Source organism: Variovorax sp. CCNWLW225 (assembly GCF_037204045.1).
GTDB lineage: Bacteria > Pseudomonadota > Gammaproteobacteria > Burkholderiales > Burkholderiaceae_C > Variovorax.
Window position 1 is genome coordinate 110,033 of record NZ_JBBCBV010000003.1, and the last position, 57,330, is coordinate 167,362.

The window sequence follows — 57,330 nt, forward strand, 5'->3', positions numbered from 1 at the left end:
AGGAGGCGCAACGCGTGACGGACAGCCCCGCACCGGCCGGACCCGCCGGACGGTGGGTGACGCGCGCCGCCTTGCCGATTCCGCGCAGCGAGATGGCCTGGGCCACCGCGGCGCAGGGCCGCATGCACGTGGTCGGCGGCTATGGCGAAGGCGCCGTGAACCGCGACTACCACCACATCTACGACCCGAAGGCCGACCGATGGCTCGATGGCACACCGTTGCCGCGCGGCGCCAACCATGTAGCGGTGGCGGCCGACGAGGGCCGCGTCTATGCACTGGGCGGCTTCGTCGAGCAGAACCGCCGCTCCGACACCAACGCCTACGTCTACGACATAGCGGCCAACCGCTGGACCGCCATCGCGCCGTTGCCGCGCCCGCGCGGGGCGGCCGCCGCCGTGATGCTGGACGGTCAACTGCACCTGATTGGCGGCGCCTCCGAGCCCGCGGCCGAGCGCGCGAGCGTCGGCTGGCACGAGGTGTACGACCCGAAAGCCGACCGCTGGAGCGCCCGCAAGCCGCTGCCCGGCGCACGCGACCATGTCGGCTGCGTGGCGCATGGGGGCCAGATCCACGTGATTGGCGGGCGCTTCAACACCTTCGAATACAACACCGACCTGCACCACGTCTACCTGCCCGCGCGCGACACGTGGGAGCCGCGCGCACCGCTGCCCACCGCGCGCTCTGGACACGGCCTCGTGGTCTACCGGGGCCGCCTTTTCGCCATGGGCGGAGAGGGCGGGTTCCTCGTGGGCGGGGTGCCGCGCCAAGCCAAGGTGTTCGGCCAGATGGAAAGCTACGACCCCGCGGCCGACACCTGGCAGCGCCATGCGCCGATGACCACCCCGCGCCACGCCGTCGGCGCCGCGGTGATCGGCGACTGGATCTATGTGGCCGGCGGCGGCGCGGTGCTCGGCGGCTCCGTGCAGTCCGCTGTGCATGAGGCTTTCACACTAGGCTGAGCGCGCAAGCGCACAGCCAGCAACTGTTTCTCTTTCTCTCTTCTCCATGGACGACTCCCAACCTCCGCTCGATCTCCAGGGTCCCACCGACGGCGACACCACCCTTACCCTTGCCGACTACGCGCAAACCGCCTATCTCGAATACGCGCTCAGCGTGGTCAAGGGCCGCGCGCTGCCCGATGTGTCCGACGGCCAGAAGCCAGTACAGCGGCGCATTCTCTATTCGATGTCGCGCATGGGTCTGGGCTTTGGCGGCACCAGCGGCACCGTGGGTGCCAAGCCCGTCAAGAGTGCGCGCGTGGTTGGCGACGTGCTGGGCCGCTTCCACCCGCACAGCGACCAGGCGGCGTACGACGCGCTGGTGCGCATGGCGCAAGACTTTTCGCAGCGCTATCCGCTGGTTGACGGGCAGGGCAACTTCGGCAGCCGCGACGGCGACGGCGCCGCGGCCATGCGCTACACCGAAGCGCGCCTGGCCCGCATCACCAGCCTGCTGCTCGACGAGATCGACGAAGGCACGGTCGACTTCATTCCCAACTACGACGGCAGCACCGAAGAGCCGCGCCTGCTGCCCGCGCGGCTGCCGTTCACGCTGCTCAACGGTGCCAGCGGCATCGCGGTGGGCCTGGCCACCGAAATCCCGAGCCACAACCTGCGCGAGATTGCAGACGCCTGCGTGGCGCTGATCAAGTCGAACGGCAAGCTCAGCGAAGAAGAGCTGCTGCAGATCGTGCCCGGCCCCGACTATCCGGGCGGCGCACAGATCATCAGCGGCCCGGCCGACATTGCCGATGCCTACCGCACCGGCCGCGGCTCGCTCAAGGTGCGCGCGCGCTGGAAGATCGAAGACCTCGCACGCGGCCAGTGGCAGTTGGTGGTCAATGAGCTGCCGCCAGGCGTCAGCACGCAGAAGGTGCTCGAGGAGATCGAGGAAATCACCAATCCGAAGGTCAAGGCCGGCAAGAAGGCCCTGAGCGCCGAGCAGACGCAGCTCAAGGCCGCGATGCTGTCGGTGCTCGACGTGGTGCGCGACGAATCGAGCAAGGACGCCGCCGTGCGCCTGGTGTTCGAGCCCAAGACCTCGCGCATCAGCCAGGAAGAGTTCATCACCACGCTGCTTGCGCAGACCTCGCTCGAAACCTCGTCGCCAATCAACCTCACGATGGTGGGCATCGACGGCAAGCCGACGCAGAAGTCGCTGCGCCAGATGCTCAACGAGTGGATCGCGTTCCGCGAGATCACCGTCGAGAAGCGCTCGCGGCATCGGCTGAACAAGGTGCTCGAGCGCATTCACATCCTCGAAGGCCGGCAGCTGGTGCTGCTGAACATCGATGAGGTGATCGCCATCATCCGCGCGGCGGAAGATCCGAAGGCCGCACTCATTGCGCGCTTCAATCTCAGCGAGCGCCAGGCCGAAGACATTCTTGAAATTCGCCTGCGCCAACTCGCACGGCTCGAAGCCATCAAGATCGAGCAGGAGCTCAAGGGCCTGCGCGACGAGCAGAAAAAGCTCGAAGACATCCTGGGCAGCCCCGCGGCCCTGCGCCGCCTGCTGGTGAAGGAAATCGAAGCCGATGCCAAGACCTTCGAGGACCCGCGCCGTACGCTGATCCAGGCCGAGAAACGCGCCGTGGCCGAAGTCAAGGTGGTCGACGAACCCGTCACGGTCATCGTTTCGCAAAAGGGCTGGGTCCGCGCACAGAAGGGCTGGGCCAGCGAGAAGGCGGCGGGCAACGGTTCGGCCACGCCCGAATACAGCTTCAAGTCCGGCGACGCACTCTACGGCGCCTTCGAGTGCCGCAGTGTCGACACGCTGCTGGTGTTCGGCAGCGCCAAGGACAAGACCGTGCGCGTGTACACCGTGCCCGTGGCCTCGCTGCCCGGCGCTCGCGGCGACGGCCAGCCGGTGACCACGCTCATCGAGCTGGACGCCGGCACGCACGTCACGCACTTCTTTGCCGGCCCGGTGGGCGCGAGCGTGCTGCTGGCCAACACCGGCGGCTACGGCTTCATCGCCACGGTTGAAAACATGATGTCGCGCCAGCGCGGCGGCAAGGCCTTCATCGATGTGGGCGAGGGCGAGCAGCTCTGCCGTCCCTCGCTGGTGGGCGGCGCGAGCGGCGCCGAGCCGATGCCCGCCGCCACGCATGTGGCCTGCGCCTCCACCGGCGGCCGCATCCTGACCTTCGACATCGCCGAGCTCAAGAGCCTGCCGAAGGGCGGCCGCGGGCTTACGCTGATCGACCTCGACGCGAAGGACACGCTCGCTGGCGCCGCGGCCTACACGCGCAGCGTGAAGATCGAAGGCATTGGCCGCGGCGGCAAGGAGCGCGACGAAACCCTGGAGATCCGCACGCTCAACAACGCGCGCGGCAGCCGCGCGCGCAAGGGCAAGGCGGCCGACCTCGGCTTCAAGCCGACGAGCATCGTGCGGGTTTTGTGATGGGCGGCATCGACATCAGCGTCATCGGCCTTGTGATCGCAGTGGTCACGGGGCTTGGCAGCTTCTGGTTCGGCCGCCACATGCGCCTGAAGCGCGGGGCCAAGAAGCGCGAGAAAGAGCGCATTGCGGCGCAGGCCAATGAAACCCGGCAGCAGCGCCGGGCGCGCGAACGCAAGGAACGCGGCTAGGCCTGCCGCAGCGCCTTACTTCAGACCTTCCCACCAACGCACGTTGGTGCGGGCTTTGCCCACCGTGAGCACTTCGCCGATCACTGGCGTCGCGAGTTCGATCTTCCTGGCCTGCGACAGGTTGGCGATGCGGTCCAGCGGGTCGTGCCAGGTGTGGAAGGCAAGGTCGAAGGTGGTGTTGTGCACCGAATAGAGCACCTTGCCGCGCAGGTCTTCGAAGGCTTGCACGCTCTGCTCGGGCGTCATGTGCACTGCGGGCCAGTAGGCGTCGTAGGCGCCGTTTTCCATCAGTGCCAGGTCGAAGCCGCCGAAGCGCTCGCCGATCTGCTTGAAGCCCGGAAAGTAGCCGGAGTCGCCGCTGTAGAAGATGCGCTGGTCGCCGCTTTGCACTACCCATGAGGCCCACAGCGTGCGGTCCCTGTCGGTCAGCGTGCGGCCCGAGAAGTGCTGCGCGGGCGTGGCGGTGAGCTTCACGCCGTTGTGTTCGCCGCCTTGCCACCAATCGAGCTCCGTCACACGGTCGGCCGGCACGCCCATGGCCAGCAGGCGCGCGCGCACGCCCAGCGGCACGAAGTAGCGCTGCACACGCTGCGCAAGATATTCAATGGTCGCCACGTCGAGATGGTCGTAGTGGTCGTGCGAAAGAATCAGCCCTTCGATGGGCGGCAACTGCTCGAGCGTGAGAGGCGGCTTGTGGAAGCGCTTGGGCCCGGCGAAGCTGAACGGCGATGCCCGTTCGCTGAACACGGGGTCGATCAACCAATATTTACCCTGCAGCTTGAGCAGGTGCGACGAATGCCCGAGCCGCACCACGTGGTTGGCCTTGGGGTCGAGCGCATCCAGGTCGGCGGTGCTCAGCATCTGCACGGGAATGGGATCGACCGGCACGGTGTCGACCTTGCTCCCCACGATGAAGCGCGACCAGATTCGCCAGGCGCTGGCGGAAGGCAGGACTTCCGGGTTCGGCAGATTCTGGAAGCCGCAGCCCTTGAACTGCGGCGATGCGTCGTACCGTGCCTCGCACCCGCTGCTGCTCACGCAGCCGGCGACCAATGCGCAGCTTGCGGCGAAGAGCGAGGTGCCGTAGCTGCGAAAGCGGCTCAAGAGGTGCTTCGGAGAGAACACGGGGCGGGCAGCGTCATTCATGGATGCGGATGTTCGAGGTGTTTGCGGCGCGAGCTTAGCCGCGGCTTCGTTGCCAATGGTTTCAACGGCAGAAACATTCGGCGCAAAGGGGCATTGCCGCGCCGGTTGTCGTATGCCGTGCGTTCTATGGCCGGCAGCGGCGGCGCGCGGCACACTGAAAAGCGCCGAACCTCGCGGCCGTTGAAAAGGCGACACACACCATGAGCAGCAACCGCTATCCCATCATCTATGTGCGCGGCTACGCCATGACGGAGGCCGAACGCGACGACACGGCGGCCGACCCGTTCTGCGGCTTCAATGTGGGCTCGACCGTATACCGCGCTACCGTCAAGAAGGACGCACCGGCGCAGAAGTTCGTCTTCGAATCTCCGGTGGTGCGGCTCCTGGCGGACTTTCAATACCAGAGCGTCTACCAGAACGGCCTGGACATCCTGGACAACGACTGGAAGCCCTCGCCCGACGAAACCGGCAAGGACGTGGACGGCATTCCGGCCGCATCCGTCGTGATCTATCGCTACTACGACAGCGGCTCCGAACTGCTCGGCGACGGCAAGTCGCGCGACGTGAAGATCTATGCGCAGGGTCTGAGCAAGCTGATCCTGCGCGTGCGCGACCTGGTCGCGCTGCGCGAGGGCGCCGCTTTTTCGCCGGCGGACTTTCGCTGCTACCTGGTGGCGCATTCGATGGGCGGGCTGGTCGTGCGGGCCTTTCTGCAGAACCCCACGCTCGGCGACGCGGCCGCGCGCGCCTGCGTCGACAAGGTGTTCACTTATGCCACGCCGCACAACGGCATCGACCTGGGCGGCGTCAACGTGCCGAGCTGGCTCACGGCAAACGAGATGAACACCTTCAACCGCGAGAAGATGTCGGAGTTCCTCGACACGGCACCGGTCGACGGCCGCATGGACTTTCTACCCGCGGCGGCCTTTCCGGCCGAGCGCTTCTTCTGCATGGTGGGCTCCAACCGCGGTGACTACGAAGCGGCCAAGGGCCTGTCGCGCATGTTCGCAGGTCACGGCAGCGACGGGCTGGTGCGCATCGAGAACGCCTCGCTCTGGTCTATCGACGAGGCAAAGCGCAGCAAGCCCGTGGCCACCGCCTACGCCTTTCGGTCGCACTCGGGGTACTTCGGCATCGTCAATTCCGAGGAGGCGTACCAGAACCTGGTGCGCTTTCTGTTCGGCGACGTGCGCGTCGATCTCTGGTTCGACGTGGAAGGCGTGACTCTCCCGCCCGACCTGCCCAAGGACGCCGATGTCGATGCGCTCTACCAAATCGAGCTGCTCGCCGCCCCGCGCGGCAAGCGCTGGTACCTGAGCCGGCGCGTGGCCGAAGAAGATTCGCCCGCCTGCCGCACGCACAAGGAACTCACCGACCCGGGCAAGCCCGAGCGCCGGTCGATCTATCTGTCGACCGTGTTCCTGGCCAACAAGGCGCGCGTGAAGCAGGACCGGCCGACGCTGGCCTATGCCATGACGCTCGGCGTGCGCGTGCCCGATTACCAGGTCAACAAGAAGTTCTGGCTCGACGGGCACTACGAGGGCAGTTCGCTGTTCCGCGACACGCTGGTCATCGAGCTTTCCCCGCCCCAGGCGGACGACCCGGCGCAGAACTGGAACATCAAATACGGCTGGCAGACCGACACCGCGGGCAAGGCCTCGCTGCCGATGAGCTCGACGCAACTGGCCAATGGCAAGCAGCAGTGCATCGTGCCGCTTTCGAGCCTGGGCGCGGCAGCGGCGGCACCGGGCATCAGCGGCAAGGTGCGGCTCGAAGTCAGCGCCTGGAACTGAGGCGGCTGGGCGGGTGGCGGGGGCATACTCGGGGCGGCCCCGAGTCCTTGCCTGCTTGCTTTCCACTCCCATGAAAACTGCCGTTCTCGTCATCGACATGCAACGCGGCCTGTGCGACGACCCGCCGCGCCCCTACGAAGCAGAACAGGTGATCCAGCGCATCAATGCGCTGACCGAGCGCGCACGCGCGTCCGGTGTGCCGGTGGCTTTCATCCAGCACGAGAACGAGATCGACCTGGAGTTCGACTCCGAACGCTGGCAACTTGCCGATGCGCTGTACGTGGATGCAGGCGACACGAAGATCCGCAAGACCACGCCCGATTCTTTCTTGCGCACGCCGCTCGAGGCGTGGCTGACGGGGCATGCTGTGCGGCGCCTGGTGATCTGCGGCTATTCGTCGGAGTTCTGCGTGGACACCGCCGTGCGCCGCGCCGCCGCGCTGGGCTATGAGGTGATGCTTGCGGCCGACGCGCACACTTCGCACGACAAGCCGCACGCCACGGGCGCCTTCATTCGTGCGCACCACAATGCCACGCTGGCTGACATCACCAGCTTCGGTGTGCGCATCAGCGCCGTGGACAGCGCTCAGATCGCGTTCGGCGATTGAACTGAAAGCCTAGGGCATGCGCCCGGTTGCGAGCGCATGGGCCCAGTCCGGCCGCCCGTTTTTCAGCGCCAGTGCCGCCATGGCCGTGTGGTCGTAAGGCACCGCAATCAGCCGGGAGGCCCAGCCGCTTTCGTGCCGTTCCACGATGGCATAGCGCGCGTTCGGCGAGCCGGTTTCCACGGCGTGCGGATACGGATGAATGTCGTCGTAGGCCGGCAGGCCCACGCTTCCCGGATTGACGATCAGCTGCCCACCGGATGCATGCGCCACGCGCGGTACATGCGTATGACCGCAGGCAATCAACTGCGCATCGACCTGGCCGAGGCGTGCATCGATTTCCGCCTGCGTTGCAGCGCGGAACACCGTGGGCTCCACGGTCTCCAGAAAGTATTCGAGATCGCTGGAAGGCGTGCCGTGGCAGAGCAGGACTTCCGGACTGAAGCGCAGGCTGTGCCCGAGCGACGCCATCCACTCGAACTCCTTCGCGCCAAGCCGGGCATGCGCGAACGCATCGGAGGGGCCGCGCTTTTCCGCAGGCGTTGTGAGCAACTGGCGTTCATGGTTGCCCGCGAGATGAACCCAGTCCTGCGCCATCAGGAACTGTGCGGTCTCCAGCGGCATCAGCGGACCGGAGAGACTGTCGCCCAGGTTCACGATGACATCCGCGCCGCGGCGGGCAATGTCTTCGACCACGGCTTCGAGTGCGGGGAGGTTTCCGTGGATGTCGGAGACTAGGGCTATGCGCATTTGGTAGGGCTTTTTCGGGGGCGGGGAGATCTTAGTTCTGAGGTGTGGTTTGGGGTTTTTCTGGGCGTGTGCAAAGGCCACCGGGTACTCCCCTCCGCGAATGTCCCCCGGCTTCGCCCCCTCCTTTATTTCGCTGCGGGGAGCACCCGATGCCCTGTGCACCGGGGCACGCTGCTGGTGTTCCGCTGATCAACCACGGCTCTGGATCACGCGCCCGCTGGCGGGGTGCCTTGCGCAGCGAAATAAAGGAGGAGGCCGCAGGCCGGGGGACATTCGCGGAGTAAGGTACCCCGTCGGCGGGTGCGCCGCCCTGAACAACGCACACGCGAAGATCAATCAGCCCCCGACCGCCAAACCCGCGCCAGCGCACCGAGTTTCCCGCGAAACCCCAGCCGATCATTAGACAGCGCATCGATGAAGTCAGACAGGCGCTGAGACTTCACCATTGTGTAGATCGTGAGCCAGGTCGTGAAGACGAACACCACGCCGAACCAGATCGCCTTGCGCCACAGCGGTGCGTCGGCCTCGGCCAGCAGGTTCATGCCGAGAAAGCCCGTGGTGACAGTGCCGATCAGGCCGAACAGCGTGACCACCGTGAGCCGCACCACGGTGCTTGCCTGCCGGCGCAGGCTGTCCGCATCGAGGTAGGTGTTCATGTCGGCGATGCGCGACTTGACCTCGTCGTAGAGCGGATCGAGGCCGAGGTGCGTGGTGCACATGTGGGAGAGCGCCCGCACCTGCGCCTGCTCGGAAATCTCGTGGAACCAGTAGCGGTGGGTAAAGCGCAGAAAACGCTCGAAGCTCGAACGGATGGCGCGCTTGAACTGCTTCACGCTCGGGGTGCTGCGAATGTCGAGCCGCTTGAGCGCCTCCACCAGCTGGTCCGAGAACATCAGCAGCGATGCCTTCTGGAAATGCGCGATGAGAAACAGCAGGAAGTGCTGGTGCCTGAACTGCGCGAGCACGCCGCGGTCGCGGCAGCAGAAGAATTCGGAGCGCGCATCGCCGACCACGATCAGCGCGTGGCCGTTGCACAGGTAGCGCGTGTTCGGCGCAGCGCCGGCGTCGACCCAGAAGCGGTCGTAGCAGTACTTGTGTTCGAAGTCTGCAAGGTGCTGCTCCGCATAGGGCAGGTGGGCATCGCGCGCCGCATCGGCCTCGGCGGCGCCGGTGACCAGGCCAAGCCGGATGAAGTCGTTGCGCGAGAGGCGCTTCGGGTCATCGAGCGAAAGGTAGGCCATCACGGGCATGCGGTAGTACTCGATCTGCCGGTAGCGCAGCACGCCCGGGTCGTCGGAATGGTCGCTCACCAGCGGCTGCATCAGGTAGGCCCAGTGGGCCGAAATGCGCGGCGCGCGATGCTCGGCCACGTGCGAGAGAAATGCGTCGCGCTGCTGCGCATCCGATCGTGCGAGCACGCTGCCGTCGGCGGCCAGCCACTCGACGCTGGCCATGCAATGCAGCGCGTTGCCGTCGGCACTCCAGCCGGCAGGGTAGGCGCGGCCGAAGCGGTAGAGCAGGTCTTGCGCCTGCGCAAGGCTCAGGTTGTCCGCGCCGACTTCCAGGTTGAGCAGCACCACGTCGATGTCGAAGAAAAAGTACAGGTCGCAATGCACCACGTCGAGCGTGATGGGCGCGTCGCCGGCCTGCGGCACCATCCGCACGGCCGCAACGTCGCGCCGCCTAAAGATGCGCATCGGCGAGTCGCCGTCGTTGCCGCCTTCTTCGCCGCTCTTGCCCTTGGAGCGGCCCTCGCCGTACAGGAAGCGCTGCACATACGGCAGGAAGCTCACGAACTCGTTGTAGTGCCGCTCGTGAAAGCGGCTGCTGTCGCCGGTGTATTCGTCGATCTCCTCGCGCCAGGGCGATGCATCGCCCATCTCGCGCAGCAGGTGCCACGGACCGTGGTGCGCCGGCTTGGCATCGGGCGCCGGCATCAGCCGCAAGGGCCAGAGCAGGGCTTGCCTGAAATGCTGCACGGCGGGCGCTGTGGGTGTATTGGACATCGCTCCAGTGTAGGCAGGAGGTGCCTACCTAGGGGAATCCCTAAGCCGTTCTGAAACCGGTTTCATATAAGCTGCAAGCATTGCTTTCGAGGCATGCGCACGGCAACGCCCGTGCTCGCAACCATGAACTACCAGTTTCAATTCGACGCCGTCTTCGCTGCCTGGCCGCTGCTGCTCAAGGGCACCTGGATCACGATTCAGCTTTCGCTTTCCGCCACACTGATCGGCCTGGTGGTCGCCATCTTCTGCGCCTGGGGCAAGACCTCGGGACCGGGCTGGCTGCGCTTTGTCATCAACGCGTACATCGAGGTCATCCGCAACACGCCTTTCCTGGTGCAGCTCTTCTTTTTCTTCTTCGCGCTGCCGGCCATCGGCCTGCGCTGGTCGCCGCAAACGGCCGCGCTGGTGGCCATGGTGGTGAACCTCGGCGCGTATGCGACCGAGATCATCCGTGCAGGCATCGAGTCGATTCCCAAGGGGCAGATCGAGGCGGGCAGGGCGCTCAACCTCAAGCCCTGGGAGATCTTCCGCTTCGTGATCATCAAGCCGGCGCTCAAGGCCATCTACCCGGCGCTCACGAGCCAGTTCATCCTGTTGATGCTGAGCTCGGCCGTGGTGTCGGTCATCTCGGCCGACGACCTGACCTCGGTGGCCGCCAACCTGCAGTCGCAAACCTTCCGCAGCTTCGAGATCTACATCGTCGTGGCTGCCATCTACCTCGCGCTGGCACTGGCCTTCTCGGCCATGTTCAAGCTGATCTACAAGCGCACGCTCAACTATCCGGACCGCCGGTAACAAGCCCCGGACGGAGCCAGAACCATCATGCGTACCTTCGGTTTTCCCGAATTCCTGTTCATTCTCGAAGCGGCCAAGTGGACGCTGGCGCTCTCGGCCATCGCATTCGTGGGCGGCGCGATCCTGGGGTTGATCATCGCGCTCATGCGCACGTCCGAATCGGCATGGGCACGCGGCGTATCGACCACCTTCATCCAGATTTTCCAAGGCACGCCGCTGCTGCTGCAGCTGTTCCTGGTGTTCTTCGGCGCGCCGGTGCTGGGGCTCGACATCAACCCATGGGTTGCCGCGGGCGTGGCGCTCATCCTCAACAGCGCGGCCTTCCTCGGTGAAATCTGGCGCGGCTGCATCGAGGCGGTTCCGCGCGGCCAATGGGAAGCCGCCGAGGCGCTGAGCCTCAAGTACAGCGCGCGCATGCGCGACGTGGTGTTGCCGCAGGCTTTCAAGATTGCGCTCGCGCCCACCGTGGGCTACCTGGTGCAGATCATCAAGGGCACCTCGCTTGCAGCCATCATCGGCTTCGTGGAAGTGACGCGCGCCGGGCAAATTGTCAACAACGCCACCTTCCAGCCGCTCATCGTGTTCTCGGTGGTGGCCGCCATCTACTTTGCGATCTGCTGGCCGCTTTCATTGCTGGCCGGGCGCATGGAGCGCAAGCGCGCACAGGCGCTCGCACGCTGATCGTTTTTCGTTTTCTCTCTTCTCGTCGCTTCCTTCTTATTTTCAGGAGACACATCCAATGACCCGTACCACCACCCGCCGCGTTGCGCTGGCAGCCCTTGGCCTTGGCGCCGCGCTCACCGTGTTCGCACCCTTCGCATCGGCCCAATCCGTGGCTGACATCAAGAAGAAGGGCGAGATCACCATCGGCATGCTGGTCGACTTTCCGCCTTACGGCACCACCAATGCTCAGAACCAGCCCGACGGTTACGACGCCGACGTGGCCAAGCTGCTCGCCAAGGACTGGGGCGTCAAGGCCAACATCGTGCCGGTGACGGGCCCCAACCGCATTCCCTTCCTGCTGACCAACAAGGTCGACGTGCTGGTCGCCTCGCTGGCCATCACGCCCGAGCGCGCCAAGCAGGTGCAGTTCTCGCAGCCCTACGCGGCCGCCACCATCGTGCTGTACGGCGCCACCAAGACGCCCATCAAGGCGGCAGGCGACCTGAAGGGCCTGCGCGTAGGCGTGGCTCGCGCTTCGACGCAAGACGTGGCCGTGACCAAGGCCGCGCCCGAAGGCACGGAAATCCGCCGCTTCGACGACGACGCATCGGCCATGCAAGCGCTGATCTCGGGCCAGGTCGATGCCATCGGCTGCTCGGTGACCGTGGCCGCGCAAATCGCCAAGCGCGTGCCCGCCGGCAGCTACGAAAACAAGTTCACGCTGGTGCAGCAATCGATGGGCATCGCGATGCGTCCAGGCCAGGAAGAGCTGCACAAGGCGGTCAACGAGTTCGTTGCCAAGAACACCGCCAATGGCGAGCTCAACAAGCTCTACCAAAAGTGGCTGCAGGCCGACCTGCCGAAGATGCAGTGAACCGCAAGGGCTGAAGAAGAAAAGGGAATCCTGGCATGACGACGGAATCGATCATCCGCATGGAAGCGGTCAACAAGTGGTACGGTGAATTCCAGGTGTTGACCGGCATCGACCTGTCGGTGCGCCAGGGCGAGCGCATCGTGATCTGCGGGCCTTCGGGCTCCGGAAAATCGACGCTCATTCGCTGCATCAACCGGCTCGAAACGGTGCAGAAGGGCCGCATCGTGGTCGATGGCATCGACCTGACGGCCGGCGGCAAGAATGTGGACGCGGTGCGTGCCGAAGTGGGCATGGTGTTTCAGCAGTTCAACCTGTTTCCGCACCTCACCATTCTGGAAAACTGCACGCTCGCGCCGATGCGCTCGCGCGGCATGACGAAGGCCCAGGCGGAAGAGGTGGCCATGAAGTACCTTACGCGCGTGCGCATTCCAGAGCAGGCCGGCAAGTATCCGAGCCAGCTCTCGGGCGGACAGCAGCAGCGCGTGGCCATTGCGCGCGCGCTGTGCATGACGCCCAAGATCATGCTGTTCGACGAGCCCACCTCGGCGCTCGATCCCGAGATGGTCAAGGAAGTGCTCGACACCATGATCGGCCTGGCCGAAGACGGTATGACCATGCTGTGCGTGACGCACGAAATGGGCTTTGCCCGCAGCGTGGCCGACCGGGTGATCTTCATGGCCGATGGCAAGATCGTCGAGCAGGCGCCGCCGCAAGAATTCTTCAGCAATCCGCAGAACGAAAAAACGCGCCAGTTCCTTGGACAGATCCTGAGCTCGCACCAGGCTCACTGATGTCTTTCCAGGTACTGATTTCTCTGTCGTCCTTCGGTGCGGCCGAGGTGGGGCGGCATGGCCAGCTCTGGTGCTCGCAGATGGCGCTGGAGGCGGGCGCCGATTCGGTCGAAGTGCGCGGCGAGATGCTGCGCAACCCCGATGCGGAACTGCCTTCGCTGGCGGGGCTTGCCTCCGTGTATTCCAGCCCTGAAGGGCTCTGGGCCGAAGGCGGCTGGCTCGACAGCGCCGCGCTTGCGCGCGGCATCGCCGCCGCAACGAAGCTGGGCGCCAAGCGGCTCAAGATGTCGATCGGCGACTTTCGCCCGTCGTCGCACGGATCGCTGTGGGGCCTGAAGGTGCAGCTCGCGGAAACGCGTGTCGAGCTGCTGATCGAAAACGATCAGACCGTGCGCGCTGGCGCGCTGCCGGCACTGCAGAGCTTCTTCGACGTGGCCGACAAGGCCGGCGTCGAACTCGGCATGACCTTCGACATGGGCAACTGGCACTGGCTCGGCGAATGCCCGCTGCAGGCCGCAGAGGTACTGGCCCGCCGCGTGCGCTATGTGCATTGCAAGGGCGCGCAGCGCCTGCCGCACAAGTGGGTGGCAGTGCCGCTGGGCGACTCGGCCGCGCCATGGCGCGCGGTGCTGCGCGCGCTGCCGGCCGATGTGCCGCATGCCATCGAATACCCTCTCGTGGGGGACGACCTGTTGGCCGTCACACGCACGCAAATCGACTTCATCCGCTCCGTGCGAGCGTAGAAAACATGACAGAACCGACCGCTTTCGACGTTGCCCTGTTCGGCGAGGCCATGCTGCTGCTCGTGGCCGACCGCCCCGGTCCGCTGGAAAACGCAGAGGCGTTCCACAAGCGCACTGCGGGCGCCGAGACCAACGTGGCCATCGGCCTTTCGCGCCTGGGCCTCAAGGTGGGCTGGGCCAGCCGGCTCGGCACCGACTCGATGGGGCGCTATCTGATTGCAACGATGAAGGCCGAGGGCATCGACTGCTCGCACGTGATCTGCGACCCCGCGCAGCGCACCGGCTTCCAGTTCAAGGGACGCGTCACAGACGGCAGCGATCCGCCGGTCGAATACCACCGCAAGGGCTCGGCCGCAAGCCACATGGGCCCGGCAGATGTCGATGAAGCCTGGCTGCGTTCGGCGCGCCACCTGCATGCCACGGGCGTGTTCCCGGCCATCTCCGACACCAGCCTGCAGGCCGCCCTCAAGACGATGGACGTGATGCGCTCGGCCGGTCGCACCATTTCGTTCGACACCAACCTGCGGCCTACGCTGTGGCCGTCGACCGACACCATGCGCCACTGGATCAACGAGCTGGCCTCGCGCGCCGACTGGGTGCTGCCCGGCATCGAGGAGGGCCTGCTGCTCACCGGCCATACCCAGCCCGAAGACGTGGCGCGCTTCTACCGCGAGCGCGGCGCTAAGCTGGTGGTCGTCAAGCTCGGTTCCGAAGGCGCGTACTACGACAGCGACGTGGCGGGCACCGGACGCATCGAAGGCTTTCCGGTGAAGGAAGTGATCGACACCGTGGGCGCGGGCGACGGCTTTGCGGCCGGCGTGGTGAGTGCATTGCTCGAAGGCAAGAGCGTGCCCGAGGCCGTGCGCCGCGGCGCCTGGATTGGCGCACGCGCGGTGCAGGTGCTGGGCGATACCGAAGGCTTGCCAACGCGCGCCGAACTCGAAGAAGCAGGACTCTGATAATGACCGACAAGAAGAACGTGCTTGTCTTCAGGGCGCTGCCCGAAGACCAACTCGCGCGCCTGCAGGCCGCACACCATGTGACCGTTGCCGATCCGCGGAAGAAGCCGGAGGCCTTTGGCGCCGCGCTCGGCACCGCGAACGGGCTGATCGGTTCGAGCTACAACGTCGACGCCGCGCTGCTCGATGCGGCGCCCCAGCTCAAGGTCATCTCGAGCGTGTCGGTCGGCGTCGACAACTATCCACTGGCCGAGCTGCACAAGCGCGGCATCGTGCTGTGCCACACGCCCGACGTGCTGACCGAGACGGTGGCCGACACGGTGTTCGCCATCCTGATGGCCACGCAACGGCGCGTGGTCGAGCTGTCGAATCTCGTGCGCGAAGGCCGCTGGACGAAGAACATCGGCGAAGAGCTCTTCGGCACCGATGTGCACGGCAAGACGCTGGGCATTCTTGGCTTCGGCCGCATCGGCCAGGCCGTGGCACGGCGCGCGGCACTGGGCTTCGGCATGCCGGTGCTCTATCACTCGCGCCGGCCGGTCGACCTGGCCGCGCAGGCGCCCGAGCTGCAGGGCCGGGCCGCGCATACACCGCTCGATGAACTGCTCGCACGTTCGGACATCGTGCTGGCGATGCTGCCGCTCACCGACGCGACGCGCGGCATGATCGATGCCGGCTTCTTCGCGCGCATGAAGCCAGGGGCGTCTTTCATCAATGGCGGCCGTGGCGCTACGGTGAACGAAACCGCATTGCTGCACGCGCTCGACCACGGCACGTTGCGCGCCGCGGGCCTGGACGTGTTCGCGAAAGAGCCGCTGCCGGCCGATTCGCCGCTGCGCACGCATTCGCGCGTGACGCCGCTGCCGCACATCGGTTCGGCGACGCATGAGACGCGGCATGCGATGGCTGAGCTGGCAACGACCAATCTTCTACAGGTCTTGGCCGGCGAGAAACCGACCGCGCCGTACGACACGGCGGGCGCATGAAGCCCTCGAGGATTTTCTCCCTCCCCCGCTGGGGGAGGGTAGGGGTGGGGGCAAGCGGCGAATCCATTTCGCGCTCTGCCTGCCCCCATCCCAACCTTCCCCCAGCGGGGGAAGGAGCAAATCCATGAATCCGAGCGGGCGCGCCACCATTGCCGACGTCGCCGAAGCCGCAGGCGTCTCCAAAGCCACCGTCTCGCGCTTTCTCAACCACCGCGAGCGCCTCTTGAGCCGCGACATCGCGGCGCGGGTTGAGGCAGCCATCGCCAAGCTGGCCTACACGCCCAGCCCCATGGCACAGGCGCTGAGCCACGGTCGCTCGCGCCTCATCGGCCTGATCGTGGCGGACATCACCAACCCGTATTCGGTAGCCGTGCTGCGCGGTGCCGAGAAGGCCTGCCAGGACGCGGGCTACCTGGTGATGCTGTTCAACCTGGGCAACGAGAGCGAACGCGAACGCGAGGCCATCGATGCGCTTGCGGGCTACCAGGTCGACGGCTTCATTCTCAACACGCTGGGGCGCGGCAGCAACGTGGTCGATGCGGTCACGCTGCACGGCAAGCCCGCCGTGCTGGTCGACCGCCGGCACGCCGGCATGCACACCGATTTCGTCTCGCTCGACAACCATTCGGCCATGCGCGACACCTGCGGCCATCTGGTCGAAGGCGGCTACCGCGAACTGCTCTACGTGACCGAGCCGCAGAAGGGCGTGAGCTCGCGGCGCGAACGCACCGCCGCTTTCGGTGCCTGCGTGGCCGCGCACGAGCCACGCGTGGCGGGCGAGGTGTTCGAAAGCGTCGAGGGAGAGAGCGATGCGCTGGACGAAGCCTTGCGCGCCTTGCATCGGCGCGCAAAGCGCGGGCGCCGTGCGGCAGTGGTCGCGGGCAATGCGGTGGTCACGCTGCGCGTCGCACAGGCCATGGCGCGCCTGGGGTGGCAGTTCGGGCAGGAGCTGGGCTTCGTCGGCTTCGACGACCCGGAGTGGGCTTCGCTGATCGGCCCCGGCCTGAGCACCGTGGCACAGCCCACCGACGCCATCGGCCGCTGCGCCGCTACGTGCCTGATCGAACGGCTGCACGGGCTGGATGTGGCAGCACGCCAGTTGCTGCTGCCGGGGCAGCTGGTGGTGCGGGGCTCATCTCAGCCGGCATAGCAACCGGCTCAGCAGCGGCCAGGTCCGCGACGCGAACGAGGCGGCTGAGTTCGACCCGCTCGGCAATCCAGCGCTGGAAATTTCGTTCGGCCTGCAGCTTGAACTCGTTGCGCGTGTGATTGCAGATGGCGTGGGCAAGGCGCCGGTGCTTCTGCTTGCGAACGCCGCCCAGCGTCGAATCGTTCAGGTGCTCGATGGTGGCCGAGTCAGGGGCGCTGCGAGGCTCCGCAAAATCCATCGGCAAGCCGCACCAGTGGCAGTTGTTGCCGAAGGAAGAGCGCAGGGCCTGCACGCTCATGGCTGTGGCTGCCCGCGCTGGAGCCGGTCAGCCGACTTCGGCAACCAGGTCGATCTCGACGCAGGCACCCATCGGCACCTGTGCCACGCCGAATGCGCTGCGCGCGTGCGAGCCCTTTTCGGCGCCGAACACTTCGGCAAACAGCTCGCTGGCGCCATTGGTCACCAGGTGCTGCTCGGTGAAGGTGCCGACGGAGTTGACCAGGCTCATGACCTTGACGATGCGCGTGATCTTGTTCAGGTCGCCCACGGCGGCATGCAGCGTGCCCAGCAGGTCGATGGCAATGGCGCGCGCGGCCTGCTTGCCTTCCTCGGTGCTGATGCTGGCGCCGAGCTGGCCGGTCCAGACCTTGCCGTCTTTCTTGGCGATATGGCCCGACAGAAAAACCAGGTTGCCGGTGCGCACGAAGGGCACATAGGCCGCGGCGGGGGCGGCGACCGGGGGCAGGGTGATGCCGAGGCTGGAAAGCTTGTCGTAAACGCTCATTGGAGATCCTTGTCCGAGGGTTGCGATTGAGTTTGGGATTGCGTCTGTGATTGTGACTGCGCCGCTTGCGCAGCCTGCGTGCGCAGCTCTTCGATGGGTTGCACCGTCACGCCCACCTTGAGCGTGTGGCGCGCGCCGCCGTGCAGCACGCCGCGCATGGGCGACACGTCGGAATAGTCGCGGCCGATGGCGAGCGCGACATAGTCTTCGCCTGGTTGGCGGCCGTTGGTGGGGTCGAACTCGGCCCAGCCGCCGGCGCTCTCGGGGCCGTCGCCATTGCCGGGCAGGTACACCGACACCCAGGCGTGCGAGGCATCGGCACCCACCAGCCGCGGCTGGCCGGGCGGCGGCTGCGTGAGCAGGTAGCCGCTCACGTAGCGCGCGGGCAGGCCCATCATGCGAAAGCAGGCAATCATGATGTGGGCGAAGTCCTGGCACACGCCCTTGCGCTGCGCGAGCGCTTCGACCGCGGGCGTGCTGATCTCGGTGCTGTCGGCCTCGTAGGCAAAGTCGCGGTACATGCGCTCGGTGAGGTCCATCGCCACGTCGAAGGTCGGCCGCTCGGGCGCGAAGCTTGCGCGTGCGTAGGCCGCGAAGTCGTCGTGGCGGGGTACGTAGGGCGACGGAAAAACGAACTCCGAGGCCGGATCGAAGGTGGCGTCCTTTCGGTACCGGAAGCGCTCGCGAACGGCCTCCCAGGGCAGCTCGCGCGCCACGGCCGGCGAAAGCACAGGCTCGGAGGTCTCGACCACGCTTTCGGCGGTGACCACGAGGCTGTCGTGCGTGGCCTCGAGTGCAAAGAAGGCGCGGGTGTTGCCGTACACGTCGGGCAGTTCGTTGCGCTGCGCGGGCTGGGGTTCTATGGCGAGCTTGTGGCTCACCAGCCGCTGCGACCCGGTGGCCAGCGGCTTCAGGTGGGCCAGGTGCTGCGCCGTTTCGACCGGGGGCGAATACTCGTAGCGGGTTTCGTGCGTGACGTGAAGAAGCATGGGGTTCCTGCTGGGGAGCTACTTCGGCGTGCCGCCGAAATGCGCCGCGTAGATCTTGTCGTAGCTGCCGTCGGCCTTGATGTCGTCGAGGCCCTTGTTGATCCTGGCCAGGAGTTCCGCATTGCCTTTCTTGACCGCAATGCCGTATTGCTCGACCGGAAAGGCCGCATCGCTCACCGTCTTGAAGCCGCCGCCGGGGTTGTTGGCAAGGTAGTGCTCCACCACGCCGTTGTCGGCCACCACGGCCTGCACGCCGCCGGCTTCGAGCTCCTTGAGCGCGAGCGGCGTGGACTCGAAGCGCTTGATGTTGCCGCTCGACTTGCCCTGCAGCTTGCCCACCACTTCGTCGCCCGTGGTGCCGTTCTGCACGCCGACCTTCATGGCCTTGATGTCTTCGAAACTGGCCACCTGTGCATCGCGCCTGACCGCGATGAGTTGCCTGGCTTCGAAGTAGGGCTTCGAAAAGTCCATGGCCTGGCGGCGCTCGCCGGTGATGGTGATGGCCGACACCAGCAGGTCGCGGTCGCCTTGGTCGAGCGCGTTGAAGATGCCTTCCCAAGGCGTGTTGACGAACTTCACTTCGAAGCCGGCCTTGCCCGCGATCGCCTTGACCACCTCGATGTCGAAACCCACGATCTCGCCCTTTTCGTTCTGCGACTCGAAGGGGGTGTAGGCGGCATCGGTGCCGACCACCAGCACCCGGGCCGCCGCGGGCGCAGGCGTGGCCGTAGTGGCGGTGGTGGGCTCCTGCTTGCCGCAACCGGCCAGTGCAAGTGCCGCAAAGGCGGTAAGGGCGGCAGTGAACGTGATGCGGCGGTTGGCAAGCATGTTGCGTCCTCCTTCAAAAAGGGCGTGTTCAGGCGCCGACCGAACGCAGCGATTCCGACGTGAGCGTGAAATAGCGCGTGCCGATGGCGTCGGACACATGGTAGGCCGCCGTCTCGCAGCTGGCGAGAAGCTGGACCAGTGCGGGGTAGTCGGCATCGGCGCCGGTGGCGCACAGATGCTCGAGCGTCCAGGTTGCGGGGTCGGGCAGCTCGTAAGACAGGGCGGTGAGCTTGCCGGGCGCGCTGCCCGCAAGGCGCGCAATGCGTCCGCGCAGCGTTTGCGTGACCCACGCCAGCGAGCGCGGGTTCTCGGCGTCGAGCACCAGCAAATCGACCAGCGTGGCCACGTCGCGCCGCTGCTGGTAGCGCGCGTGGAAGGTGATGGTGCTGTCGAACAGCGCCACCATGGCTTCGAAGCCGCTCACCTCGTGCACGGCGCCGTTCTCGAAGCCGGCCTCCAGTGCGTTCGACAAAAAGCCCAGCCGCTCGATGTGACGGCCGATCGACAGCAGGCGCCAGGCGTCGTCGCGCGTCATGCGGTCGGTTTGTGCGCCGGTCATGGCGGCCAATGCGGTGCTGGCGGATTCGAGCGCGCGCAGCGCTGCGCCGGTGGCAAAGCTGCCTTCGCCGGCCTGCTCGGCCGCGCGCCGCAGAAACTCGGCTTCGGTGCGCACGATCTGGTTCCAGTTGTCCTGCGAGAGCCGTTCGCGCACGGCGGCGGCGGCCTGTCGGATGCAGCGCAGGCTGAAGCCGACGCTGCCGCCGCGCTCCACGTCGCCGAGCTCGGCAATCAGTGCGCGCTCGAACACCCGGCGCGATTGCGGTGCGCTGGGCACGCCCGCCGGCACCAGCGCATTGCGCAGGGCCATGCGATGCAGCCACTCGAGCAGCGGGCGCGACGACTGGTCTTCGCTGCCCAGCAGGTTGAGCGTGAGGCGCGCGAGCCGCACCGCGTTTTCCGCCCGCTCGGTGTAGCGGCCGAGCCAGAACATGTTCTCGGCCGCGCGGCTGGTAACCGGCGCCCGGTGCCGCGCGAGCGAAGCCGGCGTGGCATGCGGCTGCAGCAGCGTGGTGCGGTCGACTTCGCCGTGCGTTTGCACCCATACGTCGGCACTGCTGCCGCCGCGCTGCATGGAGGCGATCTGCGCATCGCGGCCGGCAAGCCGCGCCAGCCCGCCGGGCAGCACGCGCCACGACTGCGCGCCGTCGCTCACCGCGAAGACGCGCAGCAGCACCGCGCGCGGCGCAATGTGGCCCGGCCCCAGGTCATTGGCCCAGGTGGGCATCTGCGACAGCGGCAGGTAGCTCTGGATGGTGTGGGCTTCGCCGTCGCGCACGATGCGGCCGGCCCATTCGTCGAGCTGGCGCCGGCTCAGTTCGCTGCCGAGCACCGCGTCGAAGCTGGTCTGCCCGTCGAACCCGGGGTAGGTCGGCTTGATGGCGCATTCGCCCAGCTGCGGCAGCACGGCCTCGAGCGCGGCACGCTCGCCGCACCACCAGGTCGGCAGCGCCGGCAGCTTGAGCTTTTCGCCGATGAGGCGACGCGCGAGGCCTGGCAAGAAGCCCAGGAGCGCGGGGGATTCGAGAAACGCCGAACCCGGCATGTTGGCCACCAGCACGTTGCCGGCCCGAATGGCCTGCAGCAGGCCGGGCACGCCCAGCGTGGAATCCGGCCGCAGTTCGAGCGGATCGAGGAACTGGTCGTCCAGCCGCTTGATGAGTCCGTGCACCGGGCGCAGGCCCTGCAGTGTCTTGAGGTAGAGCCGCTGGTCGCGCACCGTGAGGTCGCTGCCCTCGACCAGCGTCACGCCGAGATAGCGCGCAAGGTATGCGTGCTCGAAGTAGGTCTCGTTGTAGGGGCCCGGCGTGAGCAGCGCAATGTGCGGCGGCACGCCGGCCGGGCACATGCGCTGCAGCCCGTCCATCATGGCGCTGTAGGTGGCGGCCAGGCGCTGCACATGCAGCGCCTCGAAGGCCTGCGGAAACTGGCGCGTGATGGCGAGGCGGTTTTCGAGCAGATAGCCCAGGCCCGAAGGCGCCTGCGTGCGCTGCGACACCACCCACCAGTTGCCATCGGGTCCACGGGCGAGGTCGAAAGCCGCAATGTGCAGCCAGGTGTCGCCCGGCGGCTTCACGCCGTGCAGCGCGCGCAGGTAACCGGGGTGCCCGCGCACCAGCGCCGGCGGCAGAAGGCCTTCGCTCAGCAGTTGCTGCGGGCCGTAGACATCGGCCATGACGCGGTCGAGCACGCGCACGCGCTGCAGCACGCCGGTTTCGATCTGGTTCCAGCTTTCGGGCGAGACGATCAGCGGGAAGAGGTCGAGCGACCACGGGCGCTGCGGCCCGTTGGCGTCGGCGTAGACGTTGTAGGTAACGCCGTTGTCGCGGATCTGCCGCTCCAGGTTGACCGCCCGCCGCGGTAGGTCGCCGAACCCGCCCGGGCCGAGCTGCTCGAAGAATGCGTTCCAGGCCGGCGTGAGGGGCGGCTTCTCGTTGGAGGGCTGCGGCTGCTGGAGAACCTGGGTCTGTGTCTGCGTCTGGGATTGGGCCTGCGACGGGTTCTGCAGAGGCGCGGAGCGCTCGGCCGCCGCGTCGTAGAGCGCCGGCGGCGCGGCCACGGCCGGCGCTGCGCCGGTGACCTGGCGCGGCGGCACTGCGGGCATGGCTTCTCCGCGCAGTTCGTCGAAGTGGCCGGGCAGGGCGGCCGGGGCGAGCGCCGACGCCAGGGCGGCTGGAAATTCCAGCGCCTGGGCGTCGAACAGGGATTCGTTCAAAGGTTCCACAGGGGATGGATTGTCACATTGCCGTCACCGGGTGAGATGGCGGGCGATGTGCTAAATGTCCCCTTGCGTCCCTTTAAGGCCTTTCACCGCCGCAAATCGAGGGTGAACGGGAATTCGCGGCTGCCCGCGAGCTCGATGGTGGCCGGCGGCGTGCGCATCAGGCCGGGCGTATGGCCCATGCGCGCAAAGCGCGACATGCGGCGGCTTTCCGCCTCATAGGCGTTCACAGGCAGGGTGTCGTAGTTGCGTCCGCCCGGGTGGGCGACGTAGTACTGGCAGCCGCCCAGCGAGCGCTTCATCCAGGTGTCGACAATGTCGAAGGTGAGCGGCGCATGCGCGCCAATGCTCGGATGCAGCGCCGAGGGCGGGTTCCAGGCCTTGTAGCGCACGCCCGCGACGAACTCGCCCACGGTGCCGGTGGGCTGCAGCGGCAGCACCTTGCCGTTGACGGTGATCACGTGGCGGCTTTCGTTCAGGCCGGTCACGCGCACCTCGATGCGTTCGAGCGACGAATCGACATAGCGCACCGTGCCGCCGGCCGAGCCTTCTTCGCCCATCACGTGCCAGGGCTCCAGCGCGTTGCGCAGCGAAAGCTCCACGCCCATGGCCTGCACCTGGCCCACCAGCGGGAAGCGGAACTCGAAATGCGGCGCGAACCAGTCGACATCGAACGCGAAACCGGCCTGGCGCATTTCGCTGATCACGTCGTCGAAATCCATCTTGACGAAGGTCGGCAGCAGGAAGCGGTCGTGCAGCTCGGTGCCCCAGCGCGTAACGGGCGCCTTGTACGGGGCGTCCCAGAAGCGCGCCACCAGGGCGCGGATCAGCAACTGCTGCGCAATGCTCATGCGCGCATGCGGCGGCATTTCGAAGGCGCGCAGTTCGAGCAGGCCGAGGCGGCCGGTGCTCGAATCGGGCGAGTAGAGCTTGTCGATGCAGAACTCGCTGCGGTGCGTGTTGCCCGACACGTCGATCAGGATGTTGCGCAGTGTGCGGTCGACCAGCCACGCCGGCATGTTCTGGCCATGGATCTCGCGGTTCCGCGCGATTTCCTTCAGGGCGATTTCGAGCTCGTAGACCTGGTCGTTGCGCGCTTCGTCCACGCGCGGCGCCTGGCTGGTCGGGCCGATGAACATGCCCGAGAACAGATAGCTCAGCGACGGATGGTTGTGCCAGTAGAGCAGCAGGCTGGCCAGCAGCTCGGGCCGCCGCAGGAAGGGGCTGTCGGCCGGCGTGGCGCCGCCCATCACAAAGTGGTTGCCGCCGCCGGTGCCGGTGTGGCGGCCGTCGGTCATGAACTTCTCGGCCGACAGGCGGGTTTCGAAGGCGGCGTTGTAGAGAAACTCGGTGTGGTCGACCAGTTCCTTCCAGCTGTGCGCCGGATGGATGTTGACTTCGATCACGCCCGGGTCCGGGGTGACGGCCAGCATTTTCAGGCGCGGATCGCGCGGCGGCGGATAGCCTTCCATCACGATGCGCATGCCGAGCTGCTCGGCCGTGGCTTCGACGGCCGCGACCAGGTCGAGGTAGTCCTCCAGGCGCGCGAGCGGCGGCATGAAGACGTACAGCACGCCCGAGGCGCTGCCCTTTTTCTCGGCCGCCGGGCCGTTGGCGCGGCGCGGGTCGCGCACTTCGACGCACAGCGCGGTGCGCGTGACCCAATGGGCCGATTCGCCGCGCAAGGGCTGGCGGGTGGCCGGGTTCGCGGAGCGGTCTGCGGTTTCGGCCGCCGCATCGCCCTTCGCTGCATCGCCGGTGGTGGCTGCGCTGCCGCCGGGCGACTGCATGCGCAAGGCGGCGGGCACCGCGGGCGGGGCACCGAAGTCGTAGGGCACGGCGCCAAGGTCGGCGCCCGTGGCACCGCCCGCAGGTACCGCGTAACGCGCGCGGTAGTCGGCTGAAGTAGGCAACGCGGCGCGCGGTGCGGTCGGGTCGCGCTCGACCAGGTAGGGATAGTCGCCCTTGCTGGCCCAGGGCTGCGAGTCGAGCGGCAGTCGGTAGCCCATGGGCGAATCGCCCGGGATCAGGTAGAGCCGGTCGTCGCGCAGGAACCAGGGGCCGGTTTTCCAGCCCGGGCCTGCGAGTGCGGGCGCATCGGCATCGGCGTTGCCGGGTTCGAGCGGCAGCATGTAGCCGATGACCGCGTCGAGCTTTTGCGTGAACACGCGGCGCAGGCGAACGCGCTCGAGCTCGTCGTCCAGCTTCGACTCGAAGGGGTCGACGTTCACCGGCAACCTGCGTTCGCGCCACAGGTAGTAGTAGACGTCTTCATAGCCGGGCTGCACATAGCGCTCGGTAATGCCGAGCTTGTGCGCCAGCACGGTGGTGAAGCGGCGTGCGTCTTCGCTCGTGTAGTGCGTGGGCACGCGCTCGTCGGCAAAGAGCTCGGGGTTGTGCCAGAGCGTCTGGCCGTCGGCGCGCCAGAAGATCGACAGCGCCCAGCGCGGCAACTGCTCGCCGGGGTACCACTTGCCCTGGCCGAAGTGGAGAAAGCCGCCCTGACCGTATTCCGCGCGCAGCCTGTGGACGAGCTCGGTGGCATAGCCGCGCTTCGTGGGGCCGAGCGCATCGGTGTTCCATTCGGGCGCGTCGCGGTCGCTGGTGGCCACATAAGTGGGCTCGCCGCCCATGGTGAGCCGCACGTCGCCGGCCTTCAGGCGCGCATCGACCGCGTCGCCGAGCGCGAGCACTTCGGCCCATTGCTCTTCGGTATAGGGCTTGGTGACGCGCGGCGATTCGTAGATGCGCGTGACCTTCATCTCGTGGCCGAACTCGACCTCCGACTCGTCGACGCCGCCTTCGATGGGCGCCGCGCTCGAAGGCGTGGGCGTGCAGGCGAGCGGAATGTGGCCTTCGCCGGCCATGAGGCCCGAGGTGGCATCCAAGCCGACCCAGCCCGCGCCGGGCAGGAACACTTCGCACCAGGCGTGCAGGTCGGTGAAGTCGACCGTGGTGCCGCTCGGGCCGTCGAGCGCCTTCACGTCGGGGGTCAGCTGGATCAGGTAGCCCGAAACAAAACGCGCCGCCAGGCCGCAATGGCGCAGCAGCTGCACCAGCAACCAGCCTGAGTCGCGGCACGAGCCGCTGCCGTTGGTGAGCGTTTCTTCCGGCGTCTGCACGCCGGGCTCCATGCGGATCAGGTAGTTGACGTCTTTCTGGACCTGCTGGTTCAGGCCGACCAGGAAGTCGATGGTGCGCTGTTCCTTGCGGTCGATCTTGTCGAGGTAGGCCGAAACGAGAGGCGTGGCTTCTTCGGTGACCAGGTAGGGCGCGAGTTCCTCGGCCTGCGAAGCGGTGTACTTGAACGGAAAGTTCTCGGCCTGCGGCTCGAGGAAGAAGTCGAACGGGTTGTAGACCGCCATCTCGACCACCAGGTCGACCGTGACCTTGAACTCGCGCGTCTTCTCGGGAAACACGAGCCGCGCCTGGTAGTTGGCGAACGGGTCCTGCATCCAGTTGACGAAGTGCTCGGCCGGCTCGACCTTGAGCGAATACGAGATGACGTTGCTGCGGCAATGCGGCGCGGGACGCAAGCGCACGACCTGCGGGCCCAACTGCACCAGGCGGTCGTATTTGTAGTGGGTGACGTGGTGGAGTGCGGCGTGAATGGACATGCGTTTGTGTGCAGTACTGCGAGATTGCATCGAAAAGATGTCTCTTGTGAGACGCATACTAGCCCAGATACCAAGCAATTAACGCGCCATTGAGCGTGGGTCCGGGGAGGGCTTGCATCGTGTGTTCTGGAGTTTGCCGTTGACGCGCGCACGGGCGTCGGGCGGCGCCGCGGCCGGATCGTGGGCCTTTGCTGCGCTGGGCGGGACCTTGGTTGGTGCGGCGTTGCAGCTGCATCAGGCGCGGCTATGGAGCGCGGCGTTCTATGCGGCTTTGTTCTTCGCTGGCCTTGCGGGATTGGTTGTGCTCTCCAGGCGGCGAACGTCTTATTTGCCGATGCTCGTTGCCCTGGCCTGCGGCGCATCCGCCGGGGGTGGCCTTGCGGGATGGCGGGCGGTAGCCTACGCGAACGGCGCGCTGGACCCGGTCCTCGAAGGGCGCGATCTCCAGGTGACCGGCGTGGTGGCGCAAATGCCCCAGCACAACGAGGGCGGCACGCGCTTCCGGCTCGATGTCGAATCGGCACGCTGGGCCGATGAGCGCGTTGACTCTCCCGTCCGTGTGCCGACGCGCATTTCGCTCGGCTGGTATCGCGACGACACCAGCTTGTGGGGGCGCGCGCCGGAGGGGCGTGCCGGCGCAACGGTCGACGCGGCGGCCCCGCTGCATGCGGGTGAACGCTGGCGCCTCACGGTGCGGCTGAAGGCGCCGCACGGCAACCTCAATCCGCATGGTTTCGACAACGAGCTGTGGATGTGGGAGCAGGGTGTGCGCGCCAGCGGCTATGTGCGAACGGGCGCTCGCGATGCCGCACCGATGCGCCTTCAAGCCACATGGCTGCACCCGCTCGAACGTGCGCGCGAAGCAGTGCGCGATGCAGTGTTCGAACGCGTGACCGACGCACGGCAGGCAGGCGTGATTGCCGCCCTTGTCACTGGCGACCAGGGCGCTATCGACCGCGGTGACTGGGACATCTTCCGCGCCACCGGGGTTGCGCACCTGATGTCGATCTCGGGCCTGCACATCACCATGTTCGCTTGGCTCGCCGCGCACGCGGTGGGGGCGGCGTGGCGGCGCAGCGTATGGCTCATGCTGCGCTTTCCCGCGCCGCAGGCCGCACTCGTCGGCGGCGTGCTGTTGGCCGGGCTGTATGCGCTCTTCAGCGGCTGGGGCGTTCCCTCGCAGCGCACAGTCTGGATGCTGGCCACAGCGGCGCTGCTGCGGCTTACCGGGCGGCGTTGGCCATGGCCGCATGTGTGGCTGCTGATCGCGGCGGTGGTGGTGGCTATCGACCCTTGGGCGCTGAGGCAGGCGGGCTTCTGGCTCAGCTTCGTCGCGGTCGGCGTGCTGTTCACGACCGGCTTCATGAGGCCTGCCGGCGAGACGACCGGGCGATCGCTTCGGCTGTTGGCGTTTTTTCGCGAGCAATGGGTGATCACGCTGGCTCTTACCCCGCTGAGCCTGCTGCTTTTTCAGCAGGTGTCGGTAGTGGGCCTGCTGGCCAACGCGGTCGCTATTCCGTGGGTGACGCTCGTGATCACGCCGTTGGCGATGCTGGGGGCCGCTGTGCCGCCTCTTTGGGACCTTGCGGCGTGGGCCGTGCAGGCGCTGGCCGTGCTGCTGAAGTGGCTTGCCGCCTTGCCCTATGCCACGCTGTCGATGGCCGCTCCCCCAGTGTGGATGGCCGGCTTTGGCGTGGCAGGCGGCGTGCTGCTGGCCATGCGCCTGCCGTGGTCGCTGCGTCTGCTCGGCCTGCCGCTTCTGCTGCCGGTGCTGCTGTGGCAGGCGCCCCGGCCTCCCGCCGGGCAATTCGAAGTGCTTGCGGCCGACATCGGGCAGGGGAACGCGGTTCTCGTGCGCACCGCAACCCACAGCCTGCTGTACGACGCCGGCCCGCGCTACAGCCTGGAAAGCGACGCCGGCCACCGCGTGCTGGTGCCCTTGCTGCGTGCACTGGGCGAACGGCTGGACATGCTTGTGCTGAGCCACCGCGACAGCGACCACACCGGGGGCGCGGCCGCGGTGCTCGCCATGCAGCCCCAGGCCGAAGTCCTGAGTTCGATCGAAGCCACCCATCCGCTGCAGGCCGTCCGCCCGAACCGGCGCTGCGAAGCAGGCCAGCGCTGGACCTGGGACGGGGTGGATTTCGAAATTCTCCATCCCGCGCCGACCGACTATCTTTTTTTCACCAAGCCCAACGCGATTTCATGCGTGCTGCGCATCGCGAACGGCCACGCCACGGTGCTGCTGGCCGGCGACAACGAGCGCCTGCAAGAGGCTGCCTTGGTCGCGCGAACCCCGGAGCTTCGCGCCGACGTGCTGCTCGCGCCGCATCACGGCAGCAAGACCTCGTCGAGCGCGGCGCTGCTCGAAGCGGTGCGTCCGCGCGTTGCGCTGGTCCAGGCGGGCTATCGCAACCGCTTCGGCCATCCGGCCCGCGAGGTGGTCGAGCGTTATGCCGCCCATGGCGTGCGGCTCGTCGAAAACGTGCCTTGCGGCGCAGCGCTATGGCGCAGCCAGGCACCGGAAGAGGTTGGCTGCGAGCGGGAGCGCAATGCCCGCTATTGGCACCATCGCCTGCCTTGAAAAGCGGCGCGCGGTGCGGAATCCGCGCCAACATAGGGCTTTCACTGGCCTCGAACTTGCTAAGCTATGGCTCAAGGAGATTGGTCGTTCCATGCACAAATTCGATGAGATGTATGAGCAGTTGCCCTATGCGGGGTCTGCAATCAGGCAGCACTACAAGCGCTACGACCAATGGCTTGCAAAGCAGCCTGGCGAGGTCATGCGGGCGCGGCGAGAAGAGGCGGAAATGATCTTCCGCCGGGTCGGCATCACCTTTGCGGTGTACGGCGCCAAGGACGAAGACGGTTCGGGTACCGAGCGGCTCATTCCGTTCGACCTGTTGCCGCGCATCATTCCCGCCCATGAGTGGGAGAACATGGAAAAAGGGCTGGTGCAGCGCGTGACGGCGCTCAACCGCTTCTTGCATGACGTGTATCACGACCAGGAAATCATCAAGGCCGGCATCATTCCGGCTGAGCAGATCCTGAACAACGCGCAGTTCCGCCCCGAGATGATGGGTGTGAGCGTGCCCCACAACGTGTACTCCAACATCTCGGGCATCGACATCGTCCGCGCGCCCGACGCCCAGGGCAACGGCGAGTACTACGTGCTCGAAGACAACCTGCGCGTGCCCAGCGGCGTGAGCTACATGCTCGAAAACCGCAAGATGATGATGCGGCTCTTTCCCGAGCTGTTCAACCAGAACCGCATTGCGCCCGTGGCGCACTACCCCGACCTGCTGCTCGAAACGCTGCGCGCCAGCGCGCCGCCCGCCACGGCGGAACCCACCGTGGTCGTGCTGACTCCCGGCATGTACAACAGCGCCTACTTCGAGCACGCCTTCCTGGCCCAGCAAATGGGCGTGGAACTGGTCGAGGGGCAAGATCTCTTCGTACGCGACGACTTCGTCTACATGCGCACCACGCGCGGGCCGAAGCGCGTGGACGTGATCTACCGCCGCGTCGACGACGATTTTCTCGACCCCGAGGTGTTCCGCCCCACGTCCACGCTCGGTTGCGCGGGCCTGATGCGCGCCTACCGCGAGGGCAACGTCGTCATCTGCAATGCGGTGGGTACGGGCGTGGCCGACGACAAGTCGATCTACCCCTACGTGCCCAAGATGGTCGAGTTCTACCTCGGCGAGCAGCCGATCCTGAAGAACGTGCCCACCTACATGTGCCGCAACAAGGACGAGCTGCAATACACGCTCGACAACATGAAGGACCTGGTCGTGAAGGAGGTGCATGGCGCCGGCGGCTACGGCATGCTGATCGGCCCGGCCGCCACCGTGGCCGAGATCGAGGAGTTCAAGAAGGCCGTGATCGCCAAGCCCGACGGCTACATCGCCCAGCCCACGCTGAGCCTTTCCACGTCGCCCACCTTTGTGGACGCCGGCATCGCGCCGCGCCATATCGACCTGCGCCCCTTCGTGCTCTCGGGCAAGGAAGTGCAGATGGTGCCAGGCGGCCTCACCCGCGTGGCGCTCAAGGAAGGCTCGCTGGTGGTCAATTCGTCGCAGGGCGGCGGCACCAAGGACACCTGGATCCTCGAGGCGGACCGCGGCGCCAAGCCCAAGGCGGGGCAATCGCAAAGCCAATCGCAGTCGGCCTGAACGCAGCAGGCAAGCAAGCAAAGCAAGGAATCAGGAGAACAAGAATGCTGTCACGCACTGCCGATCACCTCTACTGGATGTCGCGCTACACAGAGCGCGCGGAAAACACCGCGCGCATGCTCGACGTCAACTACCAGACCTCGCTCTTGCCCCAGTCGGCCGAAGTGGCCAAGTACGGCTGGCAGGGCGTGCTGTCCATCAGCGAGCTGCTGCCTTCGTACAACAAGAAGTACGAGCAGATCACGCCCAACGAGGTGATGGAGTTCATGGTCAAGGACGAGAGCAATCCGTCGTCGATCGTTTCCTGCCTGAAGGCGGCGCGCGAAAACGCACGCGCGGTTCGCGGTGCGCTCACCACCGAGGCGTGGGAAACCCAGAACACCACCTGGCTCGAAGTGAATCGCATGCTGCGCGCGGGAGATTTCGAGCGCGACCCGGCGCAGTTCTTCGAATGGGTCAAGTTCCGCTCGCATCTGTCGCGCGGCGTCACGCTCGGCACCATGCTGCAGGACGAGGCCTTTTACTTCTCGCGCCTGGGCACTTTCCTGGAGCGCGCCGACAACACCGCGCGCCTGGTGGACGTGAAGTTTCACGCCCTCAACAGCGAGTTCTTCGGCACCGCTACCGAGGAAGACCAGGAGTACGACTTCTATCACTGGAGCGCCATTCTGCGCAGCGTCTCTGCCTTCGAGGTGTACCGCAAGGTGTACCGCGACGTGATCAAGCCCGAGCGCGTGGCCGAGTTGCTCATTCTTCGCGCCGACATGCCGCGTTCACTGCACGCGAGCCTGGTCGAGGTGGTGAACAACCTTGCCAAGGTGCAGAACGAGCAGAGCGCCGAAACCCAGCGCCGCGCCGGCAAGCTGCTGGCCGACCTGCAGTACGCGCGGGTCGACGAAATCCTGGCGACCGGGCTGCATGCCTACCTCACGCAGTTTCTCGACCGGGTGAACGAGTTGGGCGGCCGAATCAGCCAGGACTTTCTGGTTCCGGCGCACTGAGCACGGCCAACGCGTGCGGCTAGTCGCCCATTCGCCGCGTGCCTTCTCGATCGATGGCTTTCTCGAGCCAGAGGAGTGCGAAGAGCTGATCGCGCTTGCCGAGCGCGAAGGCTTCGCCTCGGCAGGTGTGCGAACCGCGGACGGGCCGAAGGCCATGCCGGCCATCCGCAACAACGAACGCGCGATGCTGCCTTCAGCGAACTGGGTTGCGCTGCTCTGGGCGCGGCTCGGAACAGTCTCGCTGCCCGAAGTGGCCGGGCATGTGGCGCGGGGGCTGCCGAAGGACCTGCGCTTCTACAAGTATTCGCCCGGCCAGCGCTTCAAGATGCACAAGGACGGGCCGTGGCATGAGGACGGGCTCACGAGCCAACTCACGCTGCTCGTCTACCTGAACGACGGCTTCACGGGCGGCGACACCGACTTTCGCGAGTTCCGCGTAAAGCCCGAAGCCGGCGCTGCGTTGCTTTTCGTTCACGACACCTGGCATGAAGGTGCGGCGATCGAAGAGGGCACAAAGTACGTGCTGCGCTCCGACGTGATGTACGGCCCCGGCGCCTGAGCATGGGCGGGGCGGCGCTCAGCTCGCCGTCGCCTGCCGCACTGCGCGCTCCCAGCGCGCCATCGATTCCTCGGCCTGCGCGCGGCCCATGGTCGGCATGAAGCGGCGCTCCACTTTCCACAGTTTCGACAACTGGCGTGCGTCGCTGTAGACGCCGGTCGACAGGCCCGCGAGGTAGGCGGCGCCCAGCGCGGTGGTCTCGATCACTTCGGGCCGTACCACGGGAATACCCAGCAGGTCGGCCTGGAACTGCATCAGCAGGTCGTTCACGCTGGCGCCGCCGTCCACCCGCAATTCGGCCACGGGCGTGCCGCCGGCAGCGACCGCATCGCGGCTCATGGCCTGCAGCAGTGCGGCGCTCTGGTAGGCGATGCTTTCGAGCGCGGCGCGCGCGATGTGCGCCACCGTGGTTCCGCGCGTCAGGCCGGTGATGGTGCCGCGTGCATCGGCGTTCCAGTAGGGCGCGCCCAGGCCGGTGAAGGCCGGCACCATCATCACGCCGCCCGCGTCGGGCACGCTTTCAGCAAGCGACTGCACTTCGGCGCTGCCCTTGATGGCCTTGAGCCCGTCGCGCAGCCACTGCACCACGGCGCCGCCGACGAAGACGCTGCCTTCCATGGCGTACTGCGGCGTGGCGTCGGTCTGCGCGGCGCTGGTCACGAGCAGGCCGTTGTGCGAGGGCTGGAATGCCGCGCCCGTGTGCATGAGCAGGAAGCAGCCGGTGCCGTAGGTGTTCTTGGCCATGCCGGCTGCAAAGCAGGCCTGGCCGAAGAGGGCGCTCTGCTGGTCGCCGGCCACGCCGCCGATGGGCAGCGCGCGGCCGAGCAGTGCCTCGTCGGTGTCTGCAAAGTGGGAGCTCGACGGTTGCACCTTGGGCATGAGCGCGGCGGGAATGTCGAGTGCCTTGAGGAGGTCGGCATCCCATTCGTTGCTGTGCACGTTGAAGAGCATGGTGCGCGAGGCATTGCTCACATCGGTGACGTGCACCTTGCCGCCGGTAAGCTGCCACATGAGCCAGCTGTCGACGGTGCCGAAGGCAAGATCGCCACGCTCGGCCTGGGCGCGTGCGCCGGGCACGTTGTCGAGCAGCCAGCGCAGCTTGGTGCCGGAAAAATACGCATCGATGACCAGTCCGGTTTTTTCCTGGATGGTGCCGGTCATGCCATCCTCGCGCAGCTTTGCGCACAGCGGTTCGGCGCGCCGGTCTTGCCACACGATGGCGTGGTGCACGGGCTGGCCGGTCTTGCGGTTCCACAGCACGGTAGTTTCGCGCTGGTTAGTAATGCCGATGGCATGAATGTCAGAAGACTGGAGCTTGGCCTTGACCAGCACTTCGCGCGCGGTGGCCAGCTGGCTGTGCCAGATTTCCATCGGGTCGTGTTCTACCCAGCCGGGCTGCGGATAGATCTGCGTGAGCTCCTTCTGGGCGATGGCAACGATGTGGCCTTCGCGGTCGAACACGATGCTGCGGGAGCTGGAGGTGCCTTGGTCGAGTGCTAGCAAGTAGGTCATGGCTTGGGTGTTCCTTGGAGTCTGGTCGTGCTGGTCATGCGACTTGTGTTCTTGGCGCTGTCGTTTTCGCGCCGTCGTTCCAGGGCGTGTGCAAAGGCCACCGGGTACTCCCCTCCGCGAATGTCCCCCGGGGCTGCGCCCCTCCTCCTTTATTTCGCTGCGCGGAGCACCCGATGCCCTGTGCACCTGGGCACACTCTGGGTGTACCGCTGATCAACGACTGCTCTTTACAACGCACCCGCTGGCGGGGTGCCTTGCGCAGCGAAACAAAGGAGGAGGTGCGGAAGCCCGCAGGCCGGGGGACATTCGCGGAGAAAGGTACCCCGTCGGCGGGTGCGCGCCCTGAACTCCCCTCGGCAGAGCGAACAGAAATCAGCCCCATCTTCAATCGCGCGCAATCTCAAGCCGCACTTGCGCCGCATGCAGCAAGTCGGCAAAAGGCGGCGGCGGCTCCGCGTCGGTAAACAGACGGTCGATCTGCGAGAGCGTGCCCAGCTGGATCATCGCCGGCCGGTTGAACTTGCTCGCGTCGGCCGCCAGCCACACCTCCCGGGCTTGCGCGATGATGGTTTGCGCCACCTTCACTTCACGCAAGTCGAAGTCGCGCAATGAACCGTCGGCCTCGATGCTCGACACCCCGATCAGTGCGATGTCGACCTTGAACTGGCGGATGAAATCGATGGTGGCCTCGCCAACGATGGCGCGGTCGCGCGGCCGCACCGAACCGCCTGCCACGATCACCTCGCACGAGGTATTGCCGCTCAATATGGTCGCCACGTTCAGGTTGTTGGTGATCACGCGCAGGCCCGTGTGCCGCAGCAGGGCCTTGGCAATGGCTTCGGTGGTGGTGCCGATGTTGAGGATCAGCGAACAGTCGTTGGGCACCAGCTCGGCAACGCGTCGCGCAATGCGCGCCTTGCCTTCGGCATGCAGTGTTTCGCGCTGCTGGTAGCCGATGTTCTCGGTGGTGGAACTCGGCACCCGCACGCCGCCATGAAAACGCGTGAGCAGGCCTTCGTCGGCCAGCCGCTGCACGTCGCGCCGCACCGTTTGCAGCGTGACGCCGAGCATCTCGGCCAGCTGTTCCACGGTGACGGAGCCGCGCGTGCGCACGGTATCGAGAAGGTTGATCTGGCGCGGATTGGAATTCACAAAAGCGTCGTGGAGAACGGGAAGACTCTCTGGAGAGTACAGGCCGTGCCACTTTAAAACGAAAGAAAACGAACCGTACTAAGGGAAAACTCGGAGGAAAATCGCGTCAAAAGGAATCCAAATGAAAAGACGCGAAAATACAATGGCGCCCTTCAGTGATCTAAGTCACGAACCAACGGGCCCATCTTCTGTGAGCGATTTCTCCTCCAATTCGCCTCTGCCGGCAACCGATTGCGATGTGCTGATCGTCGGCGGCGGCATCAACGGGTGCGGTATTGCGCGCGACCTGGCGGGCCGGGGCTGGCGCGTGGTGCTGTGCGAGAAGGACGATCTCGCCTCGCACACGTCTTCCTCATCGACCAAGCTCATCCACGGCGGGCTGCGCTACCTGGAGTATTACGAGTTCTCGCTCGTGCGCAAGGCACTGCAGGAGCGCGAAGTGCTGCTCAAGAGCGCGCCGCACATCATGTGGCCGCTTCGCTTCGTCATGCCGCATGATCCGTCGATGCGGCCTGGCTGGATGATCCGCATCGGCCTTTTCATGTACGACCACCTCGCCAAGCGCGAAGTGCTGCCGGGCTCGCGCAGCATCGACCTGCGCAGCCATGCGGCCGGCGCGCCGCTCAAGCCGCAGTTCAAGCGCGGCTTTGTCTATTCAGACGGCTGGGTCGACGACGCGCGGCTGGTGGTGCTCAATGCCGTGGACGCCCGGGCGCGCGGTGCCGAGGTGCTCACGCGCACTCGCTGCGTTCATGCGCAGCGCGACGCAGAAGGCTGGACGGCCACGCTCGAGGCCGCGGACGACGGCATTCGCGTGGTGCGCGCCCGTGCCGTGGTCAATGCGGCGGGGCCGTGGGCGGAATCGTTTCTGCGTGGTGTGGCGCAGTCGGCCAAGGGCGAGGCGCTGGCAACCCGGCACCTGCGGCTGGTCAAGGGCAGCCACATCGTGGTGCGGCGCCTCTTCGAGCACGACCATGCCTACATCTTCCAGAACCCCGACAAGCGCATCATCTTCGCGATTCCGTACCAGGACGAGTTCACGCTGATCGGCACCACCGACATCGAACTGAACGCCGACGATCCCGGCGCGGCGCGCATTGCCGACGAAGAAATTTCCTATCTCTGCACCCAGGCCAGCCGCTATTTCGAAAAGCCGATCGTACCGGCCGACGTGGTCTGGACCTACTCGGGAGTGCGCCCGCTGCTGGACGACGCCTCGGGCGACCCCTCGGCCGTGACGCGCGACTACATGCTCGAGTCCAACACCACCGCGGCGCCTCTGCTGTCGGTATGGGGCGGCAAGATCACCACCTTTCGCAAGCTGGCCGAAGACGCGGCCGACGAGGTCGGCAAGATGCTCGGCCAGCCGAACACGCAACGCCCCGCCTGGACCGACGGCGCCTTTCTTGCGGGCGGCGATCTTTCCGGATGGATCGGCGCGCCGAAGCGCCCGGACGACGACTTCGAACGCTTCGTGACTGCCGTGCAGGCCCGCTACCCGTGGCTCGACGCCAGGCTTGCGCGGCGTCTCGCACGCGCCTATGGTGCGCGCGTGGCCGAGCTGCTCGGCGATGCGCAGTCCATGGCCGACATGGGCGACGCCGTGGCGCCGGGACTTCATGAGCGCGAACTGCGGTTTCTGCAGAAGAGCGAATGGGCCATGAGCGCGGACGACGTGCTCTGGCGCCGGTCGAAGCTCGGCCTGCGCTACACGGCCGAAGAACGCGCGCAGGTGGCCGCCTGGCTGCAGGCGCATGCAAAGAACAACAGCAACACGATCAACCGGGAGCGCTGATGCAATTGACTCTGGAGCGCGTCACCAAGAAGGTCGGCGCGCAAACATGGCTCTACGAGCAGAGCATCGCCCCGCGCAGCGGCGCGGTCACCGTGCTGCTGGGCGCCACCCAGGCCGGCAAGACCAGCCTAATGCGGCTCATGGCGGGGCTCGATACGCCGACCACCGGCAAGGTGCTGGTCGACGGCAAGGACGTCACCGGCATGCCGGTGCGCGAGCGCAACGTGGCCATGGTGTACCAGCAGTTCATCAACTACCCGTCGCTCAAGGTGGCCGACAACATCGCCTCGCCGCTCAAGCTGCGCGGTGAGAAGAACGTCGATGCCCGGGTGCGCGAGCTGGCCAACAAGCTGCACATCGGCATGTTCCTCGACCGCTATCCGGCGGAGCTTTCGGGCGGGCAGCAGCAGCGCGTGGCGCTGGCGCGCGCGCTCGCCAAGAACGCGCCGCTCATGCTGCTCGACGAGCCGCTGGTCAACCTCGACTACAAGCTGCGCGAAGGCCTGCGTGAGGAGCTGACGCAGCTGTTCGCAAGCGGCGACTCCACCGTGATCTATGCCACCACCGAGCCCGGCGAGGCGCTGCTGCTCGGCGGCTACACGGCCGTGATGGACGCGGGCGAGCTGTTGCAATACGGGCCGACGGCCGAGGTGTTTCACGCGCCGCAGTCGCTGCGCGTGGCGCGCGCCTTCAGCGATCCGCCGATGAACCTGCTGCCCGGCACCGCATCGGCCGGCCGTGTGCAACTTGCCGGCGGCCCGGCGCTGGCACTGGCCGTGCCTGAAAACGTTTCGGGCGCTGTCACCGTCGGCCTGCGCGCGAGCGCGCTCAACGTGGGCGCGGGGGAGGGCGACATCGGCCTGTCCGGCAAGGTGGAGCTGGCCGAGATTTCGGGCTCCGACACCTTCGTTCACGTCGATACCGCGGTCGGCGAACTGGTGGCGCAGCTCACCGGTGTGCACCGCTTCGAACTGGGCGCCTCGATCACGCTGTATTTCAGCCCGTCGCAAGCCTATGTGTTCGATGCCGGCGAAAAGCTGGCGCTCGCGCCGGCATGGCGCAAAGGAAACTAGTCATGGCACGCATCGACCTGGACCTGGCCCACGCCTACCGCCCCAACCCCACGCAGGACAGCGACTATGCGCTGCTGCCGCTGCAGATGAGCTTTCGCGACGGCGGCGCCTATGCCTTGCTCGGCCCCTCGGGCTGCGGCAAGACGACCATGCTGAACATCATTTCGGGCCTGCTGGTGCCTTCGCAGGGCACGGTGAAGTTCGACGGCCGCGACATGACGCGCGCCACGCCTCAGGAACGCAACATCGCGCAGGTGTTCCAGTTTCCGGTGATCTACGACACCATGACGGTGGCCGAGAACCTCGCGTTCCCGCTGCGCAACCGCAAGGTGCCTGAAGACCAGATCAAGAAGCGCGTGGGCGAGATCGCCGAAATGCTCGACATGAGCGGCCAGCTCAACCAGCGCGCGGCAGGCCTCGCGGCCGATGCCAAGCAGAAGATCTCGCTCGGCCGCGGGCTGGTGCGCAGCGACGTGTCGGCCGTGCTGTTCGACGAGCCGCTCACGGTGATCGACCCGCACCTGAAGTGGCAGCTGCGCCGCAAGCTCAAGCAGATTCACCGCGAGCTCAAGCTCACGCTGATCTACGTGACGCACGACCAGGTCGAGGCGCTTACCTTTGCCGAAGAGGTCGTGGTCATGACGCGCGGCAAGGCCGTGCAGGTGGGCAGCGCCGAGGCACTGTTCGAGCGGCCGGCCCACACCTTCGTCGGCCACTTCATCGGCTCGCCCGGCATGAATTTCCTGGCGGCAAACAACACGAACGGCGCGCTCGAAGTGGCAGGCACGCCGCTGGTCCCGACGCGCCAGCTGCCCGAAGGCTCGATCAAGCTGGGCATCCGGCCCGAATACCTGCGGGTGGTCGAAGCGCGCGCGCAGGGCGCCGTGCCTGCCACCGTCACGCAGGTGCAGGACGTGGGCACCCACGCGATGCTGAGCGCCGACGCCGGCGGCACTGCGCTCAAGGCGCGCCTGCATGCCGATGCGCCGCTGCCCGCCGTAGGCGAGACCGTGTGGCTGCGCGTGCTGGACACCCACACCTGCTATTACCGCGACGAGGAGCTGGTTGCATGAAGAACAACGCATCGCAACAAGGCCGCGCCAATCCCGTACAGAAGATGGAAGCCCCATGGACACCGTGAACAAACCCATCAACCAGAAGGCCTGGTGGCTGGTGCTGCCGGTACTGATCTGCGTGGCCTTCTCGGCCATCGTGCCGCTGATGACGGTCGTCAACTACTCGGTGCAGGACATTATCTCGCCCGAGCGCCGTGTTTTCGTCGGCACCGAATGGTTTGCCGCCGTCATGCGCGACGGTGAGCTCCATGCTGCGCTCTGGCGCCAGCTCGGCTTCTCGCTGTCGGTGCTCGCGGTCGAGATTCCCCTGGGCATTGCGCTCGCGCTCTCGATGCCGGCCACGGGATGGAAGTCGTCGGCGGTGCTGGTGGTGGTGGCGCTGTCGCTGCTCATTCCCTGGAACGTGGTCGGAACCATCTGGCAGATCTACGGCCGCGCCGACATCGGGCTCCTGGGCCATGCGCTGCAGAAGATGGGCATCAACTACAGCTACACCGGCGACGCGACCGATGCGTGGCTTACCGTGCTGATGATGGACGTGTGGCATTGGACACCGCTGGTGGCGCTGCTGTGCTTTGCGGGCCTGCGCTCGATTCCCGATGCCTACTACCAGGCCGCGCGCATCGACGGCGCCAGCAAGTTCGCGGTGTTCCGCTATATCCAGCTGCCCAAGATGCGCGGCGTGCTGATGATCGCGGTGCTGCTGCGCTTCATGGACAGCTTCATGATCTACACCGAGCCCTTCGTGCTGACCGGCGGCGGGCCGGGCAATGCGACGACTTTTCTGAGCCAATACCTCACGCAGAAGGCGGTCGGCCAGTTCGACCTGGGCCCGGCGGCGGCTTTCTCGCTGATCTATTTCCTGATCATCCTGCTGCTGTGCTTCATCCTCTACAACTGGATGCAGCGCGTCGGTACCCAGAAGGCGGAGGTGGAGCAATGAACGAGCGCAGATTCCGCAAGCGCAGCATCTTCCTGCTGCTCTATATTCTTTTTGCGCTGTTGCCCATCTACTGGATGGTCAACATGAGCTTCAAGACGAACGGCGAAATCCTTTCGAGCTTCTCGTTCTTTCCGCAGCAGTTCACCTGGGCCAACTACACACGCATCTTCACCGACGCCTCGTGGTACTCGGGCTACATCAACAGCCTGATCTACGTGGGCATCAACACGGTCATTTCGCTGACCGTGGCGCTGCCGGCGGCCTATGCGTTTTCGCGCTATTCGTTCCTGGGCGACAAGCACGTTTTCTTCTGGCTCTTGACCAACCGCATGACGCCGCCCGCGGTGTTCCTGCTGCCGTTCTTCCAGCTCTACAGCACCGTCGGTCTGATGGACACGCACCTGGGTGTGGCGCTCGCACACTTGCTGTTCAACGTGCCGTTGGCCGTGTGGATTCTCGAAGGCTTCATGAGCGGCATTCCGCGCGAGATCGATGAAACCGCCTACATCGACGGCTATAGCTTTCCGAAGTTCTTCATCCGCATTTTCCTGCCACTGATCAAGGCCGGCGTGGGCGTGGCGGCGTTCTTCTGCTTCATGTTCAGCTGGGTCGAACTGCTGCTGGCGCGCACGCTCACCAGCGTCAACGCCAAGCCGATTGTTGCAACCATGACGCGCACCGTGAGCGCCTCGGGCATGGACTGGGCTACGCTTGCGGCCGCCGGCGTGCTCACCATCGTGCCGGGCGCCATTGTGATCTGGTTCGTGCGGCACTACATCGCCAAGGGCTTTGCGATGGGGAGAGTCTGAAATGTTTGCCTGGATGTCCTGGACCACTCCGGTGGCCGTGTTCTTCATTTGCATCGCGCTCATGCTGGTCGGCATGACGGTGTGGGAGATCAAGTCGCCCACCACGCTGCGGCGCGGCTGGCTGCCGATCGAGACCACGCGCGGCGACCGCCTGTTCATCGGGCTGCTCTCGGCGGCCTATATCAACCTGATCTACATCGGCCTTGCGGAATGGGCAAAGTCTGCAATGACGCTGCAGGCCGAGCCGTCGATCTGGATCGGCTTTGTGTTTTCGATGCTGGTGCTCGCGCTGATCATGCGCAAGGGCTAGCTCGCGTACTCCGGCAATTCGGCCCGGTGCTTCCCCGGGGCCGAGGTGAATACAGCCGCACACGGGGAAGCGAAGGAACGAGGAGATAAACCATGAAGTTGCGCTACACCGCGCTGGCGGCCGCTATGGTGCTGGCACTGTCGGCCTGCGGAAAGAAGGACGAGCCTGCGGCCCAGGCTCCGGCAAGTACCCCGGCACCGGCTCCGGCAGCGGCGCCCGCCGCGGCCACCCCGGCGGCGGCACCGGCGGCGCCCGATGCGGCGGCCAAGTGGATCGACAGCGAATTCCAGCCGTCGACGCTCAGCAAGACGCAGCAGGCCGAAGAACTGAAATGGTTCGTCGATGCCGCGGCGAAGCTCAAGGCCAAGGGGGTGACCGAGATCTCCGTGGTCTCCGAAACCATCACCACGCATGAATACGAGTCGAAGACGCTGGCCCGCGCCTTCGAGGAAATCACCGGCATCAAGGTGAAGCACGACCTGATCCAGGAAGGCGACGTGGTCGAGAAGCTGCAGACCTCCATGCAGTCGGGCAAGTCGATCTACGACGGCTGGATTTCGGACTCGGACCTGATCGGTACCCACTACCGCTACGGCAAGATGATGAACCTGACCGACTACATGGCCGGTCCGGGCAAGGAGTTCACCAACCCGGGCCTCGATGTGGCCGACTTCATCGGCACCAAGTTCACCACCGCACCCGACGGCAAGCTCTACCAGCTGCCCGACCAGCAGTTTGCCAACCTGTACTGGTTCCGCGCCGACCTGTTCGACCGCCCCGACCTGAAGGAAAAGTTCAAGGCCAAGTACGGCTACGACCTGGGCGTGCCGCTCAACTGGAGCGCCTACGAGGACATCGCCGAGTTCTTCAGCGTGGACGTGAAGACCATCGACGGCAAGCCGATCTATGGCCACATGGACTACGGCAAGAAGGACCCGTCGCTGGGCTGGCGCTTCACCGATGCATGGCTCTCGATGGCCGGCACCGCGGACGTCGGCATTCCGAACGGCCTGCCGATCGACGAGTGGGGCATTCGCGTGGCCGACGACAAGTGCACGCCCGTGGGCGCGGCCGTGTCGCGCGGCGGCGCCACCAACTCGCCGGCGGCCGTGTATGCGCTGACCAAGTACGTGGACTGGATGAAGAAGTACGCGCCGCGTGAAGCCACCGGCATGACCTTCGGCGAAGCCGGCCCCGTGCCCGCCCAGGGCCAGATCGCGCAGCAGATCTTCTGGTACACGGCCTTCACGGCGGACATGGTCAAGCCGGGCCTGCCGGTGGTCAACGCCGACGGCACGCCCAAGTGGCGCATGGCCCCGGGACCGAACGGCCCCTACTGGAAGCAGGGCATGCAGAACGGCTACCAGGACGTGGGTTCGTGGTCGTTCTTCAAGGGCCATGACGAGAACAAGACCGCGGCAGCCTGGCTGTACGCGCAGTTCGTCACCTCCAAGACGGTGTCGCTCAAGAAGACCGTCGTGGGCCTGACGCCCATCCGCGAATCGGACATCAAGTCGCAGGCGATGACCGACATGGCGCCCAAGCTGGGCGGCCTGGTCGAGTTCTACCGCAGCCCGGCGCGCGTGGCGTGGTCGCCGACCGGCACCAACGTGCCCGACTATCCGAAGCTGGCCCAGCTCTGGTGGAAGAACGTGGCCGAGGCCGTCACCGGCGAGAAGACGCCGCAGAAGGCAATGGACACGCTGGCCGACGAGATGGACGACGTGATGGCCCGCCTGGAGCGCGCAGGCATGGACAAGTGCGCGCCCAAGCTCAACCCGAAGGGCGACCCCGCCAAGTGGCTGAGCGACCAGCACGCCCCCTGGAAGAAGCTGGCCAACGAGAAGCCGAAGGGTGAAACCATCGAGTACAACAAGCTGCTCACGGCCTGGAAGGAAGGCAAGGTGCGCTGACCCTTCAGCGTTCTTTCTGGCCCTCTCAAGAGCCGCGCCCCAAAAGGCGCGGCTTTTTTCGTCCATTCGTGGGATCGGCGCGACGGCATGACCAATGGCAGATGCGCCTGGCGTACGGTTGGCTTACATTCGACGGCCCTCGTTTCGCCCCAGCAAGTGACTTCAAGCATTTCCAGCCCCGCCGCGCGCCCCAAACGTGTCCTGGTGATTCACTATTCGCAGACCGGCCAGCTCGGCAGCGTCGCCGAGCAGATCGTCGCGCCGCTCAGAACCGATCCGGGAATCTCCGTGCATGTCGAAACGCTGCGGCCGCTGGCGGATTTTCCGTTTCCCTGGCCCTTCCTGACCTTCTTCGACGCCTTTCCCGAATCGGCGCACCTGAAGCCGCCGCCGCTGGCGCCGCTTTCGCTCACAGGGGACGAGCACTTCGACCTGGTCATCCTGCCGTACCAGGTCTGGTTTCTGGCGCCGTCGCAGCCGATCGTCGCCTTCCTGAAGCATCCGCTGGCAGCGCAGCTGCTGCAGGGCAAGCCCGTCGTTACGGTGATCGCCTGCCGCAACATGTGGCTGCTGGCGCATGAAAAGCTCAAGGGCCTGCTCAACGCCGTCGGCGCCCGCCTGATCGACAACGTGGTGCTGACCGACCCCGGCCCGACGCTGGCCACCTTCTTCACCACGCCGGCCTGGCTGATCTGGGGCCGCAAGCGCGGTTTCTGGGGCATGCCCGACGCCGGCCTCACCGAAGGGCAGATCCGGGGTGCCGGCCGTTTTGGCCGCGCGCTGCGCGAGGCGCTGCACAACGATCTCGAACGCGGATCGCAGCCACTGCTCTCCGGCCTTGGGGCCGTTCAGGCCAACGCAAAGCTCCTGATCAGCGAAAAGGCCGGCACCCGCAGCTTTTTTCTGTGGGGCAAGCTGATCATGGCCGCGGGACGGCCGGGCGCGTGGCAGCGCAAGCCGTTGCTGCTGCTGTACGTGGCCTTCCTCCTCGTGCTCATTGTCACGGTCGTGCCTGTGAGCTTGACGCTCCAGGCGCTGCTGCGGCCGCTTTTCAAGGGGTGGCTGACTAAAATGACAGCTCATTTCGAGCGCCCGTCGGGCTCGGCCACGGACCGTTCTCCCCGCTATGACGACTGATGTCTTCCTGACCCGCACTGCCGCCTTTCTGCCCTTTTCCCCGGTCAGCAATGAAGACATCGAAGACGTTCTTGGTCGCATCGGCGGCAAGGCCTCGCGCGCGCGGCGGCTGATTCTTCGCAGCAACGGCATCCAGTCGCGGCACTACGCGATCGACCGGGCCACCGGCCAGCTCGCCATGAGCAACGCGCAGCTCACCGCTTCGGCCATCCGGGCGCTGGGCGACGACATCGGGCCGGTCGATTGCCTGGTGACCGGCACTTCGCTTCCCGACCAGCTGATGCCCAACCACGCGGTCATGGTGCACGGCGAGCTTGGCTGGCCCCGGCTCGAAGTGGTGGCTTGCGCGGGCATCTGCCTGGCGGGCACCACGGCGCTCAAGCACGCCTGGCTTTCGGTGCGTTCAGGCGACGCCCGCCGTGCGGTTGCCACGGGCTCTGAGCTGGCCTCGGCCGTGATGCGCGGCTCCCGCTTCGAGGCCGAGCTGGAGCACAAGCTGCAGGCGCTCGAGGAACGGCCCGAAATCGCTTTCGAAAAAGACTTTTTGCGCTGGATGCTTTCCGATGGTGCAGGCGCCGTGCTGCTCGAGCGCGAGCCGCGCGGCCCGCTGTCGCTGCGCGTGGAATGGATCGACCTGTCTTCCGCCGCGCACGAACTGCCGGTGTGCATGTATGCGGGTGCCGACAAGAACACCGAAGGCGGCCTGGACGGCTGGGCGCGCACCGCGCCCGAAGACTGGCAGCGCGAGTCGACCTTTGCCGTGAAGCAGGACGTGCGCCTGCTCAACGAGAACATCGTGCGTGCCACGCTGGGCGAGCCTCTGGCGGCCATCATCGAGAAGCGCGGCCTGAAGGCTTCCGATGTCGACTGGTTCCTGCCGCATCTCTCGTCCGGCTACTTCGTCGAGCCTGTGAGCCAATGCCTGGAGGCGATGGGTTTTGCCATTCCGCGCGAGCGCTGGTTCAGCAATCTTGCGACCAAGGGCAACACCGGCTCGGCATCGCCCTACATCATGCTCGACGAGCTGTTCCGTTCGGGCCGCATCAAGCCCGGCCACAAGCTGCTGATGTTCGTGCCCGAAAGCGGCCGCTTCTCCAGCGGCTTCATCTACCTGGAAGCCATCTAGCCATGGACCTCGACGCCGTTCCGCAAGAAGGCAACGCCACCCTCGATGGCCACGCCAAGCTCATGTACGCGCGCGATGCGCAGGGCCGCGTGGTCACCACGCGCTCGCGCGGCTGGGAGGCGGAAGAAATCGTCACCAGCCACGCAGTTGACGTGCTCGTCGAACAGGCGCAGGCCGCGAAGGAGCGAGTGACCCAGGGGCTCGCGTCTCCGCTCGAATACTGGATGTACGAGCGCCGCATGGACGTGGCACTGCTCTCGCAGACCAGCGGCTTCTGGCAATGGCGCGTGCGGCGCCACCTGAAGCCCAAGCATTTCGCGGCGCTGCCCGCGAAGCACCTGGCGCGCTACTCCGAGGCGCTGGGCCTGCCCGTTTCCACCTTGCAAGGCCTGCCGTGAAATTCGAACACCAGCAAGCGGCGCATTGCGAAAGCGGCGTCATCTCGAACCTGATGCGCCACCACGGCGTGCCCATGACCGAGAGCATGGCGCTCGGCCTCTCGTCGGCGCTGTCGTTCGCCTACCTGCCGTTCATCAAGCTGTCGGGCCTGCCGCTCGTCTCGTACCGCATGCCGCCCAAGGCCATCATCAAGGGCTTGCTGGCGCCAATGGCCGCGCGCTTCCGCTTCGAGACCTTTCGGAGCCCGGAAGCCGGCGCACAGCGCCTGGACGCACTCCTGGCCGACGGGCAGCTCGTGGGCTTGCAGACCTCGGTCTACTGGCTGCCGTACTTTCCGCCCAACATGCGCTTTCACTTCAACGCGCACAACCTGCTGGTGTACGGCAAGGAAGGCGACGACTACCTGATCAGCGACCCAGTGTTCGAAGAGCCGGTACGTTGCGCCAGCGCCGACCTTTCGCGCGCGCGCTTCGCCAAGGGCGTGCTCGCGCCCAAGGGCCTCATGTACTACCCGCAGGCCATCGAGCGCAAGACGGTCGATGCGGCCTCGGTCACAAAGGCCATCCGCAAGACCGTGCGCAACATGCTGGCGCCCATTCCCATCGTCGGCGTGCGCGGCATGCGTACGCTGGCCAACCGCATGCAGAAGCTTTCCCCGGCCGATCCGCGCAGCGTCGACTTCATCGGCCACGTGGTGCGCATGCAGGAAGAAATCGGTACCGGCGGGGCAGGCTTCCGCTTTATCTACGCCGGCTTTCTGCAAGAGGCCGCGGTACTGCTCGACAAGCCGCAGCTGCAGCAGATGTCCGAACGGCTCATCGCCATCGGCGACGGCTGGCGCGCTTTCGCACTCAAGGCGGCGCGCATGGTGAAGGGGCGCGAGCCGGTCGATCCTGCCGCGCTGGCTGGCAAGCTGCGGGAGCAGGCGCAGCAGGAGGAAACCTTCTTTCGCGACCTCAAGGCCGCTGTCGCCTGAGATGGGACCTCGTTCTTCGGTTCGTAGCGTTGTGCGTGAGGTGCGTTGTTCGGGGCGCTGCTGTTCAGGGCGCGCACCCGCCGACGGGGTACCTTGCTCCGCGAATGTCCCCCGGCCTGCGGGCTTCCGCACCTCCTCCTTTGTTTCGCTGCGCAAGGCACCCCGCCAGCGGGTGCGTTGGGCAGAGCAGTCGTTGATCAGCGTTGCACCACGGGCGTGCCCAAGTGCACAGGGCATCGGGTGCTCCACGCAGCGAAATAAAGGAGGAGGGCGAAGCCCGGGGGACATTCGCGGAGGGGAGTACCCGGTGGCCTTTGCACAAGCCCTGGATCAGCAGCACCCCCAACAACAGCGCCCCCAACGAGCAACAACCATATGCTCGAACTGAAGAACCTCAGCTACCGCTATCCGCATGCAAACGCACCCGCGTTGGCCGAGGTCTCGCTTGCAGTTCCCAGGGGGTCGGTCATGGGCTTGCTCGGCCCCAACGGCGCAGGCAAGACCACGTTGATCTCGCACTTGTCGGGTGCGCTGGCAGTGCAGTCGGGCGAAATCCACATCGACGGCCAGCCGCTTCAACAGGTCAGGGCAAGGACGCCAACCCGCATCGCCGTCGCCCCGCAGGACCAGGCCTTCTACCCCATGCTCACCGTGGCCGAGAACCTCGCTTGCTTTGCGGCGGCCGGTGGACTTTCTGGCGAGCGCAAGAAGACGCGCATCGAAGCCTGCACGCGCTTTTCGCAGCTTGAGCAGTTTGCGGGCGCGCGGGTCGAGCGGCTCTCGGGTGGCCTGAAACGCCGATTGAACCTCGCGATTACGCTGTTGCCGGAGCCTGAGTTGATGCTGTTCGACGAGCCCACCGTGGGCGTCGATCCGCAATCGCGCGCCTTCATTCTCGATGCCATCAAGAGCCTGGCGCAGCAGGGAGCCGCAGTGATCTATGCCTCGCACTACATGGAAGAGATCGAGGCCATCGCCGACCGGGTTGCCATTCTTGACCATGGCCGAGTGCTGCGCGAAGGCTCGCTCGAAGAGCTGCTGTCGAAGAGCGCAATGCTTCTGACGCTCGCGGCCGACGGGCTCGACGAACCCATGCTCTCGCGCTTTGGAACGGTGGAGCCTGGGGGCGTGCATTGGCGTGTGCACCTGCACGAAGGCACCGGGCCCGGTCCGGTGCTGGCGACGCTCGAGACCGAAGGCATCGAAGTGCGCCACGCGGAATTCGGCCGCCACGACCTGGAGCAGCTCTTCATGGCGCTCACCCACCGTTCCTTGCGCGACTGAACACACCATGCTCCTCGCGCTCATCAAGAAGGAACTGCTGGCACTCGTGCGCGACATGCACGGGCTGGCCGCGCTGTTCCTCATGCCGATGGTCTTCATCGTGCTGATGTCGCTCACGCTCAAGGACATCTACCGCCCGCCTCTGGCCGAGCTCAGCTACGCCGTGGACATGCGCGACACCGAAACGCCGGCGCAATGGCTGCAGCAGATATGGCAGCGCAGCCACGGTGCGCCGCAGGCGCTCGGTGCCGACTGGGAGGCGCGGTTGCGCAGCGGCGCGCTCAAATACGTCATCGTGCTGGAGCCGGGCCTTTCGGCGGAGCTCGAATCGGCCGCGCTCTCGACCAAGGCGCACGTCCGTTTGCTGACCGAGCCGGGCATCGACGCCAACCTGTTCAATGCCTTGCGCGCCGAACTCGTCGGCGCGTCCGGCGAACTGAAGGCTCGGTTGGCGCTTGCAGTGCCGGGCACCTCGGGTCCGCCGCCGGGCGCCTCGATCCAGGCGCTGGTGAATGCCGAGCGCTATTCCACCGCCGGGCCGCGGCCCACATCGGTGCAGCAGAACGTGCCGGCATGGCTGGTGTTCGGCATGTTCTTCGTGGTGGCGTCGCTCTCCAGCCTGTTCGTGCAGGAGCGCAGTTCGGGCGCGCTGGGCCGGCTGCGCAGCCTGGGTGTGTCGCGCTTCATGCTGCTGATGTCCAAAGCCTTGCCTTATCTTGGTGTGAACGCGCTGCAGGCCGTGTTGATGCTTGCTGCCGGCATCTGGCTGATGCCCTTGATCGGCGGCGATGCGCTTTCGCTTGCCGGTATCGATTGGGGCGCCCTGGTGGTTGCGCTCGCGGCCGTGAGCCTGGCCGCGGTGAGCCTGTCGCTCGCGCTGGCCTGCGCCGTGCGCAGCCATGCGCAGGCCGCGACCATCGGGCCGATGGTCAACGTGCTCATGGCTGCGGCCGGCGGCATCATGGTGCCGAAGTTCGTCATGCCGGGCTTCATGCAGCGGCTGGTTGAAATTTCCCCGATGAACTGGGGGCTGGAGGCGCTGCTTACCGTGCTGTTACGCGGTGGCGGCGTGGCCGACACCCTGCCGCAGGTCGGCCGGCTCGTGCTGTTTGCGGCCGCCATGTTCTTGCTCGCCGTCTTCTTGTTTCGCAGGCCTGCATCGTGACCGACTCCGTTTCCGCCGAATTCATCGCCAGCCTGAAGACCATGGTGCTCGAGGCCGTTGAAAAAGAGGCGCCTCCGGGCGGCCTTGGCGACGACGAACCGCTGTTCGGGCCCGAAGCCCGGCTCGACCTCGACTCGCTCGACGCGCTGCAGGTGTCGATGACGATCCAGCAGCGCTTCGGGGTGCGCATGCCCGACAGCAAGGAAACGCGCCGCGCGCTCACTTCCATTGCACACCTGGCGAGCCACCTGGCGCAAGCGGGCAAGGCATGACCGTTGGGGGCGTGTACCTTGCCGGCATGGGCCTGGCCTGCGCGCTTGGCAACGATCTTTCATTTTCCGTGGCTGCACTTGCGCGCGGCGGCGTACAGCCCACAAGCGTGGCCGTCTCTGAAAGCGTGCAATGGCCCGTCTACACGCTGCCGCCGCAGCAGGGCAGCTGGATAGAACGGCTGCAGCGCACCGTGCGTAGCGTGGCCACACAGGCTGGCGAAGGAACGGGGCGCGCGTGCCCGCTCTTCGTTGCATCGTCGTCGCTGGACATCGGCTACATGGAAGAAGAGGTGCAAGACCTGCGCCTGGGCGGCGATCTCCAGGACTTTGCCGGGCTCGTGGCCGGTGCGCTCGATTGGCAGGGGCCGGTGTTCACCGTCTCGACAGCTTGCACCTCCGCGATCAATGCCGTGCTCGCAGGCTGCGACCTGATTCGAAGCGGCGAAGCCGAAGAGGCGCTGGTGATCGGCGCCGAGCTTGGCAACCGCTTCACCGTGGCTGGCTTCGGCGCGATGCAACTGCTCTCACCCGATAGGGCGCAGCCTTTCGGTGCCGAGCGCAACGGGCTGGTGCTCGGTGAGGCGGTGGCCGCGCTGCGCCTTAGCTCGCGCCCTGGGCGCTGGCGGATTGCGGGGGGTTCCAACGTGGTCGACGGGCGCAACCCTTCGGGCACCGAAACCAGCGCGGTGATCGCCATGTGCCAGGAAGCCCTGGCGCGCAGCGGCCTTGGCGCGCAGGGCATCGATTTGATAAAAGTGCAGGCTGCGGGAAGCCCGGTCAACGACGCGATCGAGGCCGAGGCGCTGAAGCAGGTCTTCGACGCGCTGCCGCCGCTGGTGTCGCTCAAGTCGCTGATCGGGCACACGCTGGGCGCCTCCGGCGCGGCCGAACTCGCCTTGCTGCTTGGCTGCATCGAAGCCGGCGCCTGGCCTGCTGTCGGCTATGCCATCGACGGCGAACTCGGCATTGCATTGAGCACACAGGCTCCGGCCAGGCTGCGCAACTTGCTGCTCAACGTGGTGGGATTCGGCGGCGGGCATACGTCGCTGGTGCTGCAGGACTGCGCGGCATGAGCACCCATCTCGAACAGGCATGGCGCATCGTCGCGCACTTCACCGCCGATCCGCTGCCGGCGGATTGGCGTGAGCAGCTGGCGCACCGGCTCGGCCGCCGGCCGCGGCGCGTCGGGTTGTGGACCGAGCTTGCAATGTACGGTGCACGCCGCTGCCTCGACGAGGCGGGCGAGGCGGCCCTGCCCGCCGGTGCGCGGCTGCGCGTGTCGAGCATGCGCGGCGCCTGGGGAGCGACGCATGCGGCGCTGGCCCAGCTCGATGCGGGCATGCTGATGCCGTTCACCTTCATGCAGAGCCAGTCCGCGCTGATGCTGGCGGAGGTGGGCCGTTGCCTTGAATGGCAAGGCGACGCGAGCTTTGCACTGTGCCGCGATCCGGAGCAGCTGCTGCGGCTTTCGCGAGCAGGCGCGGGAAGTGCCGGCTTGCTGGTCGGCATCGTGGAAGAAGAGCGCAACAGCGAAAAGCCGCGCTCCGAATGGTGGCGGCTGGTGCCGGCCTGAAGCACCGCAGTCCGGCACCAGCCGGGCAGGTCAATCCACTGCTGCGATCGACCGGACGAGGTTGGCACGCGCCCGCGTTTCGAGCAGCGCATGCATCCGCGGCGTGGTGTAGATCGCCTCTCGCTCGAGGAAGCGCTGCAGGATCGCGCGGCGGCGCGGCCGACGGGTCTCGTCGGGCACGAAGGCGTATTCGGCATGCACCTGCCGCTCGTACTCGTCGAACCGCGCGCGGTCGGCGCCGAGAATCGACAGGTCGATGTCGATCAGCAGTTCGGCGTCGCGGCCTTCGGGTACTGCGTCGTGCCGGGTGGCCATGACCAGAGCATGCACGCGCTCAGCCGCTTCTTTAGGCGCTCCACGCTCGAGCATCGCACTGCGTGCCCAATCGGCGCTGCGAGCCTCGTTGTCGTGCGCATGCACGTCGTAGATGGCGTCGTGGAACCACAGCGCGAGCGCCACTTCGCCGGGGCGCTCGGCCAGTTCTTTCTCGCGCTCGAACCACGCGAGGCATTCGCACAGGTGCTGCATGGTGTGATAGTGGCGCTGCGGCTCGCTGTAGCGGCGCTGCAGTTCGATGCACAGCGCTTCGTCGGCGTTGGCCATGCCAAGAGCCCGCCACGCGGCGCTCCAGTTGTCCAGCAGCGCCTCGGGCGTCATGGAGTCATTGCTCCATGGCGGCCTTGACCTCCTGGCCGAGATCGAGCACCGACATTGCGTAGTAGCTGCTCCAGTTGTAGCGCGTGATCACGTAGAAGTTGCGAGTGCCGGCCACATAGGTCGGCGGTGCGTCGGCGCCATTCTGCAGCTCGATCAGCGCCAGCAGCCCCTTGTGCCGCAGGCCATCGCCTTCGGGCACCGCGCCGGCGGCCACGAAGCTGTCGATGCTGAAGGTGGGCAGGATGTCCGGCGCGAGGAGCAGCGGCTTCTTGAGGCGCTCTTCTTCAAAATGCACCGAGTAGACGGCTGGCATGCCCGGCGTCCAGCCGAAGGCCTTGAAGTAGCTGGCAACGGAGCCGATCACGTCGGCGGTGTTGTCGACCAGATCGATGCGGTTGTCGCCGTCGAAGTCGACCGCGTACTTGGCGATGCTGCTCGGCATGAACTGCGGCATGCCCATGGCACCCGCGTAGCTGCCCACGGGCACCAGCGGGTTTTCGGAGGTGCGGCTTTCGGTGCTCAAGAAGCTCTCGAGTTCACCGCGGAAGAAGGCTTCGCGTTCCGCCGCGCGCGGGTGCGCCTGCGGAAAATCGAACGATAGCGTCGCCAGCGCATCGATCACACGGAAGTTGCCCATGTTGCGGCCGTAGATGGTCTCGACGCCCACAATGCCCACGATGATTTCGGGCGGCACGCCGTACACCTGCTCGGCCCGCGCGAGCGTGTCGGCGTTGTTGCGCCAGAAGCGCACGCCCGCCGCGATGCGGGTCGAATCGATGAAGCGGCTGCGATAGACCTGCCAGTTCTTTACCGAGCCCACGGGGCCGGGCAGCATCAGGCGCGGCACGTTCGGCAGGAAGCGTGCGCTGCCGATGGTGGCGCGCACCCATTCGCGGTCCAGGCCGCGGCGCTCGGCCACCTCGTCGGCAAAGCGCATGGCGTCCTCGCGCGTGGCATAGGGCGTGCTGCCGGTCACCGTCTTCACGCTGCGGGCGCCGGACGCTTTCTGGGCTTGTGCCCCCGTGGACCAGGCGCAGCAGGCGGCCAGGAGGGCAATGGAGGCGGCGCGGAAGGGCGCAGGAAAAAAAGATCGCATGGCGCGATTGTGCCGCCCGGCCGGGAGGCCTCCGGGACCGATGCTCCGCGGGGATTCAGCGCGGGGGAGTCAACGCCGACCAGTTCAGCCGGCGGAACTCGCCACGCAGGGCCGCCAGCGAAGCAGGGGAGGCCTTGGCATAGCGCTGGGCTTCCAGCTTCAGCAGCCAGTCGCGCACCGCGCCGGCTGCCGGGCCGAAGCGCGCCTCGGCCTGTGCAGCGATCTGGCGTGGTGGCGCCGTTTCGGGCACCTTGAGCCCGGCTTTCGCGAGCCGCGTGCGTGCCTGGCCCAGCAGGCGCAGCCACGGGTCGTGCTGGCTGCGCTCCCACAGCGTCCAGGCCGCGCCGGCAAGGCTCGCGCCCACCAGCAGATAGAGCAGCACATAGGCCAGGTCTTCGAGGCTTGGGGCTTCGAAGCCGATGCTTTTCAGCAGGTTGAGCTGGCGGCTCTGGGTGTAGTTGAGCACCCACTGGTTCCAGCTGTTGTTCACCGCTTCCCAGGCGGCGCGCACGTTCTGCGCGAGCGTGGGGCTCATAGCGCCGATGGCGCCGGCAAAGAGGCCCGGCTGCGGCGCAAGCCGCTGGAACTGGCCAACCCGCCCCGGCGATACGGCCGCGGTGGGGTCCACGCGCACCCAGCCCATGCCTTCCTGCCATACCTCGGTCCATGCGTGCGCATCGCTCTGGCGCAGTACCCAGTAGTCGTCGACGCTGTTGAGTTCACCGCCCTGGTAGCCGGTCACGATGCGCGCCGGAATGCCCAGCCCGCGCATCAGCACCACGAAGGCCGAGGCGATGTGTTCGCAGAAACCTTCCTTGCGATCGAACCAGAACTCGTCGGCCGTGTTGGCGCCATACACGCCGGGTTCCAGCGTGTAGGTGTAGCCGCCGGTGCGTAGCCGTTGCATCGCGGCGCGCACGAAGGCCGCCGTATCGGCATTGGCGAGTTCGGGCTGGGCGCGCATTTCCGCAGCGAGCGCGGCGGTGCGCGGGTTCAGGCCGGGTGGCAGGGCCAGGTAAGGCCGCAGCGCGCCGGTTTGCCGAGTCGGGCCGCTCAGGAACTGGGTGTAGCTTTCGGCGCGGTAGCGCACGAGGTCGGAAACCGGCCGGTTCGCGATCCATTGCAGGTCGGGCGTGCCCGTCACGTCGAAACCCGGCGCCTCGGGGGCGCTTTGCGCGGCATCGAGCGTGAGCAGCCAGGGACGGTGGTTGGGCTCGAGCGTGATCTCGTAGCGCACCGGAGCACCGCTGGTGCGCAGGTTGGCCGACGCTTGCCCGCCACGCGCCCACGGCGGTAGCGCGGTCCACTCGCGCCCGTCGAACTGCGTCAGCACCGGGCCGCGAAAGTACATCTGGCTTTGCGGCGGCGCTCGGTCGTTGTCGAACTTGATGCGCGCCGCAATACTGTCGTCGAGCGCCAGTTCGGCGATGGTGCCCACGCGCATGGTGTTCGACAGCCCCGTGCGGCCCGCCATGGCATCGCTGGGCGTACCCCACAGCGGCGCGAAGCGCGGAAACAGCAGGAACAGCGCAAGCATGATCGGCGCGCCCAGCAGGGCCATCCAGCTGGCGGTGCGGGCGGCCTGCATCAGCGGCGGCTTGCCCACCGGCATGTGCGCGTTGACCAGCGCGGTCAGCAGGCCCAGCAGCGCGAGCAGCATGGTGAACGCCGTCATCAGCGACTGCGAGTAGAAGAAGTTCGTCAGCATCGCGAAGAAGCCGAGGAAGAACAGCACGAAGGCGTCTCTTCGCGCGCGCAGTTCCAGCGTCTTGAGCGCCAGCAAGATAACGACGAGCGTCACGCCCGGGTCGCGGCCGAGCAGGGTGCGGTGGGTGGCGAAGGTGGCGGCTACCGCCAGCACGAGCAGGCCGGCGCGCCACCATTTGCTTGGAAGCGGGCGGGCGTCGACTGCCAGCGTGCCGCGCCACACCAGGACCATCGCGGTGATGGCGGTGCACCACCACGGCAGGTTCTCGGCCTGCGGCAACACGATCAGCGCAATGATCGAGAGCAGGAACAGCGTGTCCCGGGCGTCCCTCGGCAGCGCCGCGATCTCGCGCCTGAACTTGTTCATGCGCGGTGCTCCTTGCGGGAGGAAAGGGCGGCGTTCAACATAGTGCCAAGGCCTCCAGGCAGGCCCTGCGGTGGGCTTCGCCCTGCGAGGGCTGCACCACCCGACCGGCGATGCGGATGCCGTAGTCCACGCCCAGCCGGTCCGCCATCAACACCCATGCGCAAAGCCGCGATGCGCGGGCCTCGGTGTCGGCGAGATTGGTGGCTTGCGCATCGAGCCACAGCTCCTCGCGCTGGGTTTGCTGCGTGTCCCGGCTCACGAGTTCTTCAGAACCCGTGGCTTGCGCCCGGGCCGCTTTTTTCCAGACCACCAGCTTGAGCGGATCGCCGCGCCGGTACGACCGCAGGCCGTCATATTCACCGGCCGAGTGGGAGCGCAGGGCGGCCGATGTCGCAGCCGGTCCGGAGAGGGGTTCGCCCGGCGGCAATGGCGGCGGATGCGCTTCGGGTGTCGGGTAGACCAGCATTTGTGCGGCCGGCCGCCATACCGTCCAGACGCGGAATGTTCCGAGCGGAAAACGGGTTTCGGCGGTGAGGGGTGGCACGGGGTGGAGCCCGCGCCTTTCGGGCTTGAACGCGATCTCGACGGTGGAGGTGCCTTCGGCCGGCACGTCCGTCCAGGCCCACTGGCCGCTGCCGCGCACCGCCATTCCGATGCCGTAGCGCACGCTGCGCCGCGTGTTGTGCAGCACCACGCGGAAGACGGCGGCGGCGCCCGCATAGTGCGCATCGGGCGGCGTCAGGTGCAAGGCCAGCCCACGCAGCGTGGCATGGCAGACGTGCATTCCCACGGCCACGCTGCCCGCAAGCAGGAAGGTCAGCAGGTAGCCCAGGTTGAGCTGGTAGTTGATCGACGCAATCAGCAGCACCAGCAGCGTGGCGCCCAGCGTCCAGCCTGCCCGCGTGGGCACGATGTAGACGTTGCGCTGCGTGAGCTCCAGCGTGTCCGAAGGCGGCCGGCGCGACAGGAACCAGCCGTCGATGCGCGAGCGTAGCGATGCCATCATCGGTGGCAGACGAAACGGTTCATTTTTACGGGAGCGGCACGTCCGCGATCATCGCGCGCACCTGTTCCACGGCCCCGCGGCCGGCGTCGCCCACGGGCGTGAGGCGGTGCGCAATCGTCTGCGGCAGGATCGATTGCACATCGTCCGGCGCAACGTAGCTTCGGTTGGCCAGCAGCGCCTGCGCCTTGGCGGCACGCAGCACGGCAATGCCGGCACGCGGCGAGAGGCCCTGCAAAAACCACCGGCCGGAGCGCGTGGCGGCAATCAGGTCTTGCACGTAGTTCAGCAGCGGTTCGGCGGCATGCACTTGCTGCACGCGCTGCTGCAACGCCGTCAGCTCGCCGGCGGTCAGCATGGCGGGCAGGGTGGCCAGCATTTCGCGGCGGTCTGCGCCCGCGAGCAGTTCGCGTTCGGCGGCCCTGTCGGGGTAGCCCAGCGAAATCCGCATCAGGAAGCGGTCGAGCTGCGATTCGGGCAACGCGAAGGTGCCGAGCTGGTCCTGCGGGTTCTGCGTGGCAATCACGAAAAACGGCGTGGGCAGTGGCCGCGTCTCGCCTTCGATGGTGACCTGCTTTTCTTCCATGGCCTCGAGCAGGGCGCTCTGAGTCTTGGGGCTGGCGCGGTTGATTTCGTCCGCCAGCAGCACCTGCGCGAAGATCGGGCCGGGGTGGAACACGAAGGCCTGCTGCCCGCGGTCGTAGATGGCCACGCCCGACAGGTCGCCCGGCATGAGGTCGGCCGTGAACTGCACGCGCGAGAACTGCAGGCCGAAGGTGTGCGAGAGCGCATGGGCGAGGGTGGTCTTGCCGACCCCCGGCACATCCTCGATGAGCAGGTGCCCGCCCGCCAGCAGGCAGGCCACGCAGTCGCGCACTTGCGCCTCTTTGCCGACGATCACCGTGTTAAGCTGATTCAGCAAAGTGGCAAGCTTCGCAGCAACGTCCATATTTGTATCCATATGCAAACGATACCGTAAGACCGCGCAGCCCCATGCTGTGTGAGGTCTAGATACGACAGAGACACGGCAAAGAGATGGGCAAGACCGGCTACTTCACACATCGCGATTGCTGGAAGCACGACATGGGACGGGGCCACCCCGAATGTCCCGAGCGGCTGGATGCCATCGAAGACAGGCTGCTGCTGACTGGCGTGGGCGACGCCCTCGAACACCGGGACGTGCCCCTGGCCACCCTTGCCCAGATCACCCGGGCGCACAGCGAGGCGCACCTCGAATACCTTGAAGAGCTTCATCAGCGCCTGGTGGCCGACGAGCCGGCCGGCGGGCCCGCCCATGCGATGCTCGACCCAGACACCATCCTCAACCGCTACACGCTGCTGGCCGCGCGCCGGGCCGCAGGAGCCGCCATTGCCGCCACCGACGCGGTGATGGCCGGCGAGGTCGACAACGCCTTCTGCTCGGTGCGTCCACCCGGGCACCATGCCTGCCGCGAGCAGGCCATGGGCTTCTGCTTTCTGAACAACGTGGCCATTGCGGCGCGGCATGCGCTCGAGGTGCATGGCCTGGAGCGCGTGGCGGTGGTCGACTTCGACGTGCACCACGGCAACGGCACCGAGAACATCCTTTCGAACGATCCGCGCGTGCTGATGGTGGGCTTCTTCCAGCATCCGTTCTACCCCTACAGCGGCACCGACCATCCGGCTTCGAACATGCTGAACCTGCCGATTCCGGCCTATACCAAGGGCATGGACGTGCGCGAGCTGATCGAGGCCGCCTGGATGCCCCGGCTCGAAGAGTTCGGGCCCGAGATGATCTTTGTCAGCGCGGGCTTCGACGCCCACCGCGAGGACGACCTGGGCCAGCTGGGGCTCACCGAGAACGACTTCGCGTGGATCACGAGTCGCATTCGGGACGTGGCCAAGCGCCATTCGCGCGGGCGCATCGTCTCGATGCTCGAGGGCGGCTACAACCTCGATGCGCTGGCGCGCAGCGTGGAAGCGCACATCCGCGTCCTGGCCGATCTGTAACGCCGCGGGCGCGAACACGGCGCCATGTTTTCCGAAGAGATGAATTTCAACGATTTCACACAACGATTGGCGCAGGTCGACGCGCGCGGCCTGGGTATTGAACTGGCAGCACTGGTGGCTTGCGTGGCCCTGGCCTGGATGGCAAGCCGCTGGTTCGGGCGCGACCAGCCCAAGGATTCGATCTGGTTCGGCGAGCGCACCTTCGACGGCGTGCTGTTCCCGCTGCTGGCGCTGGTTTTCACCGAGCTCGCCCGCCGCCTGGTGACCGGCTTCCAGCCGGTGCTGGTGCTGCGCATCGCGGTATCGGTGTTCCTGTCGCTGCTGGTCATTCGCCTGTTCGCGCGGGTGATGAGGGCGGTTTTCCCCGCCTCCAACCTGGTGCGGCTGCTGGAGCGCACGATTTCCTGGCTGGCC

General features: G+C 66.5%; 50 protein-coding genes (2 of these 50 only partly in view). 35 read left to right on the forward strand and 15 right to left on the reverse strand.

The window, feature by feature from the left end; translation table 11 throughout:
- The 3 genes in view from V9L20_RS08260 to V9L20_RS08270 are tightly spaced (at most 46 nt apart) and all read left to right on the forward strand, a layout consistent with a single transcriptional unit that may run on beyond the window.
- Positions 1–959, forward strand: the 3' portion of a protein-coding gene (locus tag V9L20_RS08260) for a Kelch repeat-containing protein (protein WP_337296202.1). Its footprint begins 163 nt before the window's first position; 959 of the gene's 1,122 nt are visible here — the last part of the coding sequence; its start codon lies beyond the left edge, outside the window; the stop codon is at positions 957–959.
- Positions 960–1,005: 46 nt separating this feature from the next.
- Positions 1,006–3,402 carry a DNA topoisomerase IV subunit A gene (parC, locus tag V9L20_RS08265; protein ID WP_337296203.1) on the forward strand — a complete coding sequence of 799 codons (2,397 nt, stop codon included), beginning with the start codon at positions 1,006–1,008 and terminating at the stop codon, positions 3,400–3,402.
- Positions 3,402–3,590, forward strand: a complete 189-nt coding sequence (locus V9L20_RS08270; RefSeq protein WP_337296204.1) for a hypothetical protein — start codon at positions 3,402–3,404, stop codon at positions 3,588–3,590. The genes parC and V9L20_RS08270 overlap by 1 nt, the downstream gene beginning before the upstream one ends.
- A 15-nt stretch (positions 3,591–3,605) precedes the next feature.
- On the opposite strand, the gene V9L20_RS08275 is transcribed toward V9L20_RS08270, so the two are convergent.
- Complete coding sequence (locus V9L20_RS08275) at positions 3,606–4,736, reverse strand: MBL fold metallo-hydrolase (RefSeq protein ID WP_337296205.1); 1,131 nt, start codon at positions 4,734–4,736, stop codon at positions 3,606–3,608.
- A 200-nt stretch (positions 4,737–4,936) separates the two neighbouring features.
- Between V9L20_RS08275 and V9L20_RS08280 the strand changes: the two genes are divergently transcribed.
- A complete protein-coding gene (locus V9L20_RS08280; protein ID WP_337296206.1) occupies positions 4,937–6,529 on the forward strand; it encodes a hypothetical protein in 1,593 nt (530 codons plus the stop codon).
- 70 nt (positions 6,530–6,599) lie between these two features.
- Positions 6,600–7,136, forward strand: coding sequence for a cysteine hydrolase family protein (locus tag V9L20_RS08285; RefSeq protein WP_337296207.1), 537 nt, complete (start codon positions 6,600–6,602; stop codon positions 7,134–7,136).
- A 9-nt stretch (positions 7,137–7,145) separates the two neighbouring features.
- Here the strand turns inward: V9L20_RS08285 and V9L20_RS08290 are convergent, their stop codons facing one another.
- Positions 7,146–7,883: a metallophosphoesterase family protein gene (locus V9L20_RS08290; protein WP_337296208.1), complete on the reverse strand. Its 738-nt coding sequence runs from the start codon at positions 7,881–7,883 to the stop codon at positions 7,146–7,148.
- 332 nt (positions 7,884–8,215) lie between these two features.
- Positions 8,216–9,889, reverse strand: a complete 1,674-nt coding sequence (locus V9L20_RS08295; protein ID WP_337296209.1) for a hypothetical protein — start codon at positions 9,887–9,889, stop codon at positions 8,216–8,218.
- A gap of 123 nt (positions 9,890–10,012) precedes the next feature.
- On the opposite strand from V9L20_RS08295, the gene V9L20_RS08300 reads away from it, so the two are divergent.
- The 8 genes from V9L20_RS08300 to V9L20_RS08335 all read left to right on the forward strand — a co-directional run bounded on the left by V9L20_RS08300 (position 10,013) and on the right by V9L20_RS08335 (position 16,850).
- A complete protein-coding gene (locus tag V9L20_RS08300; protein WP_126749056.1) occupies positions 10,013–10,684 on the forward strand; it encodes an amino acid ABC transporter permease in 672 nt (223 codons plus the stop codon).
- Between the two features lie 27 nt (positions 10,685–10,711).
- On the forward strand, positions 10,712–11,365 hold the full coding sequence (locus V9L20_RS08305; protein ID WP_258507770.1) for an amino acid ABC transporter permease: 654 nt from the start codon (positions 10,712–10,714) through the stop codon (positions 11,363–11,365).
- A 58-nt stretch (positions 11,366–11,423) separates the two neighbouring features.
- On the forward strand, positions 11,424–12,221 hold the full coding sequence (locus V9L20_RS08310) for a transporter substrate-binding domain-containing protein (protein WP_337296210.1): 798 nt from the start codon (positions 11,424–11,426) through the stop codon (positions 12,219–12,221).
- Between the two features lie 35 nt (positions 12,222–12,256).
- Positions 12,257–13,012, forward strand: a complete 756-nt coding sequence (locus tag V9L20_RS08315; protein ID WP_337296211.1) for an amino acid ABC transporter ATP-binding protein — start codon at positions 12,257–12,259, stop codon at positions 13,010–13,012.
- Positions 13,012–13,755, forward strand: coding sequence for a sugar phosphate isomerase/epimerase family protein (locus tag V9L20_RS08320; protein ID WP_337296212.1), 744 nt, complete (start codon positions 13,012–13,014; stop codon positions 13,753–13,755). Before V9L20_RS08315 ends, V9L20_RS08320 begins: the two co-directional genes overlap by 1 nt.
- A gap of 5 nt (positions 13,756–13,760) precedes the next feature.
- Entirely contained in the window at positions 13,761–14,714 is a 954-nt protein-coding gene (locus V9L20_RS08325) for a sugar kinase (protein WP_337296213.1), read from the forward strand.
- A 2-nt stretch (positions 14,715–14,716) separates the two neighbouring features.
- Positions 14,717–15,700 (forward strand): 2-hydroxyacid dehydrogenase, encoded by a 984-nt coding sequence (locus V9L20_RS08330; RefSeq protein ID WP_337296214.1) that lies wholly within the window; start codon positions 14,717–14,719, stop codon positions 15,698–15,700.
- Between the two features lie 124 nt (positions 15,701–15,824).
- Positions 15,825–16,850: a LacI family DNA-binding transcriptional regulator gene (locus tag V9L20_RS08335; RefSeq protein WP_337296215.1), complete on the forward strand. Its 1,026-nt coding sequence runs from the start codon at positions 15,825–15,827 to the stop codon at positions 16,848–16,850.
- A 325-nt stretch (positions 16,851–17,175) separates the two neighbouring features.
- On the opposite strand, the gene V9L20_RS08340 is transcribed toward V9L20_RS08335, so the two are convergent.
- From V9L20_RS08340 to V9L20_RS08360, 5 genes are all read right to left on the reverse strand, one after another.
- On the reverse strand, positions 17,176–17,634 hold the full coding sequence (locus tag V9L20_RS08340; RefSeq protein WP_309951973.1) for a RidA family protein: 459 nt from the start codon (positions 17,632–17,634) through the stop codon (positions 17,176–17,178).
- A complete protein-coding gene (locus tag V9L20_RS08345; protein WP_337296216.1) occupies positions 17,631–18,623 on the reverse strand; it encodes a transglutaminase family protein in 993 nt (330 codons plus the stop codon). The genes V9L20_RS08340 and V9L20_RS08345 overlap by 4 nt, the downstream gene beginning before the upstream one ends.
- An 18-nt stretch (positions 18,624–18,641) precedes the next feature.
- The gene (locus tag V9L20_RS08350; protein ID WP_337296217.1) at positions 18,642–19,451 is read right to left on the reverse strand and encodes a basic amino acid ABC transporter substrate-binding protein; all 810 of its coding nucleotides are present in this window, start codon (positions 19,449–19,451) and stop codon (positions 18,642–18,644) included.
- A 28-nt stretch (positions 19,452–19,479) separates the two neighbouring features.
- Positions 19,480–22,233 carry a circularly permuted type 2 ATP-grasp protein gene (locus tag V9L20_RS08355; protein WP_337296218.1) on the reverse strand — a complete coding sequence of 918 codons (2,754 nt, stop codon included), beginning with the start codon at positions 22,231–22,233 and terminating at the stop codon, positions 19,480–19,482.
- Between the two features lie 83 nt (positions 22,234–22,316).
- A complete protein-coding gene (locus tag V9L20_RS08360) occupies positions 22,317–25,847 on the reverse strand; it encodes a transglutaminase family protein (RefSeq protein ID WP_337296219.1) in 3,531 nt (1,176 codons plus the stop codon).
- 139 nt (positions 25,848–25,986) lie between these two features.
- Between V9L20_RS08360 and V9L20_RS08365 the strand changes: the two genes are divergently transcribed.
- The 4 genes from V9L20_RS08365 (at position 25,987) to V9L20_RS08380 (ending at position 31,582) form a co-directional block, all read left to right on the forward strand.
- On the forward strand, positions 25,987–28,431 hold the full coding sequence (locus V9L20_RS08365) for a DNA internalization-related competence protein ComEC/Rec2 (protein WP_337296220.1): 2,445 nt from the start codon (positions 25,987–25,989) through the stop codon (positions 28,429–28,431).
- A 91-nt stretch (positions 28,432–28,522) separates the two neighbouring features.
- Positions 28,523–30,022, forward strand: coding sequence for a circularly permuted type 2 ATP-grasp protein (locus V9L20_RS08370; RefSeq protein ID WP_337296221.1), 1,500 nt, complete (start codon positions 28,523–28,525; stop codon positions 30,020–30,022).
- Between the two features lie 44 nt (positions 30,023–30,066).
- The gene (locus V9L20_RS08375) at positions 30,067–31,023 is read left to right on the forward strand and encodes an alpha-E domain-containing protein (RefSeq protein WP_157614652.1); all 957 of its coding nucleotides are present in this window, start codon (positions 30,067–30,069) and stop codon (positions 31,021–31,023) included.
- 13 nt (positions 31,024–31,036) lie between these two features.
- On the forward strand, positions 31,037–31,582 hold the full coding sequence (locus V9L20_RS08380; protein ID WP_337296222.1) for a prolyl hydroxylase family protein: 546 nt from the start codon (positions 31,037–31,039) through the stop codon (positions 31,580–31,582).
- An 18-nt stretch (positions 31,583–31,600) separates the two neighbouring features.
- Here V9L20_RS08380 and glpK read toward each other — a convergent pair whose 3' ends face one another.
- Both glpK and V9L20_RS08390 read right to left on the reverse strand, forming a co-directional pair.
- Positions 31,601–33,094 (reverse strand): glycerol kinase GlpK, encoded by a 1,494-nt coding sequence (glpK, locus tag V9L20_RS08385; protein WP_337296223.1) that lies wholly within the window; start codon positions 33,092–33,094, stop codon positions 31,601–31,603.
- A 384-nt stretch (positions 33,095–33,478) separates the two neighbouring features.
- The gene (locus V9L20_RS08390) at positions 33,479–34,246 is read right to left on the reverse strand and encodes a DeoR/GlpR family DNA-binding transcription regulator (protein WP_126749018.1); all 768 of its coding nucleotides are present in this window, start codon (positions 34,244–34,246) and stop codon (positions 33,479–33,481) included.
- Positions 34,247–34,367: 121 nt separating this feature from the next.
- Here V9L20_RS08390 and glpD point away from each other — a divergent pair, with 121 nt between their 5' ends.
- The 16 genes from glpD to V9L20_RS08470 all read left to right on the forward strand — a co-directional run bounded on the left by glpD (position 34,368) and on the right by V9L20_RS08470 (position 50,097).
- Positions 34,368–36,041, forward strand: coding sequence for a glycerol-3-phosphate dehydrogenase (gene glpD / locus V9L20_RS08395; RefSeq protein WP_337296224.1), 1,674 nt, complete (start codon positions 34,368–34,370; stop codon positions 36,039–36,041).
- Complete coding sequence (locus V9L20_RS08400) at positions 36,041–37,114, forward strand: ABC transporter ATP-binding protein (RefSeq protein WP_337296225.1); 1,074 nt, start codon at positions 36,041–36,043, stop codon at positions 37,112–37,114. Before glpD ends, V9L20_RS08400 begins: the two co-directional genes overlap by 1 nt.
- Positions 37,115–37,116: 2 nt before the next feature.
- Complete coding sequence (locus V9L20_RS08405; protein ID WP_281148660.1) at positions 37,117–38,187, forward strand: ABC transporter ATP-binding protein; 1,071 nt, start codon at positions 37,117–37,119, stop codon at positions 38,185–38,187.
- Positions 38,188–38,242: 55 nt separating this feature from the next.
- Positions 38,243–39,133 (forward strand): carbohydrate ABC transporter permease, encoded by an 891-nt coding sequence (locus tag V9L20_RS08410; RefSeq protein ID WP_337296226.1) that lies wholly within the window; start codon positions 38,243–38,245, stop codon positions 39,131–39,133.
- Positions 39,130–39,942 carry a carbohydrate ABC transporter permease gene (locus V9L20_RS08415; protein ID WP_126749023.1) on the forward strand — a complete coding sequence of 271 codons (813 nt, stop codon included), beginning with the start codon at positions 39,130–39,132 and terminating at the stop codon, positions 39,940–39,942. Before V9L20_RS08410 ends, V9L20_RS08415 begins: the two co-directional genes overlap by 4 nt.
- A 1-nt stretch (position 39,943) precedes the next feature.
- Positions 39,944–40,252 carry a DUF2160 domain-containing protein gene (locus tag V9L20_RS08420; protein WP_126749024.1) on the forward strand — a complete coding sequence of 103 codons (309 nt, stop codon included), beginning with the start codon at positions 39,944–39,946 and terminating at the stop codon, positions 40,250–40,252.
- Positions 40,253–40,344: 92 nt separating this feature from the next.
- The gene (locus tag V9L20_RS08425) at positions 40,345–42,165 is read left to right on the forward strand and encodes an ABC transporter substrate-binding protein (RefSeq protein WP_337296227.1); all 1,821 of its coding nucleotides are present in this window, start codon (positions 40,345–40,347) and stop codon (positions 42,163–42,165) included.
- Positions 42,166–42,369: 204 nt separating this feature from the next.
- Entirely contained in the window at positions 42,370–43,302 is a 933-nt protein-coding gene (locus V9L20_RS08430; RefSeq protein ID WP_337296228.1) for a dialkylrecorsinol condensing enzyme, read from the forward strand.
- On the forward strand, positions 43,292–44,428 hold the full coding sequence (locus tag V9L20_RS08435) for a beta-ketoacyl-ACP synthase III (RefSeq protein WP_337296229.1): 1,137 nt from the start codon (positions 43,292–43,294) through the stop codon (positions 44,426–44,428). Before V9L20_RS08430 ends, V9L20_RS08435 begins: the two co-directional genes overlap by 11 nt.
- A gap of 2 nt (positions 44,429–44,430) precedes the next feature.
- Complete coding sequence (locus V9L20_RS08440) at positions 44,431–44,826, forward strand: hypothetical protein (RefSeq protein WP_337296230.1); 396 nt, start codon at positions 44,431–44,433, stop codon at positions 44,824–44,826.
- Positions 44,823–45,803, forward strand: a complete 981-nt coding sequence (locus V9L20_RS08445) for a BtrH N-terminal domain-containing protein (protein ID WP_337296231.1) — start codon at positions 44,823–44,825, stop codon at positions 45,801–45,803. Before V9L20_RS08440 ends, V9L20_RS08445 begins: the two co-directional genes overlap by 4 nt.
- A 375-nt stretch (positions 45,804–46,178) precedes the next feature.
- Positions 46,179–47,087, forward strand: coding sequence for an ABC transporter ATP-binding protein (locus tag V9L20_RS08450; RefSeq protein ID WP_337296232.1), 909 nt, complete (start codon positions 46,179–46,181; stop codon positions 47,085–47,087).
- 7 nt (positions 47,088–47,094) lie between these two features.
- Positions 47,095–48,252 carry an ABC transporter permease gene (locus V9L20_RS08455; protein ID WP_258507734.1) on the forward strand — a complete coding sequence of 386 codons (1,158 nt, stop codon included), beginning with the start codon at positions 47,095–47,097 and terminating at the stop codon, positions 48,250–48,252.
- Between the two features lie 41 nt (positions 48,253–48,293).
- Positions 48,294–48,524, forward strand: coding sequence for an acyl carrier protein (locus V9L20_RS08460; RefSeq protein WP_157616750.1), 231 nt, complete (start codon positions 48,294–48,296; stop codon positions 48,522–48,524).
- Entirely contained in the window at positions 48,521–49,597 is a 1,077-nt protein-coding gene (locus V9L20_RS08465) for a beta-ketoacyl synthase N-terminal-like domain-containing protein (RefSeq protein WP_337296234.1), read from the forward strand. The genes V9L20_RS08460 and V9L20_RS08465 overlap by 4 nt, the downstream gene beginning before the upstream one ends.
- Positions 49,594–50,097 (forward strand): hypothetical protein, encoded by a 504-nt coding sequence (locus tag V9L20_RS08470; protein WP_337296235.1) that lies wholly within the window; start codon positions 49,594–49,596, stop codon positions 50,095–50,097. Before V9L20_RS08465 ends, V9L20_RS08470 begins: the two co-directional genes overlap by 4 nt.
- Before the next feature lie 30 nt (positions 50,098–50,127).
- On the opposite strand, the gene V9L20_RS08475 is transcribed toward V9L20_RS08470, so the two are convergent.
- Genes V9L20_RS08475 through V9L20_RS08495 form a run of 5 tightly spaced genes read right to left on the reverse strand, consistent with a single transcriptional unit; the run spans position 50,128 to position 55,876 of the window.
- Positions 50,128–50,754 carry an HD domain-containing protein gene (locus tag V9L20_RS08475; RefSeq protein WP_337296236.1) on the reverse strand — a complete coding sequence of 209 codons (627 nt, stop codon included), beginning with the start codon at positions 50,752–50,754 and terminating at the stop codon, positions 50,128–50,130.
- Between the two features lie 4 nt (positions 50,755–50,758).
- The gene (gene mltB, locus V9L20_RS08480) at positions 50,759–51,850 is read right to left on the reverse strand and encodes a lytic murein transglycosylase B (RefSeq protein WP_337296237.1); all 1,092 of its coding nucleotides are present in this window, start codon (positions 51,848–51,850) and stop codon (positions 50,759–50,761) included.
- Between the two features lie 55 nt (positions 51,851–51,905).
- Positions 51,906–53,924: a transglutaminase family protein gene (locus tag V9L20_RS08485; RefSeq protein WP_337296238.1), complete on the reverse strand. Its 2,019-nt coding sequence runs from the start codon at positions 53,922–53,924 to the stop codon at positions 51,906–51,908.
- Positions 53,925–53,958: 34 nt separating this feature from the next.
- Positions 53,959–54,930 (reverse strand): DUF58 domain-containing protein, encoded by a 972-nt coding sequence (locus V9L20_RS08490; protein ID WP_337296239.1) that lies wholly within the window; start codon positions 54,928–54,930, stop codon positions 53,959–53,961.
- A gap of 25 nt (positions 54,931–54,955) precedes the next feature.
- Complete coding sequence (locus V9L20_RS08495) at positions 54,956–55,876, reverse strand: AAA family ATPase (RefSeq protein WP_337296240.1); 921 nt, start codon at positions 55,874–55,876, stop codon at positions 54,956–54,958.
- A gap of 86 nt (positions 55,877–55,962) precedes the next feature.
- On the opposite strand from V9L20_RS08495, the gene V9L20_RS08500 reads away from it, so the two are divergent.
- Positions 55,963–56,916 carry a histone deacetylase family protein gene (locus V9L20_RS08500; protein ID WP_337296241.1) on the forward strand — a complete coding sequence of 318 codons (954 nt, stop codon included), beginning with the start codon at positions 55,963–55,965 and terminating at the stop codon, positions 56,914–56,916.
- Positions 56,917–56,955: 39 nt separating this feature from the next.
- Positions 56,956–57,330, forward strand: the beginning of a protein-coding gene (locus V9L20_RS08505) for a mechanosensitive ion channel family protein (protein ID WP_337296242.1). 906 nt of this gene lie beyond the right edge of the window; the window shows 375 of its 1,281 coding nt (coding positions 1–375); the start codon lies at positions 56,956–56,958; its stop codon lies beyond the right edge, outside the window.

Coding starts and splice junctions, on each gene's coding strand:
- parC (WP_337296203.1), top strand. CDS start 1,006: ATGGACGACTCCCAACCTCCGCTCGATCTCCAGGGTCCCACCGACGGC.
- V9L20_RS08270 (WP_337296204.1), top strand. CDS start 3,402: ATGGGCGGCATCGACATCAGCGTCATCGGCCTTGTGATCGCAGTGGTC.
- V9L20_RS08275 (WP_337296205.1), bottom strand. CDS start 4,736: ATGAATGACGCTGCCCGCCCCGTGTTCTCTCCGAAGCACCTCTTGAGC.
- V9L20_RS08280 (WP_337296206.1), top strand. CDS start 4,937: ATGAGCAGCAACCGCTATCCCATCATCTATGTGCGCGGCTACGCCATG.
- V9L20_RS08285 (WP_337296207.1), top strand. CDS start 6,600: ATGAAAACTGCCGTTCTCGTCATCGACATGCAACGCGGCCTGTGCGAC.
- V9L20_RS08290 (WP_337296208.1), bottom strand. CDS start 7,883: ATGCGCATAGCCCTAGTCTCCGACATCCACGGAAACCTCCCCGCACTC.
- V9L20_RS08295 (WP_337296209.1), bottom strand. CDS start 9,889: ATGTCCAATACACCCACAGCGCCCGCCGTGCAGCATTTCAGGCAAGCC.
- V9L20_RS08300 (WP_126749056.1), top strand. CDS start 10,013: ATGAACTACCAGTTTCAATTCGACGCCGTCTTCGCTGCCTGGCCGCTG.
- V9L20_RS08305 (WP_258507770.1), top strand. CDS start 10,712: ATGCGTACCTTCGGTTTTCCCGAATTCCTGTTCATTCTCGAAGCGGCC.
- V9L20_RS08310 (WP_337296210.1), top strand. CDS start 11,424: ATGACCCGTACCACCACCCGCCGCGTTGCGCTGGCAGCCCTTGGCCTT.
- V9L20_RS08315 (WP_337296211.1), top strand. CDS start 12,257: ATGACGACGGAATCGATCATCCGCATGGAAGCGGTCAACAAGTGGTAC.
- V9L20_RS08320 (WP_337296212.1), top strand. CDS start 13,012: ATGTCTTTCCAGGTACTGATTTCTCTGTCGTCCTTCGGTGCGGCCGAG.
- V9L20_RS08325 (WP_337296213.1), top strand. CDS start 13,761: ATGACAGAACCGACCGCTTTCGACGTTGCCCTGTTCGGCGAGGCCATG.
- V9L20_RS08330 (WP_337296214.1), top strand. CDS start 14,717: ATGACCGACAAGAAGAACGTGCTTGTCTTCAGGGCGCTGCCCGAAGAC.
- V9L20_RS08335 (WP_337296215.1), top strand. CDS start 15,825: ATGAATCCGAGCGGGCGCGCCACCATTGCCGACGTCGCCGAAGCCGCA.
- V9L20_RS08340 (WP_309951973.1), bottom strand. CDS start 17,634: ATGAGCGTTTACGACAAGCTTTCCAGCCTCGGCATCACCCTGCCCCCG.
- V9L20_RS08345 (WP_337296216.1), bottom strand. CDS start 18,623: ATGCTTCTTCACGTCACGCACGAAACCCGCTACGAGTATTCGCCCCCG.
- V9L20_RS08350 (WP_337296217.1), bottom strand. CDS start 19,451: ATGCTTGCCAACCGCCGCATCACGTTCACTGCCGCCCTTACCGCCTTT.
- V9L20_RS08360 (WP_337296219.1), bottom strand. CDS start 25,847: ATGTCCATTCACGCCGCACTCCACCACGTCACCCACTACAAATACGAC.
- V9L20_RS08370 (WP_337296221.1), top strand. CDS start 28,523: ATGCACAAATTCGATGAGATGTATGAGCAGTTGCCCTATGCGGGGTCT.
- V9L20_RS08375 (WP_157614652.1), top strand. CDS start 30,067: ATGCTGTCACGCACTGCCGATCACCTCTACTGGATGTCGCGCTACACA.
- glpK (WP_337296223.1), bottom strand. CDS start 33,094: ATGACCTACTTGCTAGCACTCGACCAAGGCACCTCCAGCTCCCGCAGC.
- glpD (WP_337296224.1), top strand. CDS start 34,368: ATGAAAAGACGCGAAAATACAATGGCGCCCTTCAGTGATCTAAGTCAC.
- V9L20_RS08400 (WP_337296225.1), top strand. CDS start 36,041: ATGCAATTGACTCTGGAGCGCGTCACCAAGAAGGTCGGCGCGCAAACA.
- V9L20_RS08405 (WP_281148660.1), top strand. CDS start 37,117: ATGGCACGCATCGACCTGGACCTGGCCCACGCCTACCGCCCCAACCCC.
- V9L20_RS08410 (WP_337296226.1), top strand. CDS start 38,243: ATGGACACCGTGAACAAACCCATCAACCAGAAGGCCTGGTGGCTGGTG.
- V9L20_RS08415 (WP_126749023.1), top strand. CDS start 39,130: ATGAACGAGCGCAGATTCCGCAAGCGCAGCATCTTCCTGCTGCTCTAT.
- V9L20_RS08420 (WP_126749024.1), top strand. CDS start 39,944: ATGTTTGCCTGGATGTCCTGGACCACTCCGGTGGCCGTGTTCTTCATT.
- V9L20_RS08425 (WP_337296227.1), top strand. CDS start 40,345: ATGAAGTTGCGCTACACCGCGCTGGCGGCCGCTATGGTGCTGGCACTG.
- V9L20_RS08435 (WP_337296229.1), top strand. CDS start 43,292: ATGACGACTGATGTCTTCCTGACCCGCACTGCCGCCTTTCTGCCCTTT.
- V9L20_RS08440 (WP_337296230.1), top strand. CDS start 44,431: ATGGACCTCGACGCCGTTCCGCAAGAAGGCAACGCCACCCTCGATGGC.
- V9L20_RS08450 (WP_337296232.1), top strand. CDS start 46,179: ATGCTCGAACTGAAGAACCTCAGCTACCGCTATCCGCATGCAAACGCA.
- V9L20_RS08455 (WP_258507734.1), top strand. CDS start 47,095: ATGCTCCTCGCGCTCATCAAGAAGGAACTGCTGGCACTCGTGCGCGAC.
- V9L20_RS08460 (WP_157616750.1), top strand. CDS start 48,294: ATGGTGCTCGAGGCCGTTGAAAAAGAGGCGCCTCCGGGCGGCCTTGGC.
- V9L20_RS08465 (WP_337296234.1), top strand. CDS start 48,521: ATGACCGTTGGGGGCGTGTACCTTGCCGGCATGGGCCTGGCCTGCGCG.
- V9L20_RS08470 (WP_337296235.1), top strand. CDS start 49,594: ATGAGCACCCATCTCGAACAGGCATGGCGCATCGTCGCGCACTTCACC.
- V9L20_RS08475 (WP_337296236.1), bottom strand. CDS start 50,754: ATGACGCCCGAGGCGCTGCTGGACAACTGGAGCGCCGCGTGGCGGGCT.
- mltB (WP_337296237.1), bottom strand. CDS start 51,850: ATGCGATCTTTTTTTCCTGCGCCCTTCCGCGCCGCCTCCATTGCCCTC.
- V9L20_RS08485 (WP_337296238.1), bottom strand. CDS start 53,924: ATGAACAAGTTCAGGCGCGAGATCGCGGCGCTGCCGAGGGACGCCCGG.
- V9L20_RS08490 (WP_337296239.1), bottom strand. CDS start 54,930: ATGATGGCATCGCTACGCTCGCGCATCGACGGCTGGTTCCTGTCGCGC.
- V9L20_RS08495 (WP_337296240.1), bottom strand. CDS start 55,876: ATGGACGTTGCTGCGAAGCTTGCCACTTTGCTGAATCAGCTTAACACG.
- V9L20_RS08500 (WP_337296241.1), top strand. CDS start 55,963: ATGGGCAAGACCGGCTACTTCACACATCGCGATTGCTGGAAGCACGAC.